The 57,671-nt window shown below is 58.6% G+C and carries 56 protein-coding genes (2 of these 56 only partly in view); 50 read left to right on the top strand and 6 right to left on the bottom strand.

The features are described from left to right. The 3 genes from dapC to map form a co-directional block, all read right to left on the bottom strand. On the bottom strand, positions 1-107 hold the start of the coding sequence (gene dapC, locus IB252_RS01330) for a succinyldiaminopimelate transaminase (protein WP_192406372.1). Its footprint begins 1,093 nt before the window's first position; only the first 107 of its 1,200 coding nucleotides appear in the window; its start codon is at positions 105-107; its stop codon lies off the left edge, out of view. 175 nt (positions 108-282) lie between these two features. Next, positions 283-2,985 (bottom strand): [protein-PII] uridylyltransferase, encoded by a 2,703-nt coding sequence (locus tag IB252_RS01335; protein ID WP_192406374.1) that lies wholly within the window; start codon positions 2,983-2,985, stop codon positions 283-285. Between the two features lie 45 nt (positions 2,986-3,030). Beyond that, entirely contained in the window at positions 3,031-3,813 is a 783-nt protein-coding gene (gene map / locus IB252_RS01340) for a type I methionyl aminopeptidase (protein ID WP_008146676.1), read from the bottom strand. A gap of 373 nt (positions 3,814-4,186) precedes the next feature. Here map and rpsB point away from each other — a divergent pair, with 373 nt between their 5' ends. The 23 genes from rpsB to ispD all read left to right on the top strand — a co-directional run bounded on the left by rpsB (position 4,187) and on the right by ispD (position 30,312). After that, positions 4,187-4,924, top strand: coding sequence for a 30S ribosomal protein S2 (rpsB, locus tag IB252_RS01345; protein WP_003219330.1), 738 nt, complete (start codon positions 4,187-4,189; stop codon positions 4,922-4,924). 192 nt (positions 4,925-5,116) lie between these two features. Beyond that, positions 5,117-5,980: a translation elongation factor Ts gene (gene tsf, locus IB252_RS01350; RefSeq protein WP_111451014.1), complete on the top strand. Its 864-nt coding sequence runs from the start codon at positions 5,117-5,119 to the stop codon at positions 5,978-5,980. A 210-nt stretch (positions 5,981-6,190) separates the two neighbouring features. Continuing rightward, complete coding sequence (pyrH, locus tag IB252_RS01355) at positions 6,191-6,934, top strand: UMP kinase (protein ID WP_003440426.1); 744 nt, start codon at positions 6,191-6,193, stop codon at positions 6,932-6,934. Further along, entirely contained in the window at positions 6,931-7,488 is a 558-nt protein-coding gene (frr, locus tag IB252_RS01360) for a ribosome recycling factor (protein WP_008028968.1), read from the top strand. Before pyrH ends, frr begins: the two co-directional genes overlap by 4 nt. 13 nt (positions 7,489-7,501) lie before the next feature. Continuing rightward, positions 7,502-8,257, top strand: coding sequence for a polyprenyl diphosphate synthase (gene uppS, locus IB252_RS01365; protein WP_111451013.1), 756 nt, complete (start codon positions 7,502-7,504; stop codon positions 8,255-8,257). Next, a complete protein-coding gene (locus tag IB252_RS01370) occupies positions 8,257-9,063 on the top strand; it encodes a phosphatidate cytidylyltransferase (protein ID WP_192406376.1) in 807 nt (268 codons plus the stop codon). Before uppS ends, IB252_RS01370 begins: the two co-directional genes overlap by 1 nt. Then, positions 9,060-10,250 (top strand): 1-deoxy-D-xylulose-5-phosphate reductoisomerase, encoded by a 1,191-nt coding sequence (gene ispC, locus IB252_RS01375; protein WP_192406378.1) that lies wholly within the window; start codon positions 9,060-9,062, stop codon positions 10,248-10,250. Before IB252_RS01370 ends, ispC begins: the two co-directional genes overlap by 4 nt. Before the next feature lie 53 nt (positions 10,251-10,303). After that, positions 10,304-11,656 (top strand): sigma E protease regulator RseP, encoded by a 1,353-nt coding sequence (rseP, locus tag IB252_RS01380; protein WP_192406380.1) that lies wholly within the window; start codon positions 10,304-10,306, stop codon positions 11,654-11,656. Between the two features lie 74 nt (positions 11,657-11,730). Next, complete coding sequence (bamA, locus tag IB252_RS01385) at positions 11,731-14,109, top strand: outer membrane protein assembly factor BamA (protein ID WP_192406382.1); 2,379 nt, start codon at positions 11,731-11,733, stop codon at positions 14,107-14,109. A 45-nt stretch (positions 14,110-14,154) separates the two neighbouring features. Continuing rightward, entirely contained in the window at positions 14,155-14,658 is a 504-nt protein-coding gene (locus tag IB252_RS01390; RefSeq protein WP_008028980.1) for an OmpH family outer membrane protein, read from the top strand. 2 nt (positions 14,659-14,660) lie between these two features. Further along, entirely contained in the window at positions 14,661-15,716 is a 1,056-nt protein-coding gene (gene lpxD, locus IB252_RS01395; protein ID WP_192406384.1) for a UDP-3-O-(3-hydroxymyristoyl)glucosamine N-acyltransferase, read from the top strand. 107 nt (positions 15,717-15,823) lie between these two features. After that, complete coding sequence (gene fabZ, locus IB252_RS01400; protein ID WP_008154051.1) at positions 15,824-16,264, top strand: 3-hydroxyacyl-ACP dehydratase FabZ; 441 nt, start codon at positions 15,824-15,826, stop codon at positions 16,262-16,264. Then, positions 16,261-17,037: an acyl-ACP--UDP-N-acetylglucosamine O-acyltransferase gene (gene lpxA, locus IB252_RS01405; RefSeq protein WP_033056289.1), complete on the top strand. Its 777-nt coding sequence runs from the start codon at positions 16,261-16,263 to the stop codon at positions 17,035-17,037. The genes fabZ and lpxA overlap by 4 nt, the downstream gene beginning before the upstream one ends. A gap of 2 nt (positions 17,038-17,039) precedes the next feature. Continuing rightward, the gene (gene lpxB, locus IB252_RS01410) at positions 17,040-18,170 is read left to right on the top strand and encodes a lipid-A-disaccharide synthase (RefSeq protein WP_192406386.1); all 1,131 of its coding nucleotides are present in this window, start codon (positions 17,040-17,042) and stop codon (positions 18,168-18,170) included. Positions 18,171-18,181: 11 nt separating this feature from the next. Beyond that, positions 18,182-18,808, top strand: coding sequence for a ribonuclease HII (rnhB, locus tag IB252_RS01415; protein WP_008154045.1), 627 nt, complete (start codon positions 18,182-18,184; stop codon positions 18,806-18,808). A gap of 76 nt (positions 18,809-18,884) precedes the next feature. Next, positions 18,885-22,406, top strand: a complete 3,522-nt coding sequence (gene dnaE, locus IB252_RS01420; RefSeq protein WP_192406388.1) for a DNA polymerase III subunit alpha — start codon at positions 18,885-18,887, stop codon at positions 22,404-22,406. Positions 22,407-22,545: 139 nt separating this feature from the next. Continuing rightward, positions 22,546-23,493 (top strand): acetyl-CoA carboxylase carboxyltransferase subunit alpha, encoded by a 948-nt coding sequence (locus IB252_RS01425; RefSeq protein WP_111451005.1) that lies wholly within the window; start codon positions 22,546-22,548, stop codon positions 23,491-23,493. A 133-nt stretch (positions 23,494-23,626) separates the two neighbouring features. Continuing rightward, the gene (tilS, locus tag IB252_RS01430; protein ID WP_192406395.1) at positions 23,627-24,955 is read left to right on the top strand and encodes a tRNA lysidine(34) synthetase TilS; all 1,329 of its coding nucleotides are present in this window, start codon (positions 23,627-23,629) and stop codon (positions 24,953-24,955) included. 274 nt (positions 24,956-25,229) lie between these two features. Next, positions 25,230-26,861 (top strand): CTP synthase, encoded by a 1,632-nt coding sequence (locus tag IB252_RS01435; protein WP_111451003.1) that lies wholly within the window; start codon positions 25,230-25,232, stop codon positions 26,859-26,861. A 5-nt stretch (positions 26,862-26,866) separates the two neighbouring features. Continuing rightward, the gene (gene kdsA / locus IB252_RS01440; RefSeq protein WP_111451002.1) at positions 26,867-27,712 is read left to right on the top strand and encodes a 3-deoxy-8-phosphooctulonate synthase; all 846 of its coding nucleotides are present in this window, start codon (positions 26,867-26,869) and stop codon (positions 27,710-27,712) included. Positions 27,713-27,868: 156 nt separating this feature from the next. Further along, positions 27,869-29,158 carry a phosphopyruvate hydratase gene (eno, locus tag IB252_RS01445; protein WP_111451001.1) on the top strand — a complete coding sequence of 430 codons (1,290 nt, stop codon included), beginning with the start codon at positions 27,869-27,871 and terminating at the stop codon, positions 29,156-29,158. Positions 29,159-29,329: 171 nt separating this feature from the next. Next, entirely contained in the window at positions 29,330-29,608 is a 279-nt protein-coding gene (gene ftsB, locus IB252_RS01450) for a cell division protein FtsB (protein WP_008028992.1), read from the top strand. Continuing rightward, the gene (ispD, locus tag IB252_RS01455; protein ID WP_111451000.1) at positions 29,605-30,312 is read left to right on the top strand and encodes a 2-C-methyl-D-erythritol 4-phosphate cytidylyltransferase; all 708 of its coding nucleotides are present in this window, start codon (positions 29,605-29,607) and stop codon (positions 30,310-30,312) included. Before ftsB ends, ispD begins: the two co-directional genes overlap by 4 nt. Before the next feature lie 157 nt (positions 30,313-30,469). On the opposite strand, the gene IB252_RS01460 is transcribed toward ispD, so the two are convergent. Then, positions 30,470-31,366, bottom strand: coding sequence for a LysR substrate-binding domain-containing protein (locus IB252_RS01460; RefSeq protein ID WP_074879661.1), 897 nt, complete (start codon positions 31,364-31,366; stop codon positions 30,470-30,472). Positions 31,367-31,473: 107 nt separating this feature from the next. Here IB252_RS01460 and IB252_RS01465 point away from each other — a divergent pair, with 107 nt between their 5' ends. From IB252_RS01465 to rpoS, 8 genes are all read left to right on the top strand, one after another. Continuing rightward, positions 31,474-32,586 carry an S-(hydroxymethyl)glutathione dehydrogenase/class III alcohol dehydrogenase gene (locus tag IB252_RS01465; RefSeq protein ID WP_008154027.1) on the top strand — a complete coding sequence of 371 codons (1,113 nt, stop codon included), beginning with the start codon at positions 31,474-31,476 and terminating at the stop codon, positions 32,584-32,586. Between the two features lie 8 nt (positions 32,587-32,594). Beyond that, entirely contained in the window at positions 32,595-33,440 is an 846-nt protein-coding gene (gene fghA, locus IB252_RS01470; protein ID WP_192406397.1) for an S-formylglutathione hydrolase, read from the top strand. Between the two features lie 43 nt (positions 33,441-33,483). After that, positions 33,484-33,957 (top strand): 2-C-methyl-D-erythritol 2,4-cyclodiphosphate synthase, encoded by a 474-nt coding sequence (ispF, locus tag IB252_RS01475; protein ID WP_008154023.1) that lies wholly within the window; start codon positions 33,484-33,486, stop codon positions 33,955-33,957. Then, the gene (gene truD, locus IB252_RS01480) at positions 33,954-35,012 is read left to right on the top strand and encodes a tRNA pseudouridine(13) synthase TruD (protein ID WP_192406399.1); all 1,059 of its coding nucleotides are present in this window, start codon (positions 33,954-33,956) and stop codon (positions 35,010-35,012) included. The genes ispF and truD overlap by 4 nt, the downstream gene beginning before the upstream one ends. Then, on the top strand, positions 35,000-35,749 hold the full coding sequence (gene surE, locus IB252_RS01485) for a 5'/3'-nucleotidase SurE (RefSeq protein WP_192406401.1): 750 nt from the start codon (positions 35,000-35,002) through the stop codon (positions 35,747-35,749). The genes truD and surE overlap by 13 nt, the downstream gene beginning before the upstream one ends. 41 nt (positions 35,750-35,790) lie before the next feature. Further along, on the top strand, positions 35,791-36,426 hold the full coding sequence (locus tag IB252_RS01490) for a protein-L-isoaspartate(D-aspartate) O-methyltransferase (RefSeq protein ID WP_177327881.1): 636 nt from the start codon (positions 35,791-35,793) through the stop codon (positions 36,424-36,426). A gap of 211 nt (positions 36,427-36,637) precedes the next feature. Next, the gene (locus IB252_RS01495; RefSeq protein ID WP_192406403.1) at positions 36,638-37,495 is read left to right on the top strand and encodes a peptidoglycan DD-metalloendopeptidase family protein; all 858 of its coding nucleotides are present in this window, start codon (positions 36,638-36,640) and stop codon (positions 37,493-37,495) included. A 105-nt stretch (positions 37,496-37,600) separates the two neighbouring features. Beyond that, a complete protein-coding gene (gene rpoS / locus IB252_RS01500) occupies positions 37,601-38,608 on the top strand; it encodes an RNA polymerase sigma factor RpoS (protein ID WP_008154012.1) in 1,008 nt (335 codons plus the stop codon). 481 nt (positions 38,609-39,089) lie between these two features. Here rpoS and fdxA read toward each other — a convergent pair whose 3' ends face one another. Further along, positions 39,090-39,413 (bottom strand): ferredoxin FdxA, encoded by a 324-nt coding sequence (gene fdxA, locus IB252_RS01505; protein ID WP_008154011.1) that lies wholly within the window; start codon positions 39,411-39,413, stop codon positions 39,090-39,092. Between the two features lie 142 nt (positions 39,414-39,555). Next, positions 39,556-42,135: a DNA mismatch repair protein MutS gene (mutS, locus tag IB252_RS01510; RefSeq protein ID WP_192406405.1), complete on the bottom strand. Its 2,580-nt coding sequence runs from the start codon at positions 42,133-42,135 to the stop codon at positions 39,556-39,558. Between the two features lie 211 nt (positions 42,136-42,346). Between mutS and IB252_RS01515 the strand changes: the two genes are divergently transcribed. The 19 genes from IB252_RS01515 to IB252_RS01605 all read left to right on the top strand — a co-directional run. After that, a complete protein-coding gene (locus IB252_RS01515) occupies positions 42,347-43,081 on the top strand; it encodes a helix-turn-helix transcriptional regulator (protein ID WP_033053549.1) in 735 nt (244 codons plus the stop codon). 502 nt (positions 43,082-43,583) lie between these two features. Continuing rightward, on the top strand, positions 43,584-43,931 hold the full coding sequence (locus IB252_RS01520; RefSeq protein WP_046046281.1) for a phage holin family protein: 348 nt from the start codon (positions 43,584-43,586) through the stop codon (positions 43,929-43,931). A gap of 134 nt (positions 43,932-44,065) precedes the next feature. Further along, positions 44,066-44,650 (top strand): hypothetical protein, encoded by a 585-nt coding sequence (locus IB252_RS01525; protein ID WP_192406407.1) that lies wholly within the window; start codon positions 44,066-44,068, stop codon positions 44,648-44,650. Then, positions 44,647-44,829 carry a DUF2635 domain-containing protein gene (locus IB252_RS01530; RefSeq protein ID WP_003198311.1) on the top strand — a complete coding sequence of 61 codons (183 nt, stop codon included), beginning with the start codon at positions 44,647-44,649 and terminating at the stop codon, positions 44,827-44,829. Before IB252_RS01525 ends, IB252_RS01530 begins: the two co-directional genes overlap by 4 nt. Continuing rightward, a complete protein-coding gene (locus IB252_RS01535; RefSeq protein ID WP_192406409.1) occupies positions 44,829-46,325 on the top strand; it encodes a phage tail sheath subtilisin-like domain-containing protein in 1,497 nt (498 codons plus the stop codon). The genes IB252_RS01530 and IB252_RS01535 overlap by 1 nt, the downstream gene beginning before the upstream one ends. A 67-nt stretch (positions 46,326-46,392) precedes the next feature. After that, positions 46,393-46,740, top strand: a complete 348-nt coding sequence (locus IB252_RS01540; RefSeq protein ID WP_056739184.1) for a phage tail tube protein — start codon at positions 46,393-46,395, stop codon at positions 46,738-46,740. Next, on the top strand, positions 46,737-47,033 hold the full coding sequence (locus tag IB252_RS01545) for a phage tail assembly protein (protein WP_192406411.1): 297 nt from the start codon (positions 46,737-46,739) through the stop codon (positions 47,031-47,033). The genes IB252_RS01540 and IB252_RS01545 overlap by 4 nt, the downstream gene beginning before the upstream one ends. A 130-nt stretch (positions 47,034-47,163) precedes the next feature. Then, positions 47,164-48,726 carry a phage tail protein gene (locus IB252_RS01550; RefSeq protein WP_192406413.1) on the top strand — a complete coding sequence of 521 codons (1,563 nt, stop codon included), beginning with the start codon at positions 47,164-47,166 and terminating at the stop codon, positions 48,724-48,726. Further along, positions 48,713-49,951, top strand: coding sequence for a DNA circularization protein (locus IB252_RS01555; protein ID WP_192406414.1), 1,239 nt, complete (start codon positions 48,713-48,715; stop codon positions 49,949-49,951). Before IB252_RS01550 ends, IB252_RS01555 begins: the two co-directional genes overlap by 14 nt. A gap of 3 nt (positions 49,952-49,954) precedes the next feature. Then, entirely contained in the window at positions 49,955-50,998 is a 1,044-nt protein-coding gene (locus tag IB252_RS01560; protein ID WP_192406415.1) for a phage baseplate assembly protein, read from the top strand. Positions 50,999-51,152: 154 nt separating this feature from the next. Next, positions 51,153-51,662, top strand: a complete 510-nt coding sequence (locus IB252_RS01565) for a phage baseplate assembly protein V (protein WP_192406416.1) — start codon at positions 51,153-51,155, stop codon at positions 51,660-51,662. Continuing rightward, a complete protein-coding gene (locus IB252_RS01570; RefSeq protein ID WP_038979177.1) occupies positions 51,662-52,060 on the top strand; it encodes a phage GP46 family protein in 399 nt (132 codons plus the stop codon). Before IB252_RS01565 ends, IB252_RS01570 begins: the two co-directional genes overlap by 1 nt. Continuing rightward, positions 52,050-53,090 carry a baseplate J/gp47 family protein gene (locus tag IB252_RS01575; protein WP_192406417.1) on the top strand — a complete coding sequence of 347 codons (1,041 nt, stop codon included), beginning with the start codon at positions 52,050-52,052 and terminating at the stop codon, positions 53,088-53,090. Before IB252_RS01570 ends, IB252_RS01575 begins: the two co-directional genes overlap by 11 nt. Continuing rightward, positions 53,081-53,680, top strand: a complete 600-nt coding sequence (locus IB252_RS01580; protein ID WP_192406418.1) for a YmfQ family protein — start codon at positions 53,081-53,083, stop codon at positions 53,678-53,680. Before IB252_RS01575 ends, IB252_RS01580 begins: the two co-directional genes overlap by 10 nt. Positions 53,681-53,691: 11 nt before the next feature. Continuing rightward, complete coding sequence (locus tag IB252_RS01585; RefSeq protein ID WP_192406420.1) at positions 53,692-54,843, top strand: phage tail protein; 1,152 nt, start codon at positions 53,692-53,694, stop codon at positions 54,841-54,843. Continuing rightward, on the top strand, positions 54,840-55,355 hold the full coding sequence (locus tag IB252_RS01590; RefSeq protein ID WP_192406421.1) for a phage tail protein: 516 nt from the start codon (positions 54,840-54,842) through the stop codon (positions 55,353-55,355). The genes IB252_RS01585 and IB252_RS01590 overlap by 4 nt, the downstream gene beginning before the upstream one ends. Before the next feature lie 126 nt (positions 55,356-55,481). Next, complete coding sequence (locus IB252_RS01595) at positions 55,482-56,504, top strand: phage tail protein (protein WP_192406423.1); 1,023 nt, start codon at positions 55,482-55,484, stop codon at positions 56,502-56,504. Between the two features lie 7 nt (positions 56,505-56,511). Then, entirely contained in the window at positions 56,512-57,072 is a 561-nt protein-coding gene (locus tag IB252_RS01600) for a tail fiber assembly protein (RefSeq protein WP_192406425.1), read from the top strand. 42 nt (positions 57,073-57,114) lie between these two features. Continuing rightward, positions 57,115-57,671, top strand: partial view of a carbohydrate binding domain-containing protein gene (locus IB252_RS01605; protein ID WP_192406427.1) — the start only. Its footprint extends 655 nt past the window's final position; 557 of the gene's 1,212 nt are visible here — the first part of the coding sequence; its start codon is at positions 57,115-57,117; its stop codon lies off the right edge, out of view.

Raw genomic sequence — 57,671 nt, forward strand, 5'->3', positions numbered from 1 at the left:
ATGGACAGCGCAATGGCGCGCTTGTCCGGGTTTGGCGTGACGCTGCCGAGCAGGGCGCGGAGCTTCTCGAACGGGTAGGGCTGCAACTGGTTCAGAGCGTTGTTCATGGGGGCCTCATCTAATGTGGGGGCGAGCCCGTGTGGCGAGGGGATTTATCCCCGTTCGGCTGCGAAGCAGTCGTAAACCTGCTTTAACTTTGAAATGCCGGGGCCGCTCCGCAGCCCAGCGGGGATAAATCCCCTCACCACATGGTTCGCTCCCACAGGGGGAAAATTTGTTAATTCAGAAGCTGATGCGCGACAGTTTGATTTCTGATTCCTGGTTGACGGTCAGCTGTTCGACGATTGCATCCTGCAAGCGGCTGCACAGCAATGGGTCGGACAACGGCTGGTTGTTCGCGTCGGTGATGAAGAACACGTCTTCCACGCGCTCGCCCAAGGTGGCGATCTTGGCGTTCTGCAGCGACAAGTCGAACTCCAGGAAGATCGTGCCGATGCGTGCCAGCAGGCCCGGGCGGTCGGGGGCGCTGAGTTCCAGCACCGTTACCGGACGCTGGGCATCGTTGTGGATCGTCACCTGTGGCGCAAACGCGAAATGCTTGAGCTGGCGCGGTACCCGACGCTGAATGATGGTCGGGTAGTCGTCTGGGTTGCGCAGGGCCTCGGTCAGGCCTTCGCGAATCTGTTTGACCCGCGCCGGGTTATCACCGATCGAGTCGCCGTCGGTGTCGAGCACGATGTAGGTGTCGAGGGTGAACTGGCTGCTGGAGGTGATGACCCGAGCGTCGTGAATGTTCAGGTTGAGCTGGTCCATCGCGGCCACGGTCACGGCGAAGAAGTCGTGCTGATCCGGCGCATAGATAAAGATCTGCGTGCCGCCTTCGAACTCGCGCTGGGTGGTTTCCTTGATCAGCACCAACGGCCCGCCGTCGGCCGGCTGCTGGAGGATCGCGTCGCTGTGCCAGGCCACGTCGCCGGCGGTGTGGCGCAGGAAGTAGTCATCACCCAACTGCGCCCACAATTGCTCGACATCGTCAGGATCGGTGCCGCCGCGTACCAGAATGTCCAGCGCTGCGCTCTGGGTCTGGCGAATCTGCTCTTCGCGGTCCACCGGGTTTTCCAGGCCGCGACGCAAGGCACGCTTGGTCTCGGTGTAGAGCTGGCGCAACAGGCTGGCGCGCCAGGAGTTCCACAGCGTCGGGTTGGTGGCGTTGATGTCGGCGACCGTCAGCACGTACAGATAATCGAGGTGGGTTTCGTCGCCGACGATCTGCGCGAAATCGTGGATCACTTGCGGGTCGGACAAGTCCTTGCGCTGGGCGGTGGTCGACATCAGCAAGTGGTTTTGCACCAGCCAGACGATCAGGCGGCTGTCCCACACCGGCAATTGGTGGCGCTGGCAAAAGGCTTCGGCATCCACGGCGCCGATTTCCGAGTGATCACCATGCCGGCCCTTGCCGATGTCGTGGTACAGGCCGGCCAGGTAGATCAGCTCGGGTTTGGGCAGCTTGCCCATGAGCTTGCTGGCCAGCGGGAATTTTTCCGACACCTGGGTGTACTGCAACTTACGCAGATGTTTGATCAGGTTCAGGGTGTGAGCATCGACCGTATAGATGTGAAACAGGTCGTGCTGCATCTGCCCGACGATGAAGCCGAACTCCGGCAAGTAGCGCCCGAGGATGCCGTAACGGTTCATCCGTCGCAGGTTGCGGTGGATGCCGATCTTGCACTTGAACAGCTCGATGAACAGGCTGGTATTGCGGATGTCGTTGCGGAAATCATCGTCGATCAGATGACGGTTTTCTCGCAGCAGACGAATGGTGTCGGCGCGCACGCCTTTGATTTCCGGCTGCTGAGCCATCAGTACGAAGATTTCCAGCATGGCAAACGGTGTGCGGCGGAACACGTTGTCGTTGCGCGCCTCGATGTAACCGTCGTGCAGCTGGAAGCGCGAGTTGATCGGTTGCGGCGGTGCTTCGTCTTCCGGTGCGAGGATCACTTCCTCGAAGTGCTGGATGATCAGGTCGCTGAGCTGGGCAATGCTCATGACCACCCGGTAATACTGCTGCATGAAGTTTTCGATGGCTTGCTTGGCGTCATCGCCTTTGAAACCCAGCAGCCCGGCAATGGTGCGCTGGTGATCAAACAGCAAGCGGTCTTCGGAACGGCCGGCGAGCATGTGCAGGGCGTAACGAACCTTCCACAGGAATTCCTGGGAGGAGGCCAGCAGGGCGTTTTCGCTCTCGACCAGGAAACCTTCACCGGCCAGGGCCCGCAGGTTCAGGGTGCCGTACTCGCGACGGGCCACCCACAGAATCGTCTGAATATCCCGTAGGCCGCCGGGCGAGCCTTTGACGTTGGGTTCCAGGTTGTATTCGGTGTCGTTGTATTTGTGGTGACGGGCCTTCTGCTCGGCGCGTTTGGCCAGGAAGAAGTCCTTGCTCGGCCACATGTGCGCGGTGCTGGTCACGTCCAGCATGCGCTGGCGCAAGCGCTCGGGGCCGCAGATGGTACGGCTTTCCATCAGGTTGGTGACAACCGTCAGGTCGGCGCGGGCCTCTTGGACGCATTCGTCCACGGAGCGAACGCTCTGGCCCACTTCAAGGCCGATGTCCCACAACAGCGTCAGAAAACGCTCGATGGAATCTCGGAAAACTTCGTGATCGGCGCTGTCCAGCAGGATCAGCAAATCGATGTCGGAATAAGGGTGCAACTCACCGCGACCGTAGCCGCCGACCGCGACGAGCGCGATGTCGGCGTCTTCGCTCCAATCGAACTGCTCCCAGGCCTTTTGCAGGATGTTATCGACGAACCAGGCGCGATCCTCGATCAACCGGCGAATGTCGCGGCCACTGCGAAAGCGCTCGTCGAGCACCTCGCGGGCCTGGCGAATCGCTTTCTTGAAGGCCGCGATCGGGCTTGCCTTCAGGGCCAGTTCAGCCTGGAACTGGCCACGGTCGAAGAGTTCGGGATCCACCTGCGGCATCGATTGGCTTTCCTGTCTATAAGGCTGAGGAGCTGCGCGCCCGGATCAGGCCGAAACGCGCGGGATGGTGTCGTCGGCGCGCAGGGTGAAGATCTCGTAACCGGTTTCGGTTACCAGAAGGGTGTGTTCCCACTGTGCCGACAGCTTGCGGTCCTTGGTGATTGCGGTCCAGCCGTCGCCCAATACCTTGGTGTCGGCCTTGCCCTGGTTGATCATCGGCTCGATGGTGAACGTCATGCCGGCTTTCAGCTCCATGCCGGTGCCAGCGCGGCCGTAGTGGAGAATCTGCGGCTCTTCGTGAAATACCTTGCCGATGCCATGACCGCAGAATTCGCGAACCACGGAAAAACCGTTCTTTTCAGCGTGCTTCTGGATCACTTCACCGATGTCGCCCAGGCGGCAGCCGGGTTTGACGATTTCGATGGCCTTGTACATGCATTCCTGGGTGACCTGCGACAGGCGCTCGGCCCAGACCGGCACGGTGCCGACGTGGAACATGCGGCTGGTGTCGCCGTGGTAGCCGTCCTTGATGACGGTGACGTCGATGTTCAGCGTGTCGCCATCTTTCAGCGGCTTCTCGTTCGGGATGCCGTGGCAGACCACATGGTTGATCGAGGTGCAGATCGACTTCGGGAAGCCCTTGTAGTTGAGCGGGGCAGGGATGGCTTTCTGCTCATTGACGATATAGTCGTGGCAGATGCGGTCCAGTTCTTCAGTGGTAATGCCCGGCTTGACATGTTCGGCAATCATTTCCAGCACATCGGCGGCCAGTTTGCCGGCGATGCGCATTTTTGCGATGTCCTCTGGGGTTTTGAGGGTGACGGTCATACAGGCTCTCTCTGCGCTCGATGGCGCCTTCTAAAACGAAATGGGCGTTACGCGATCGATCTTCGCGGCCCTTAAAAACGCGATTCTAACAGACGAGCAGCGCAAATCTGAGCCTCTGTGCATCGCTTCTCCTTATAGAATGGCGCATTCTTGGCGGATTCCAAGGGCTGGAACCAAAGCACGCGCCGGGATTTAACAATCCGGGTTCCGTTTTTTTCTGCCTTGTGATATAAAATGCGCCGCTTTCCGGGGATCCCCTGAAAAGCCTAAATCCACACACGTGTCGACACGATGACCTGGGTGCCTTCAGCTGATGCTGCTGGTTGGTCATTGGGATACGTGGAGGCCAAACCCGACTTATTAAGGAACTATCATGTCCCAAGTCAACATGCGCGATATGCTGAAGGCCGGTGTGCACTTCGGTCACCAGACCCGTTACTGGAACCCGAAAATGGGTAAGTACATTTTCGGCGCGCGTAACAAGATCCACATCATCAACCTTGAAAAAACCCTGCCAATGTTCAACGAAGCTCTGACTTTCGTAGAGCGCCTGGCCCAGGGCAAAAACAAGATTCTGTTCGTCGGCACCAAGCGTTCCGCTGGCAAGATCGTTGCTGAAGAAGCAGCACGTTGCGGTTCGCCGTACGTCGATCACCGCTGGTTGGGCGGCATGCTGACCAACTTCAAAACCATCCGTGCTTCCATCAAGCGTCTGCGTGACCTTGAAGTACAAGCCGAAGACGGTACTTTCGCCAAGCTGACCAAGAAAGAAGCGCTGATGCGCACTCGCGATCTTGAGAAGCTCGATCGTTCCCTGGGTGGTATCAAGGACATGGGCGGTCTGCCAGACGCACTGTTCGTTATCGACGTTGATCACGAGCGCATCGCGATCACCGAAGCCAACAAGCTGGGCATCCCGGTTATCGGCGTAGTCGATACCAACAGCAGCCCGGAAGGCGTTGACTACATCATCCCAGGCAACGATGACGCAATCCGCGCTATCCAGCTGTACATGGGTTCGATGGCTGACGCTGTTATCCGCGGTCGCAACCACGTTGCTGGCGGCACCGAGCAGTTCGTTGAAGAAGCTCCGGTAGCAGCAGCTGAGTAATTGACGCCCAGGCGTTGACTCAGTAAGCAAAAAGGGGGCTTGGCCCCCTTTTTGCCACCTCGAAAACCGTTTGTCGGCAGCGCAGTTACAGCCTTTGTAACCTGCTGCAGCCAGCAAGGGTGGTTCGGGAAGAATTGATCGCCCGTTCGATCGGGTGGAATGGTTGAAAACCTATCCAAGAGGAATTTTGAAATGGCAGAGATTACTGCAGCGTTGGTCAAAGAACTGCGCGAGCGTACTGGCGAAGGCATGATGGACTGCAAAAAGGCCTTGACCAAGGCTGGCGGCGACATCGAAAAAGCCATTGATGACATGCGTGCTTCGGGCGCCATCAAGGCTGCCAAGAAAGCTGGCAACGTTGCCGCTGAAGGCGCGATCGCTCTGAAGGAAGACGGTAAAACCGCCGTTCTGCTGGAAGTGAACTCGCAGACCGACTTCCTGGCTCTGCAGGACGACTTCAAGGCATTTGTTGCTGGCAGCGTTGAAAAAGCGTTCGCTGACAAACTGACTGACGTCGCTCCGCTGATCGAAGCTCAAGAAGCTGATCGCCTGGTTCTGGTCGGCAAGGTTGGCGAAAACGTCAACATCCGTCGCCTGGCTCGCGTTGAAGGTGATGTTGTTGGTGGTTACCTGCACGGCAACAAGATCGGTGTTGCGGTTGTTCTGAAAGGCGGCACCGTTGAGCTGGCCAAGGATATCGCTATGCACGTAGCGGCCACCAACCCTGAATTCCTGCTGCCATCGGAAGTTTCCGCTGAAGCGGTCGAGCGCGAGAAAGGCGTGTTCCTGACCCTCAACGCTGACAAGATCGCTGGCAAGCCAGAAAACATCGTTGAAAACATGGTCAAAGGTCGTATCAGCAAGTTCCTGGCTGAAGCGAGCCTGGTTGAGCAGGCGTTCGTCAAGAACCCTGAAATCAAGGTTGGCGAACTGGCCAAGAAAGCCGGTGCTGAAATCGTTTCTTTCACCTACTTCAAAGTAGGCGAAGGCATCGAGAAGCCGGTCGACAACTTCGCTGAAGAAGTTGCTGCCCAGCTGGCTGCCGCCAAGCAATAAGACGGTTTTTTAACTGTCGCCCTGAAGAGGCTGCCCGCTCACGCGCGCAGCCTCTTTTCAGATGGGGCACCAATTTTTAATTGGTTTCCTTTTGGAACTGGCTTACAAAGCCATGTTCCGATGGCGCTGAAGCAGTGCCAAGTTAGAGTGAACGCCAGCTGTAAACAGCTCGCAAAGAATTTTTAAAATACGCCGCAGGAGAGATTCGCAATGGCTCAGCAGGGCAGTGGTTATCAGGCTCGCTATAAACGCATTCTACTCAAGCTTAGCGGCGAGGCCCTGATGGGCTCGGAAGAGTTCGGGATCGATCCGAAAGTTCTGGATCGCATGGCGCTGGAAGTCGGTCAACTGGTCGGCATCGGTGTTCAGGTCGGTCTGGTGATCGGCGGCGGCAACCTGTTTCGTGGTGCAGCGCTGAGCGCGGCCGGCATGGATCGGGTTACCGGCGACCACATGGGCATGCTGGCCACTGTGATGAACGCCCTGGCCATGCGCGATGCGCTGGAACGTGCCAATATCTCGGCCATCGTGATGTCGGCCATTTCCATGGTTGGCGTAACCGATCACTATGATCGCCGCAAAGCCATGCGCCACTTGAACGCCAAGGACGTCGTGATTTTCGCGGCCGGTACCGGCAATCCGTTCTTCACCACGGATTCGGCAGCGTGCTTGCGTGCAATCGAAATCGATGCCGATGTCGTGCTCAAGGCGACCAAGGTCGATGGCGTCTACACCGCTGACCCATTCAAAGACCCGCATGCCGAGAAGTTCGATCATCTGACGTACGATGAAGTGCTGGATCGCAAGCTGGGCGTGATGGATCTGACCGCTATTTGCCTGTGCCGCGACCACAAGATGCCGTTGCGCGTATTTAACATGAACAAGCCCGGCGCCCTGCTGAATATCGTGCACGGCGGCGCTGAAGGGACCCTGATCGAGGAAGGCCAACAATGATCAACGAAATCAAGAAAGACGCTAAAGAGCGTATGCAGAAATCCGTCGAGTCGCTGATGCACAACTTCGGCCGTATTCGTACTGGCCAGGCGCATCCAAGCATTCTTGAAGGCGTGATGGTGCCGTATTACGGTTCCGACACTCCGATCAAGCAGGTGGCGAACATCACCGTCAAAGACGCCCGTACCCTGCAAGTTGTTGCCTTTGAGCGCAACATGCTCGGTGCTGTCGACAAGGCCATCGGTAGCGCGGGTCTGAACCTCAACCCGACCAACCTGGGTGAGTTGCTGCTGATCTCCATGCCGGCCCTGACCGAAGAAACCCGTAAGGGCTTCACCAAGCAGGCTCGCGATGTCGCTGAAGATGCCCGTGTTGCAGTGCGCAACATCCGTCGTGATGCGAACAGCCAGCTGAAGGATCTGGTCAAGGAAAAAGAAATCAGTGAAGACGAAGAACGTCGCGCCACTGGCGAAATTGATGATCTGACCAAAAAATACGTGGCTGAAATCGACGCGAATTTGGCGCAGAAAGAAAAAGACCTGATGGCCGTATAAGGGTCACGTTTTAATGGATAAGACAAAGCAGACTGCACCGGCCGCGGTGCCGCGCCATGTCGCGATCATCATGGATGGTAATAATCGCTGGGCGAAAAAACGCTTTATGCCGGGTGTCGCCGGGCATAAAGCGGGCGTGGATGCAGTGCGGGCGGTGATTGAGGTGTGTGCCGAGGCCAAGGTCGAAGTACTGACCCTGTTCGCGTTCTCCAGTGAGAACTGGCAGCGCCCGGCCGATGAAGTCAGTGCCTTGATGGATTTGTTCTTCAAGGCGCTGCGTCGCGAGGCCAAACGCCTCAACGACAACAACATCAGTTTGCGCATCATTGGCGACCGTTCGCGTTTTCATCCGGAGCTTCAGGCTGCCATGCGTGAGGCCGAGGCAATGACAGCGGGCACCAATCGCTTCATTCTGCAGATCGCTGCCAACTATGGCGGACAGTGGGATATCGCGCAGGCCGCACAGCGTCTGGCTCGGGAAGTCCAGGCCGGGCACCTGCGCCCGGAAGACATTACCCCGGAACTGTTGCAAACCTGTCTGGCGACTGGCGATTTGCCGTTGCCAGACTTGTGCATCCGTACCGGTGGCGAGCACCGCATCAGTAACTTCCTGCTGTGGCAACTGGCTTACGCCGAGTTGTACTTCTCCGACCTGTTCTGGCCGGACTTCAAACACGATGCCATGCGTACCGCGCTGGCCGATTTTGCTTCTCGGCAGCGCCGTTTCGGTAAAACGAGCGAGCAGGTCGAGGCTGGAGCCCGGGTTTAATGCTTAAACAACGAATCATCACTGCGCTGATCCTGCTGCCGATTGCCTTGTGCGGGTTTTTCCTGCTCGAGGGCACCGGTTTTGCGCTGTTCATCGGGCTGGTCGTGACTCTTGGTGCATGGGAGTGGGCTCGCCTGGCGGGCTTCATTGAGCAGCCGATCCGCCTTGCCTATGCGGCAGTGGTCGCGCTGATGCTGTTTGTCATGCATATCGTGCCTGGGCTCGCGCCTTGGGTGTTGGGCGCTTCGGTGCTTTGGTGGGGTGTTGCAACCTATCTGGTGCTGACGTATCCGCGCTCCAGCGAACTTTGGTCCAGCGCTGCCTGCAAGCTGATGATCGGTCTGCTGATCCTGCTGCCTGCCTGGCAAGGTCTGATTCAGATCAAACAGGAGCCTTTGGGCAACTGGCTGATCATGGCGGTGATGGTGCTGGTCTGGGGCGCTGATATCGGTGCTTATTTCTCGGGCCGGGCTTTTGGCAAGCGCAAGCTGGCGCCACAGGTCAGTCCCGGCAAAAGCTGGGAGGGCGTCTACGGCGGCCTCGTGGCGAGTCTGGTCATTACTGTCATTGTCGGTCTGGTTCGAGACTGGACAGTGGCGCAGCTGTTCAAAGGTCTGATGGGTGCAGCCATCATCGTGTTTATCTCGGTGGTAGGCGATCTCACCGAAAGCATGTTCAAGCGTCAGTCCGGGATCAAGGACAGCAGTAATCTGCTTCCGGGGCATGGCGGCGTGCTGGACCGTATCGACAGCCTGACGGCAGCGATTCCGGTGTTTGCTGTGCTCCTGTGGATGGCGGCACCGTGAGCCGCCCGCAGCAGATTACCGTCCTGGGGGCGACCGGTTCGATTGGTCTGAGCACGCTTGACGTCATCGCTCGCCATCCTGAGCGTTATCAGGTTTTCGCCTTGAGCGGTTTCACCCGTTTGAGCGAGCTGTTGGCGTTGTGCATTCGTCATACGCCGCGCTTCGCCGTGGTACCCGAGGCGGTTGCTGCCCGAGGCTTGCAGGACGACTTGCGCGCCGCAGGTCTGTCGACTCGCGTGCTGGTGGGTGAGGAAGGCCTGTGTCAGGTTGCTTCCGATCCTGAGGTCGATGCGGTCATGGCGGCTATCGTTGGCGCTGCGGGCTTGCGACCAACTCTGGCGGCGGTCGAAGCCGGCAAGAAAATTCTCCTGGCCAACAAAGAAGCATTGGTGATGTCCGGTGCGCTGTTCATGCAGGCGGTGCACAAGAGTGGTTCGGTGTTGCTGCCCATCGACAGCGAACACAATGCGATTTTCCAGTGCATGCCACAGGATTTCGCTCGTGGACTGGGTGCCGTCGGGGTGCGTCGGATTTTACTCACGGCCTCTGGTGGTCCGTTCCGACAGACACCTATGGCTGAACTGGTGCATGTTTCCCCTGAGCAAGCGTGTGCCCATCCGAACTGGTCCATGGGGCGCAAGATTTCGGTGGATTCGGCCAGCATGATGAACAAGGGGCTGGAGCTGATCGAAGCCTGCTGGCTGTTTAATGCCAAGCCGTCCCAGGTCGAAGTGGTGATTCATCCTCAAAGCGTGATTCATTCGCTGGTCGATTACATCGACGGTTCGGTATTGGCCCAGTTAGGTAACCCTGACATGCGCACGCCGATCGCCAACGCGCTGGCCTGGCCTGAGCGAATCGACTCGGGTGTTGCGCCGCTGGACCTGTTTGCAATTGCGCGGCTGGACTTTCAGGCGCCTGATGAAGAGCGATTCCCGTGTCTGCGCCTTGCGCGTCAGGCGGCCGAATCCGGCAACAGCGCGCCGGCCATGCTCAATGCAGCGAATGAAGTGGCGGTCGCGGCCTTTCTCGACGGGCGGGTTCGCTACCCGGAAATCGCGAGTATCATCGAAGAAGTATTGAATCTCGAGCCCGTGGTTGCGGTTGATGATCTCGAGGCAGTGTTCACGGCCGACGCGAAAGCGCGAGTACTGGCCGAACAATGGTTGAGTCGTCACGGGCGGTAAGTGCTGCAATGCGTTGACCCATGCGGCACTGGACAGGATTGCGGAGAAAGTAGATGAGCGCGCTCTATATGATTGTCGGCACCCTGGTGGCTTTGGGTGTGCTGGTCACCTTTCACGAATTCGGCCATTTTTGGGTCGCACGTCGCTGTGGGGTCAAAGTGCTGCGTTTCTCCGTGGGCTTCGGTATGCCGTTGCTGCGCTGGCACGACAAGAAGGGCACTGAGTTCGTCGTCGCCGCGATCCCGCTGGGCGGTTACGTGAAAATGCTCGATGAGCGCGAAGGCGAAGTGCCGGCTGATCAGCTCGATCAAACCTTCAATCGCAAATCCGTCCGCCAGCGTATCGCTATCGTATCGGCGGGTCCGATTGCCAACTTTTTATTGGCGATGATTTTTTTCTGGGTGCTCGCCATACTCGGCAGCGAGCAGGTGCGCCCGGTCATTGGTGCGGTCGAATCCGGCAGTATCGCTGCCAAGGCTGGTTTGAGCGCGGGCCAGGAAATCATTGCCATCGATGGCGAACCAACTTCCGGCTGGGCTGCGGTGAACCTGCAGTTGGTTCGTCGTCTTGGAGAGAGCGGTTCCCTGCAGTTGCTGGTCCGTGATCAGGGTTCCACAGTGGATTCGCCCCGTGAACTGATACTGGATAAATGGCTCAAGGGGGCCGATGAGCCGGATCCGATTCGTTCGCTGGGCTTGCGCCCTTGGCGTCCGGCGCTGCCACCGGTCCTGGCCGAACTTGACCCGAAAGGCCCGGCACAGGCTGCTGGCCTGAAGACCGGTGACCGACTGTTGGCTCTGGACGGCAAGTCGCTTGATGACTGGCAGCAGGTGGTGGACACGGTCCGTATGCACCCTGATACCAAAATCATGCTGCGCGTCGAGCGTGATGGTGCTCAAATCGACGTCCCTGTGACGCTGGCCGCTCGCGGCGAGAAGAAGGCACCCAGTGGTTATCTGGGGGCAGGGGTGAAGGCAGTTGATTGGCCGCCGGAGATGATCCGCGAAGTTAGTTATGGTCCTGTGGCAGCAATTGGGGAGGGTGCTCGACGCACCTGGACCATGAGCGTACTGACCCTCGATTCGCTCAAGAAAATGTTGTTCGGTGAGCTCTCGGTAAAAAACTTGAGTGGACCGATAACCATTGCTAAAGTGGCGGGCGCTTCTGCCCAGTCGGGTGTCGCTGATTTCCTGAATTTCCTTGCTTATCTGAGTATTAGCTTGGGGGTTCTGAATTTGTTGCCCATTCCTGTACTGGATGGGGGACATTTGTTGTTTTATCTGATCGAGTGGGCGCGTGGTCGCCCCTTGTCAGATCGGGTGCAGGGTTGGGGGATACAGATCGGTATCAGTTTGGTGATCGGGGTGATGTTGCTTGCTCTTGTCAATGATCTGGGTCGACTGTAACGCTTCGCTGAATTGCGAATCTGCCGCATTTTGCGGCAGTTTGTTTATTGCCAGTTGGAATAAGAAAGGACTTCATGAAACGTCTGCTGCTAACTGCGGTTCTCACCGTATTGATGATCGCCGAAGTTCACGCCGAGTCCTTCACTATCTCTGATATTCGCGTCAATGGCCTCCAGCGGGTCTCCGCGGGTAGCGTCTTTGGTGCTTTGCCGTTGAACGTCGGTGAACAGGCGGATGATCGTCGCCTGGTGGAATCCACTCGTGCGTTGTTCAAAACCGGTTTCTTTCAAGATATCCAGCTGGGCCGCGAAGGCAACGTCCTGGTCATCACTGTAGTCGAGCGCCCGTCGGTCGCCAGTATCGAGATCGAGGGTAACAAGGCGATCTCCACTGAAGACCTGATGAAAGGCCTCAAACAATCCGGTCTGGCCGAAGGCGAGATCTTCCAGCGCGCCACCCTCGAAGGTGTGCGTAACGAGCTGCAGCGTCAATACGTCGCTCAGGGTCGCTACTCGGCCACCGTCGACACCGAAGTGGTGCCGCAGCCGCGCAACCGCGTTGCGTTGAAGGTCAACATCAACGAAGGCACCGTTGCTGCTATCCAGCACATCAACGTGGTGGGTAACACCGTCTTCCCTGAAGAAGACCTGACCGACCTGTTTGAACTCAAGACCACCAACTGGCTGTCGTTCTTTAAGAACGATGACAAGTACGCTCGTGAAAAACTTTCCGGTGACCTGGAGCGTCTGCGCTCCTACTACCTGGACCGTGGCTATATCAACATGGATATCGCTTCGACCCAGGTGTCCATCACCCCGGACAAGAAGCACGTCTATATCACCGTCAACGTCAATGAAGGCGAGAAGTACACCGTCCGTGACGTCAAGCTGAGCGGTGACCTGAAAGTCCCTGAAGACCAGGTCAAGTCTCTGCTGCTGGTCCAGAAAGGCCAGGTGTTCTCGCGCAAGCTGATGACCACCACGTCCGAACTGATCACCCGCCGTCTGGGTAACGAGGGTTACACCTTCGCCAACGTCAATGGCGTGCCTCAGCCTCACGATGAAGACCACACCGTCGATATCACGTTCGCCGTCGATCCGGGCAAGCGTGCTTACGTGAACCGCATCAACTTCCGTGGCAACACCAAGTCCGAAGACGAAGTGCTGCGCCGTGAAATGCGTCAGATGGAAGGTGGCTGGGCTTCGACTTACCTGATCGACCAATCCAAGACTCGTCTAGAACGTCTGGGCTTCTTCAAGGAAGTCAACGTCGAAACACCGGCCGTGCCGGGCGTCGACGACCAGGTAGACGTGAACTACAGCGTTGAAGAACAGGCTTCCGGTTCGATTACCGCCAGCGTTGGTTTTGCCCAGAGCGCCGGTCTGATCCTCGGTGGTTCGATCACCCAGAACAACTTCCTGGGTACGGGTAACAAGGTCAGCATCGGCTTGACCCGCAGTCAGTACCAGAGCCGCTATAACTTCGGTTATGTCGACCCGTACTGGACTGCTGATGGCGTGAGCCTGGGTTACAACGCGTTTTATCGCACCACCGACTATAAAGACCTCGATGTCAACGTAGCCAGCTACGCCGTCGACAGTCTGGGTGCAGGCGTCAGCGTTGGTTACCCGATCAGCGAGACTTCGCGCCTGACCTTCGGTCTGTCTGCACAGGAAGACAAGATCAAGACTGGTCAGTACACCGTTGACGAGATTTTCGCCTTCGTTAACAAGGAAGGCGATCAGTACCTCAACTTCAAGGCATCGGCTGGTTGGTCAGAGTCCACCTTGAACAAAGGTGTACTGGCAACCCGTGGTCACTCCCAGAGCTTGACCGCGGAAGCCACGACGCCGGGCAGCGACTTGTCGTTTTTCAAGCTCGATTACCGCGGTCAATTGTTCCAGCCGCTGTCTGAAAATTACACCATGCGCCTCCACACCGAGCTGGGTTATGGCGATGGTTATGGTTCGACCGATGGCTTGCCGTTCTATGAAAACTACTATGCTGGTGGTTTCAACTCGGTACGTGGCTTCAAGGACAGCACACTGGGGCCTCGTAGTACTCCGAGCCGTGGCGTGAACCCTGGGACCACAGCCGACCCGGATCAGGATCCACTACCGTTTGGTGGTAACGTCCTGATTCAGGGTGGTGTAGAAGTTCTGTTCCCTCTGCCTTTCGTGAAAGATCAGCGTTCCTTGCGCACTTCAGTATTCTGGGACGTGGGTAATGTGTTCGATTCGACTTGCAAGCAGAGCACTAACGCCAATGGTTCGCAGTCCAACACTCAGTGTAACGATGTCAGCCTGAGCAATATGGCCAGTTCGGTAGGTGTCGGTGTGACATGGGTTACCGCCCTGGGTCCGTTGAGCTTCGCCTTGGCGATGCCAGTCAAAAAACCGGACAGCAATGCCGAGACTCAAGTGTTCCAATTCTCCCTCGGCCAGACGTTCTAAGCGTCTGACCCAAGATAACGACAATGGATTTTGTAGGAGTGCATCGTGCGTAAGTTGACTCAATTGGTTCTCCTGGCGACCGTACTGGTTGCAGGTCCGGCTTTTGCCGACATGAAAATCGCCGTGCTGAACTATCAGATGGCTCTGCTGGAATCGGATGCGGCCAAGAAGTACGCCGTTGATGCCGAGAAGAAGTTCGGCCCACAGCTGACCAAGCTCAAGACTCTGGAAAGCAGTGCCAAAGGTATCCAGGACCGTCTGATGGCTGGCGGCGACAAGATGCAGCAAGGTGAGCGTGAACGCCTGGAACTCGAGTTCAAGCAAAAGGCCCGCGACTTCCAGTTCCAGTCCAAGGAACTGAACGAAGCCAAAGCCGTTGCCGACCGTGAAATGCTGAAGCAGCTCAAGCCGAAACTGGACAGCGCTGTGGAAGAAGTCATCAAGAAAGGTGCTTTTGACCTGGTCTTCGAGCGTGGCGCAGTGATTGATGTCAAACCTCAGTACGACATCACTCGCCAGGTTATCGAGCGCATGAATCAGCTGAAGTAACCATGACAGCGACTATAAAGCTCGGCCAATTGGCCGAGTTCCTCGGCGCCACACTGCGTGGCGACCCGGAGAAAGAAATTACTGGGCTAGCCACTTTGCAAGAGGCTGGCCCAGCTCAGTTGAGCTTTCTCGCAAACCCCCAATACCGTAAATACCTGGCGGATAGCCGGGCCGCAGCGTTGTTGCTGAAGGCCGCTGATGCTGAAGGTTTTGCAGGTAATGCGCTGGTCGTGCCTGATCCGTATCTGGCCTACGCGCGGATTTCCCATCTGTTCGATCCCAAGCCAAAGGCCGCTGTCGGTATTCATCCGACAGCCGTTGTGGCAGCGGATGCAGTGGTCGATCCGGCGGCGAGCATTGGCGCCTTTGCGGTGATCGAAAGCTGCGCGCGTATTGCTGCGGGTGTGACTATTGGCGCGCACTGCTTCATCGGTGCTCGCTGCGAGATTGGCGAGGGCGGTTGGTTGGCCCCGCGAGTCACGCTGTATCACGACGTGCGCATCGGTAAGCGGGTGGTGATTCAATCCGGCGCGGTGCTCGGTGGCGAGGGGTTCGGTTTTGCCAACGAGAAAGGTGTCTGGCAGAAGATCGCCCAGATCGGTGGTGTGCTGGTCGGTGACGACGTGGAGATTGGCGTGAATACCGCTATCGATCGCGGTGCACTGGCCGATACCGTTCTGGGTAATGGTGTGAAGCTCGACAACCAGATTCAGATCGCCCACAACGTGCAGGTCGGTGATCACACCGCCATGGCAGCGTGTGTGGGAATCTCCGGCAGCACCAAAATCGGCAAGCATTGCATGCTCGCCGGTGGCGTAGGGCTGGTGGGGCATATCGAAATTTGCGACAACGTTTTCATCACCGGGATGACCATGGTGACCCATTCGATTACCGAAAAGGGTTCCTATTCTTCCGGTACAGCCATGCAACCGGCAGCCGAGTGGCGCAAAAGCGCGGCACGCATCCGTCAGCTCGATGACATCGCGCGGCGGTTGCGACAGCTGGAAAAGCGAGTAGGGGAAGTGACCCCTGACGGTAATGCTTCATCAGATGGCTGATACCATTTCCATATCAAGTGTGCACAGCCGCTAGACTGCCTCCTTGATTTGCTAGAGGGGTGCGCGTCAGTCGCGCCTCCCAATCTTTACATAGGCTTCCCCCCGAAATGATGGACATCAACGAGATTCGCGAATACCTGCCTCACCGTTACCCGTTCCTGCTGGTGGACCGGGTCGTGGATCTGGATGTGGAAGGCAAGCGCATTCGCGCCTACAAGAATGTCAGCATCAACGAACCGTTCTTCAATGGTCACTTCCCCGCGCATCCAATCATGCCGGGCGTATTGATCATCGAAGCGATGGCTCAGGCTGCCGGTATCCTTGGCTTCAAAATGCTTGACGTGAAGCCAGCCGACGGCACGCTCTACTACTTTGTTGGCTCCGACAAGCTGCGTTTTCGCCAGCCCGTCACCCCAGGCGATCAGTTGATCCTCGAAGCCCGCTTCATCAGCTGCAAGCGTCAGATCTGGAAGTTCGAGTGCCAGGCTTCGGTCGATGGCAAGCCAGTCTGCTCTGCTGAAATCATCTGCGCGGAACGCAAACTATGAGTTTGATTGACCCTCGCGCAATCATCGATCCGACGGCTATCCTGGCCGACGGCGTCGAGGTCGGCCCTTGGTCGATCATCGGTGCAGGTGTGGAAATCGGCGAGGGGACAGTGATCGGGCCGCATGTGATTCTCAAAGGCCCGACCCGAATCGGAAAGCACAACCGCATCTACCAGTTCTCTTCGGTAGGTGAGGACACGCCCGATCTGAAATACAAGGGTGAAGAAACTCGCCTGGTCATCGGTGACCACAACGTCATCCGTGAAGGCGTGACGATTCACCGTGGGACCGTTCAGGACCGTTCTGAAACAACCCTGGGTGATCACAATCTGATCATGGCTTATGCCCACATCGGCCACGACAGCGTCATCGGCAACCACTGCATCCTGGTCAACAACACCGCGTTGGCGGGCCATGTGCACGTTGAAGACTGGGCGATCCTGTCCGGTTTTACCCTGGTTCACCAGTATTGCCATATCGGCGCCCACAGCTTTTCCGGTATGGGCACCGCCATCGGCAAGGACGTCCCGGCGTACGTCACGGTGTTTGGCAACCCGGCAGAAGCCCGCAGCATGAACTTTGAAGGCATGCGCCGTCGCGGTTTCAGCGAAGATGCGATTCACGCGCTGCGGCGTGCCTACAAGGTGGTTTATCGCCAGGGCCTGACGGTCGAACAGGCACTCGCCGAACTGGCCGAGCCTTCGGATCAGTTCCCGGAAGTCGCGGTATTCCGTGATTCCATCCAGTCTTCGACCCGCGGCATCACTCGTTAATCATGGCTAATCTGCGTATCGCGCTGGTGGCGGGTGAGGCTTCCGGCGACATTCTTGGCGCGGGTCTGATGCGCGCACTCAAGGCACAGCATCCGGCAGTCGAGTTCATCGGTGTCGGTGGTCCGCTGATGCAGGCCGAAGGCCTGACCTCGTATTTCCCGATGGAACGTCTTTCGGTCATGGGCCTGGTGGAAGTGCTGGGCCGCTTGCGCGAGTTGCTGGCACGCCGCAAGAAGCTGGTTGCCGACCTGATCGCCGAGAAGCCGGACGTGTTCATCGGTATCGATGCCCCGGACTTCAACCTCAATATCGAACTCAAGCTGCGTCAGGCCGGGATCAAGACCGTGCATTACGTGAGCCCGTCGGTTTGGGCGTGGCGGCAGAAACGGGTGCTGAAGATTCGCGAAGGCTGCGATCTGATGCTGACGCTGTTCCCGTTCGAAGCGAAATTCTATGAAGAGAAGGGCGTGCCGGTGCGGTTTGTCGGGCACTCCCTGGCTGATGCGATCCCGCTTGAAGCCGATCGTGCCGCCGCGCGGGCTGAACTCGGCTTGCCCGACGGGCCGCTGGTCGCCCTGATGCCGGGCAGCCGTGGCGGTGAGGTTGGGCGTCTTGGTGCGCTGTTCCTCGATACCGCCCAGCGCTTGCGGGCCCTGCGTCCGGGCGTACGCTTCGTCATGCCATGCGCGAGCCCGCAGCGCCGGGCCCAGCTTGAAGAGCTGCTGGCCGGTCGCGATCTGCCGCTGACATTGCTCGACGGCAAATCCCATCTGGCCCTGGCGGCCTGCGACGCGGTACTGATTGCCTCCGGAACGGCGACGCTTGAAGCGTTGTTGTACAAACGGCCGATGGTGGTCGCGTACCGCTTGGCACCGCTGACATTCTGGATTCTCAAGCGGATGGTGAAGAGTCCCTACGTCTCGTTGCCGAATCTGCTGGCCCAGCGCCTGTTGGTGCCCGAGTTGTTGCAGGACGATGCGACGGTTGAAGCCCTGGCCCAGACGCTGTCGCCACTGATCGAAGGCGGTGAAGAACAGACTCGCGGCTTCGACGAAATCCATCGGACCCTTCGTCTGGATGCCTCCAACCAGGCTGCAGATGCAGTGCTGAAACTGATCGGCCAAGTACAATGAGTAAAACAAGCATGCAAATGGGGCTGGATTTCACCTTGGTCGCTGAAGTTGAAGAATTGGTTGCCGGTGTTGACGAAGTCGGTCGCGGCCCACTCTGTGGCGCCGTGGTAACGGCTGCCGTGATCCTAGATCCGAGCCGTCCGATCCTGGGTCTGAACGACTCGAAGAAGCTCACCGAAGCCCGCCGCGAAAAACTCTATGACGAAATCTGCGAAAAGGCCCTGAGCTGGTGCATCGCCCGGGCTGAAGTCGAAGAAATCGACGAGCTGAACATCTTGCACGCCACCATGCTGGCCATGCAGCGCGCCATCGAAGGTCTGCACATTCAGCCGAAACTGGCGATGATCGACGGCAACCGCTGCCCGAAACTGTCCATGCGCGCCGAAGCGGTGGTGCAGGGCGACGGCAAGGTACCGGCCATCGCTGCAGCGTCGATTCTGGCCAAGGTCAGCCGCGACCGCGAGATGGCCGCGTTCGAATTGATTTACCCGGGTTACGGCATTGGCGGCCACAAAGGCTACCCGACGCCCGTTCACCTGGAGGCGCTGGCCCGCTTGGGGCCAACGCCGATTCACCGCCGCTCGTTCGCCCCGGTTCGCCTGGCATACGAGGCGCGGGAAAACCTGATCGAGAGTTAGTCGCAAGGCTGATGTTTTTGCCAAGGCCCGGTACAATCCGGGCCTTGTTGTTTTCATGACATAACGCAGGATCACTATGCCGGCTTCATTCGTTCATCTACGCCTGCACACTGAGTACTCCCTGGTCGACGGTCTGGTGCGGATCAAACCGCTGGTCAAGACCCTGGTCGGCATGAACATGCCTGCCGTAGCGGTCACCGACCAGAACAACATGTGTTCCCTGGTCAAATTCTACAAAGCCGCCATGGGCGCCGGGATCAAGCCGATCTGTGGTGCCGACCTGTGGCTGTCGAACAAGGATCCGGATAACGCTCTGAGCCGGATCAGCCTGCTGGCGATGAACGCCGTGGGTTATCGCAACCTCACCGAACTGATCTCTCGCGGCTTCATCGACGGCCAGCGCAATGGCTCGGTCATCATCGAGCGTGAGTGGGTGGCCGAAGCCAGCGAAGGCTTGATCATGCTGTCGGCGGCCAAAGAAGGCGAGATCGGCCTGGCGATGCTCAGTGGCAACCCGGCCGAAGCGGAAAACCTGGCACGTGAATGGATGGCCGTGTTCCCGGATCGCTTCTACCTGGAAATCCAGCGCACCAACCGCCCCAACGACGAAGAACAGTTGCACGGTGCCGTGGCCCTGGCGGAAAAAATCGGTGCGCCGCTGGTCGCGACCAACGACGTGCGCTTCATCAAGCAGGAAGACTTCGCCGCCCACGAAACCCGCGTTTGCATCGGTGAGGGGCGTGCCCTCGACGATCCGCGGCGTTCGAAAAATTACAGCGATCAGCAATACCTCAAAAGCGCCGAGGAAATGGCCGAGCTGTTCAGCGACATTCCTGAAGCGCTGGAAAACACCGTCGAGATTGCCAAGCGCTGCAACATCGAAGTGAAGCTGGGCACTCACTTCCTGCCCAACTTCCCGATCCCCGATGGCATGACCATCGACGAATATTTCCGCAAGGTTTCCTTCGATGGCCTGGAGGATCGCCTCAGCGTTCTGCTGCCCAAGGACACCACCGAAGACTACGAAGCCAAGCGTCAGGTCTACGTCGACCGGTTGAACTTCGAGCTGGATATCATCATCCAGATGGGGTTCCCCGGTTACTTCCTGATCGTTATGGACTTTATCCAGTGGGCCAAGAGCAACGGCGTGCCGGTAGGCCCAGGCCGTGGATCGGGTGCCGGGTCGCTGGTGGCCTACGTGCAGAAGATCACCGACCTCGATCCGTTGGAATATGACCTGCTGTTCGAACGTTTCCTTAACCCGGAACGGGTATCGATGCCCGACTTCGACGTCGACTTCTGCATGGACGGTCGTGACCGTGTAATCGACTACGTGGCCGAAAAATACGGCCGCAACGCGGTAAGCCAAATCATCACCTTCGGTTCCATGGCGGCCAAGGCTGTGGTCCGCGACGTGGCGCGGGTACAGGGCAAGTCTTACGGCCTGGCGGATCGTCTGTCGAAGATGATTCCGTTCGAAGTCGGCATGACCCTGGAAAAGGCCTACGAACAGGAAGAAATCCTGCGTGACTTCATCAAGGTTGATGAAGAGGCCGCGGAAATCTGGGAAATGGCCCGCAAGCTTGAAGGCATTGTGCGTAACGTCGGCAAGCACGCCGGTGGTGTGGTTATTGCCCCGACCAAACTGACTGACTTCTCGCCGATTTATTGCGATGAGGCCGGTGATGGCCTGGTCACTCAGTTCGACAAGGACGACGTTGAAGCTGCTGGCCTGGTGAAGTTCGACTTCCTCGGTCTGCGGACCCTGACGGTCATCGACTGGGCGCTGAAAACCATCAACCGTGATCGCGCCAAGGTTGATGAGCCGCCGCTGGATATCGCGTTCATCCCGCTGGATGACAAGCCGACTTACCAGTTGCTGCAAAAAGCCGAAACCACCGCGGTGTTCCAGCTCGAGTCGCGCGGCATGAAAGAGCTGATCAAAAAGCTCAAGCCCGACTGCCTGGAAGACTTGATCGCATTGGTGGCCCTGTTCCGTCCGGGCCCGTTGCAATCGGGCATGGTGGACGACTTTATCAACCGTAAGCACGGTCGCGCCGAACTCGCGTACCCGCACTCGGACTACCAGTACGAAGGCCTCAAGCCGGTTCTGGCACCGACTTACGGCATCATCCTGTATCAGGAACAGGTGATGCAGATTGCTCAGGTCATGGCCGGTTACACCCTCGGCGGCGCGGACATGCTGCGTCGAGCCATGGGTAAGAAAAAACCCGAAGAAATGGCCAAGCAGCGCGGCGGTTTCATTGACGGTTGCAAGACCAACAATATCGACGCCGACCTGGCCGGTAACATTTTTGACCTGGTAGAGAAATTCGCCGGTTACGGCTTCAACAAATCCCACTCCGCCGCTTATGGCCTGGTGTCATACCAGACCGCCTGGCTGAAAACGCACTACCCGGCGCCATTCATGGCCGCGGTACTGTCGGCGGATATGCACAACACCGACAAGGTCGTGACCTTGATCGAAGAAATTCGCACCATGAAGCTGCGTCTCGACGCGCCGGATGTGAATACTTCGGAGTTCAAGTTCACGGTGAATGACGAAGGCCGGATTATTTACGGCCTCGGCGCGATCAAAGGTGTGGGCGAAGGTCCGGTGGAAGCCATCACCGAGGCGCGTCAGGAAGGTCCGTTCAAGGATCTGTTCGATTTCTGCGCCCGTGTCGACCTCAAACGTATCAACAAGCGCACCCTGGACGGTTTGATCCGCAGCGGTGCGCTGGATCGTCTGGGCCCTTACTTCCATGACGAGCAGAAAGCCTATCAGGCCAATATCGACCGCAACCGAGCGGTCTTGCTGAATGCCATGGAAGGGGCGATCAAGGCGGCCGAACAAACCGCGCGTACCCACGACAGCGGTCATGTCGACCTGTTTGGCGGTTTGTTCGTCGAAGAAGATGCCGACGTCTATGCCAATCACCGCAAAGCCAAGGAACTGACCCTCAAGGAACGCCTGAAAGGGGAGAAAGACACCCTGGGCCTGTACCTGACCGGTCACCCGATCGATGAATACGAAGGTGAGATCCGCCGTTTCGCCCGTCAGCGCATCATTGACCTGAAACCGGCCCGTGATACCCAGACCGTTGCGGGCATGATCATCGCCCTGCGGGTCATGAAGAACAAAAAGGGCGACAAGATGGGTTTTATCACCCTCGACGACCGCTCGGGCCGGATCGAAGCGTCGCTGTTCGCCGAAGCATTCCATTCGGCGCAGTCGCTGTTGCAGACCGACGCGATGGTGGTGGTCGAAGGCGAAGTCAGTAACGACGATTTCTCCGGTGGCTTGCGGCTGCGGGTCAAGCGGGTGATGAGCATGGAAGATGCACGCACCAACCTGGCCGAAAGCCTGCGCTTGAAGCTGCAGACCCAGGATTTGAAAGGCGATCAGCTACGCTGGCTGGGTGAGTTGTTCAAGCGTCACCGTGGCGCGTGCCCGATCACCATGGAGTACACCAGTCCCGATGCGAAGGCCTTGCTGCAGTTCGGCGAGACCTGGCGGATTGATCCGGCGGATGCCTTGATTCAAGCCCTGCGTGACCAGTTCGGGCGAGACAACGTCTTCCTCCAATACCGTTGACGGTCAGGTGCTATAGATGCGCCTGATCTCGACCTGAATTTTTAATCTCGACCTGAACGCGCCTCTCCCTTAAGGTAGGGCGCGAATAGACAACCGGCCGGCCCAAGCTCTCTTGGATGTCGACCCAAGACGGACGCCTATGAACCCGAATTTTCTAGATTTCGAACAGCCGATCGCCGACCTGCAAGCCAAGATCGAAGAGTTGCGCTTGGTCGGTAATGACAATTCGCTGAATATCGGCGATGAGATCTCCCGCCTGCAGGACAAAAGCAGCACGCTGACCGAAGACATCTTCGGCAAGCTGACCAGCTGGCAGATCGCGCGTCTGGCGCGTCACCCGAAACGTCCGTACACCCTGGACTATATCGAACACATCTTCACCGAGTTCGACGAGCTGCACGGCGACCGTCACTTCTCCGACGACGCTGCGATCGTGGGCGGCATTGCCCGTCTGGACGACCAGCCGGTAATGATCATCGGTCACCAGAAAGGCCGTGAAGTGCGCGAGAAAGTTCGCCGCAACTTCGGCATGCCGCGTCCGGAAGGCTACCGCAAGGCGTGCCGCCTGATGGAAATGGCCGAACGTTTCAAAATGCCGATCCTGACCTTCATCGACACCCCGGGCGCCTACCCTGGTATCGACGCTGAAGAGCGCAACCAGAGTGAAGCGATTGCCTGGAACCTGCGCGTCATGGCGCGCCTGAAAACCCCAATCATCGCCACCGTGATCGGTGAAGGTGGTTCCGGTGGTGCTTTGGCGATCGGCGTTTGTGATCAACTGAACATGCTGCAGTACTCGACTTACGCGGTGATTTCGCCGGAAGGTTGCGCCTCGATTCTGTGGAAGACCGCCGAAAAAGCGCCGGACGCAGCTGAAGCCATGGGCATCACTGCCGAGCGCCTGAAACACCTGGGTATTGTGGATAAAGTAATCGGCGAGCCTTTGGGTGGCGCACACCGTAATCCGGCTGCTGCAGCTGCATCGATCCGTGCCGAGCTGAGCTCGCAGCTGGCGATGTTGAAGAAGTTCGATAACGAAGCGCTGTTGGCTCGTCGTTACGAGCGTCTGATGAGCTACGGTCTCTGATCTGACCTCGCTTTACCTATGTGGGAGCGAGCCTGCTCGCGATAGCGGCTTAACATTCAACTAATCTGTTGGCTGTTATGCCGCTATCGCGAGCAGGCTCGCTCCCACATTTGTTTTGTGTAAAGGGAACGCTATGAGTCGGCCAATGATTGATTTGCCTGCCAGGCTTTTGCTGAATCTGAAACCGTGGCGCAACGCTACGGCCTGGCGCATCGCCTTCTCTGGTGGTCTCGACTCCACCGTTCTGCTGCACCTTCTCGTACACCTCGCGAAAACCGAATCCTTGCCGGCGCTAAGCGCCATCCATGTTCATCACGGCCTTCAGGTTGTGGCTGATGCGTGGCCGGATCATTGTCAGTCGGTCTGTGATGCGCTGGGTGTGCCGCTGCAGGTTGTTCGTGTGCAGGTTCAACCCGGCGCCAGCCTTGAGCGTGCCGCCCGGGATGCGCGATATGCCGCGTTCATCGAGGCGACTCAGGCCAATGATGTGTTGATGACCGCCCAGCACTGTGACGATCAGGCGGAAACGTTGTTGTTTCGGCTGTTGCGTGGGGCAGGGGTGAGGGGATTGTCGGGGATGCCACGCCAGCGCCCACTCGGTAAAGGGCTGCTGCTGCGGCCATTGCTCGATGTCACGCGGGCTGAGCTTGAGGCCTATGCGGCGGAGCATCGGCTGAGCTGGATCGAAGACCCATCGAACCAGGATCGGCAATTCTCGCGAAATTACCTGCGCCATCAGGTATTCCCGGGATTGACCAAGCGCTGGCCGCAAGCGGTAACGACCATGGCCCGCAGCGCTGCGCACCTGAGCGAAGCGCAGGGATTGCTCGATGAGCTTGCGCAAATCGACCTGGCCGGTGCCAGCACGGCCAATGATTTTGATTGGCTGGGATTGCCGTCCCTTGAGCTGGGGCCATTGGCAACGCTGTCCGCTGCTCGTCAGCGTAATGCCTTAAGTCATTGGCTCGAACCGCTGACGCGACTGCCGGACAGTGACCATTGGTCGGGTTGGGAGAATTTACGTGATGCCACCGGCGATGCCTGCCCGATCTGGCGGCTGGCGGATGGCGAATTGCATCGGGCGGGTGGGCGTATCTGGTGGTTGTCCGGCAGTTGGTTGCGCCCGTCGCCCGCCGTCGGAAATTGGCCTGAACCCTCGCTATCGCTGGCGTTGCCGGATAACGGCGTGCTCACACTTACCGGCCAAATCCCCGATGGCTTGCTGCATATCCGCTATCGTGAGGGAGGTGAGGTGATGAATCTGCCCGGTCGCGGCCATCGCGATCTGAAGCGATTGCTCAATGAAAGCGGCGTGCCGTGTTTCGTCCGTGGCAGATTGCCGCTGCTCTACCGAGACGAGCAATTGCTGGCGGTGGCCAACCTGCGGGGCTTGGATGGCAGTGCAAAGGACCATTGGAATTTGCATTGGCAGCCACCGCACGAAGATCTAGGTTTGAGCTGAAAGGGGCTTTCCGGTAGACTACGCTCCCTTCTTGATACAACTTCTGTGGATTCGCCTGAATTGCAGGAGTTGCCGATTACCAAGCAGTCTTTGCTGGGCGATTCCAAAAAATGTGTAGCGAGCAACGTACCGGTGTTTCATCTTCCGGTCTGTCCCAACGCGGCGGTTTTTTTGAAAGGTGCACTGTGATTAATGCAGGTGATCGGGGGCTTCGGCCTTCCTTCGCTTTCCCCGGCGGCTCGGACCGCTTTAACGCAGACTTCTAGGGTTTTTCATGACGCGCTACATATTCGTCACGGGCGGTGTTGTTTCTTCATTGGGGAAAGGCATCGCATCGGCTTCATTGGCGGCCATCCTGGAGGCGCGGGGACTTAAGGTCACCATGCTGAAGCTGGACCCGTACATCAACGTTGACCCGGGCACCATGAGCCCGTTCCAGCACGGTGAAGTGTTCGTCACCCACGACGGCGCCGAGACCGACCTGGACCTGGGCCACTACGAGCGGTTCATCCGCACGACCATGACCCAGAACAACAACTTCACCACCGGCCGTGTCTACGAACACGTCCTGCGCAAAGAGCGCCGTGGTGATTACCTGGGCGCCACCATTCAGGTGATCCCGCACATCACCGACGAAATCAAGCGCCGGATCATCAAGGGCGCCGGCGATGCCGACGTGGCCATGGTCGAGATCGGTGGCACCGTGGGTGATATCGAGTCCCAGCCGTTCCTCGAAGCGATCCGTCAATTGCGTTTCGAAGTCGGCGCCAAGCGCGCGATGCTGATGCACCTGACACTGGTGCCGTACATCGCCACTGCCGGCGAAACCAAAACCAAGCCAACCCAGCACTCGGTCAAGGAACTGCGTTCCATCGGCCTGCAGCCTGACGTGCTGGTCTGCCGTTCCGATCACCCGATCGACATCTCCTCGCGTCGCAAGATCGCTCAGTTCACCAACGTTGAAGAACGTGCGGTGATTGCGCTGGAAGACGCCGACACCATCTACAAGATCCCGGGCATTCTGCACTCCCAGGGCCTGGATGATTTCGTTGTCGAGCGTTTCGGCCTGCAATGTGGCGGCGCCGATCTGTCCGAGTGGGAAGCCGTGGTCGACGCCAAGCTCAACCCTGAGCATGAAGTCACCATCGCGATGGTCGGCAAATACATGGAACTGCTGGACGCCTACAAGTCGCTGATCGAAGCGATGAGTCACGCCGGCATCAGCAACCGCACCAAGGTCAACCTGCGCTACATCGACTCCGAAGACATCGAAAACCAGGGCACTGCGCTGCTGGAAGGTGTCGACGCGATTCTGGTACCTGGTGGCTTCGGTCTGCGAGGCGTGGAAGGCAAGATCACTGCCGTTCAATTCGCTCGCGAAAACAAGGTTCCGTACCTGGGCATCTGCCTGGGCATGCAAGTGGCCGTGATCGAGTTCGCTCGTAACGTGCTGGGCTGGAAAGACGCCAACTCCACCGAGTTCGATCGTGCCAGCGGTCATCCGGTCGTGGGTCTGATCACCGAGTGGGAAGATGCCACCGGCGCCGTCGAAACCCGTACCGAATCGTCCGATCTGGGCGGCACCATGCGCCTTGGCGCTCAGGATTGCCTGCTGGAATCGGGTTCCCTGGTGCACGATTGCTACGCCAAGGACGTGATTGTCGAGCGTCACCGTCACCGCTACGAAGTGAACAACAACCTGCTGCCGCAAATCATGGAAGCCGGTCTGAAAGTCACTGGTCGTTCCGGTGATGGCGCCTTGGTAGAAGTGGTTGAAGCCCCGGATCATCCATGGTTCGTCGCTTGCCAGTTCCACCCTGAGTTCACCTCGACACCACGCGACGGTCACCCGTTGTTCAGCGGTTTCGTTAAAGCAGCTTTGGTTCAACACCAGAAGAAGGCGTAAATCCGATGGCCCAGAAGATCATCCGCGTAGGCGATATCGAGATTGCCAACGACAAGCCAATGGTGCTTTTCGGTGGCATGAACGTGCTGGAAAGCCGCGACATGGCGATGCAGGTCTGCGAAGAATACGTAAAGGTCACCCAGAAACTCGGTATCCCTTACGTGTTCAAGGCCAGCTTCGACAAGGCCAACCGTTCCTCCGTGACCTCTTACCGTGGCCCCGGCCTGGAAGAGGGCATGCGGATTTTCCAGGACATCAAGCAAGCGTTCGGCGTGCCGATCATCACCGACGTCCACGAGCCTGATCAGGCCGCGGTCGTCGCTGAAGTCTGCGATATCATCCAGCTGCCGGCCTTCTTGTCGCGCCAGACCGACCTGGTGGTCGCGATGGCCAAGACCGGTGCGGTGATCAACATCAAGAAAGCCCAGTTTCTCGCGCCTCAGGAAATGAAACATATCCTGAGCAAATGCGTGGAAGCGGGTAACGATCAGTTGATCCTCTGCGAACGCGGTTCGAGCTTCGGCTACAACAACCTGGTCGTCGATATGCTCGGCTTCGGCATCATGAAGCAGTTCGAATACCCGGTGTTCTTCGACGTGACCCACGCGCTGCAAATGCCCGGTGGTCGCTCCGATTCCGCTGGCGGTCGCCGTGCTCAGGTCCTCGATCTGGCCAAGGCTGGCATGAGCCAGTCGCTGGCCGGTCTGTTCCTCGAAGCGCATCCGGACCCGGACAACGCCAAATGCGATGGCCCTTGCGCCTTGCGTCTGGACAAACTGGAGCCATTCCTGGCCCAGCTCAAAGCTTTGGACGAACTGGTGAAGAGTTTTCCGACGGTAGAAACCGCGTAATCCTCATTTCTCCGGTAAAGTACCGCACGAATTAATGCTCAGGCCCTCGGGTCTGAGCCTTATCGTCCGCAAGTCTGCCCGCTGCACATTACTTGCCGGCGATACAAGATTTCCTTCAGCTGCGTCGTTTTCGTCAACTTTGGAGTGTTTACAACAATGGCAAAAATCGTCGACATCAAAGGTCGTGAAGTTCTCGACTCCCGTGGCAACCCCACCGTGGAAGCGGACGTGCTTCTCGATAACGGCATCATCGGCAGTGCTTGCGCGCCGTCCGGTGCTTCCACTGGCTCGCGTGAAGCGCTCGAGCTGCGTGATGGCGACAAGAGCCGTTACCTGGGCAAGGGCGTACTCAAAGCCGTCGCCAACATCAACGGTCCGATCCGTGATCTGTTGCTGGGTACAGACCCAAGCGACCAGAAAGCGCTGGATCACGCGATGATCAAGCTCGACGGTACTGAAAACAAAGGTTCCCTGGGCGCCAATGCGATCCTCGCCGTTTCCCTGGCAGCCGCCAAGGCCGCCGCGCAGGACCAGGACCTGCCGCTGTACGCTCACATCGCCAACCTGAACGGCACCCCGGGTATTTACTCGATGCCGGTTCCGATGATGAACATCATCAACGGTGGCGAGCACGCCGATAACAACGTCGACATCCAGGAATTCATGGTTCAGCCAGTAGGCGCCAAGTCTTTCTCGGAAGGTCTGCGCATGGGCACCGAGATTTTCCATCACCTGAAAGCTGTTCTGAAGGCCCGTGGCCTGAGCACTGCAGTGGGTGACGAAGGTGGTTTCGCACCGAACCTGGCTTCGAACGAAGACGCTTTGAAAGTGATCTCCGAAGCCGTGGCCAACGCCGGTTACAAGCTGGGCACCGACGTGACCCTGGCGCTGGACTGCGCTGCCAGCGAATTCTACGAAGACGGTAAATACAACCTGTCCGGCGAAGGCCAGGTGTTCACCGCTGAAGGTTTCGCTGACTACCTGAAAGGCTTGACCGAGCGTTATCCGATTATCTCGATCGAAGACGGTCTGGACGAGTCCGACTGGGCTGGCTGGAAAATCCTTACCGACAAGATCGGCGAGAAAACTCAGCTGGTGGGCGACGACCTGTTCGTGACCAACACCAAGATCCTGAAAGAAGGCATCGATAAAAAGATCGCCAACTCGATCCTGATCAAGTTCAACCAGATCGGCACCCTGACCGAAACCCTGGAAGCCATCCAGATGGCCAAGGCCGCTGGTTACACCGCCGTGATCTCGCACCGCTCCGGCGAAACCGAAGATTCGACCATTGCCGACCTGGCTGTGGGCACCGCGGCAGGCCAGATCAAGACCGGCTCCCTGTGCCGTTCGGACCGCGTTTCCAAGTACAACCAACTGCTGCGTATCGAAGAGCAGTTGAATGGCAAAGCCAAGTACAACGGTCGCAGCGAATTCCGCGGTTAATCGTTAATTGGTAAAAAGACACCGGATTGTGTCGGAAAAATCGCTACAGCGATGGATTTGCCACTAATCTGATGCCTTATAAGCACAAGCCTGGGTCTTCCAGGCTTCGTGCTATCAGAAGCTTCAAAGTTTTGGCATGGCTGTCTTTTTCCACTGGATACCTGATATTCGATGCGCAGTCCCAATTGGTTGTTCCTCGTCTTGCTCCTGCTGCTGGCTGGCCTGCAGTACCGCCTGTGGGTGGGTAATGGCAGTCTGGCGCAAGTGGCCGAACTGACTCAGCAGATCGCAGATCAACACGCTGAGAACGAGGGGCTGCTTGAGCGTAATCGGGTGATGGACGCTGAAGTCAGTGAATTGAAAAAGGGCATGGAGACCGTTGAAGAGCGGGCTCGTCATGAGTTGGGCATGGTCAAGGACGGTGAAACCCTTTACCAGTTGGCTCAATGAACCCCTCGTTACCAGCCTTCTGGGCTGTAATTCCTGCCGCGGGCGTTGGTGCCCGTATGGCCGCGGACCGTCCCAAGCAATACTTGCAACTGGGCGGGCGCACTATTCTCGAACACAGCCTCGGCTGTTTCCTTGATCATCCTTCCCTGAAAGGGTTGGTGGTCAGTCTTGCTGTTGATGATCCTTATTGGCCGAACCTGGCGTGTGCTTGCGATCCGCGAATTCAGCGGGTTGAAGGTGGCTCCGAGCGTTCCGGGTCGGTACTCAATGCGTTACTGCATTTGCATGCGCAAGGCGCCGACGATGAGGATTGGGTGTTGGTTCACGATGCCGCGCGGCCGAATCTGAGCCGTGATGATCTGGACAAGTTGCTGGGTGAACTCGCAGATGATCCGGTTGGCGGACTGCTGGCGGTTCCGGCACGCGATACCCTCAAGCGGGTCGACAAGCACGGTCGCGTGGTCGAAACCGTGGATCGCAGTGTGATCTGGCAAGCCTATACGCCGCAGATGTTTCGCCTAGGGGCGTTGCATCGGGCGTTGGCCGACAGTCTGGTGGCCGATGCGGTCATCACTGACGAAGCTTCGGCGATGGAGTGGGCGGGTCTGGCGCCGCGCCTGATCGAAGGCCGGTCCGACAACCTCAAGGTTACGCGCCCCGAAGATCTGGAGTGGTTGCGCCAGCGTTGGGCTAATCGCCGCTGATTGATTCGTTGGCTGTTCTGCCGCCATCGCGAGCAGGCTCGCTCCCACAGTGTTTTGTGTTGCCCGGCTTTTCGGTGTTCGCCAGCGCCCCCTGTGGGAGCGGGCTTGCTCGCGAAAGCGGTATCTCAGCCAATAAAACTGGCACTGAAAACATACTTTAGCTCCGATACTCCGGCCGCTCAGCCAATCCTTCCTTCAAATAATCCACCAGCTTGCGCACCTTCGGCGACAGATGCCGTTGCTGTGGATAAAGCGCCCACACGGCGGTGTTCGGCGGTTGGTGGGCTTCCAACAGCGAAATCAACTCACCGCTTTTAAGGTGCTCCAGCACGTAGTAGTCCGGCAGCTGACACAAGCCCACCCCCTGTAACGCCGCATCCAGCACCGCTTGCCCACTGTTGCAGCGCCAGTTTCCTTGCACTCGCTGGGAAAATTCCCGCCCGTTCTGTTCCAGTTGCCAGATGTCCGAGCTACCGATGAGGCAGTTGTGGCGGCTCAGTTCCGACAAGCTATGCGGGCGACCATACCGTTCCAGGTAAGACGGCGATGCGCACAGGTACATGCGTCGTGGCGCCAGGCGTGTCGCTACCAGCCGCGAGTCCTGCAGGCGACCGAGACGGATCGCCAGGTCCAGCCCTTCGTGCACGAGGTCGAGTTGACGATTGCTCAGTTCGATGTCGATGCGCAGTTGCGGATAGAGCCCCATGAAACGGGTTACCAGCGGCACGATGAATCGTTCGCCGTACGCCACGGCGCAGGTCATGCGCAGCATGCCTTTGGGTTCACTGGTCAAGTCACCCACCGCTCGCAGTGCTTCTTCGCGTCCATCCTGCAGGCGCTGGCAATGTTGCAGAAAGGTTTGCCCTGCCTCGGTCAGAGTGACCCGGCGGGTGCTGCGATAAAGCAGTCGCGTCTGAAGGCGCTCTTCGAGGCGTACTATTTGTCGACTGATGTGGGAGGAAGAAACCCCGAGGCGTTCCGCGGCAGCCGTGAACTGACTGCACTCGGCCACGGCGACGAACTCGTCGATACCTTCCCAGCGGTTTTCGGACATCAAGGATTATCCCTGTATGGCAATAATGTTTTGCTTTTGTCCGGATTATTCACCGTCAGGCGGTGTATTACACTCACTGTCTCGTTTTAATTCACTGGAGAATCCACATGATCAAGTCGCGCGCTGCCGTTGCCTTCGAGGCCAAGAAACCCCTCGAGATCGTTGAAGTCGATGTCGCCATGCCCAAGGCCGGCGAAGTCCTGCTGCGTGTGGTTGCCTCCGGTGTCTGTCATACCGACGCCTACACGCTGTCGGGTGCGGACCCGGAAGGTATCTTCCCGTCGATTCTCGGTCACGAAGGTGGCGCGGTGGTCGAGGCTATCGGTGAGGGCGTGACCTCCGTCGCAGTCGGTGATCATGTGATCCCGCTGTACACCCCGGAATGTCGCCAGTGCAAATTCTGTCTGTCGGGTAAAACCAACCTGTGCCAGGCGATTCGCGCGACTCAGGGTAAAGGCCTGATGCCGGATGGCACTTCGCGTTTTTCCTACAAAGGCCAACCCATTTTCCACTACATGGGGACGTCGACGTTCTCCGAGTACACCGTGCTGCCGGAAATCTCCGTCGCCAAAATTCAAAAAGAAGCGCCACTGGAAAAGGTCTGCCTGCTGGGCTGCGGTGTCACCACCGGCATCGGTGCCGTTCTTAATACCGCCAAGGTAAAACCAGGTGATACCGTCGCCATTTTCGGCCTCGGCGGCATCGGTCTGTCGGCAGTTATCGGCGCCGTCAAAGCCAAGGCTGCGCGGATCATCGCCATCGACATCAACCCGGCCAAATTCGAGATCGCCAAGCAGTTGGGTGCAACCGATTGTGTGAACCCGAAAGATTTCGATCGTCCGATCCAGGAAGTCATCGTCGACATGACCGATGGCGGCGTCGACTTTTCCTTCGAATGCATCGGTAACGTCCAATTGATGCGTGCCGCACTTGAGTGCTGCCACAAGGGGTGGGGCGAGTCGGTAATCATCGGCGTCGCCGGTGCTGGCCAGGAAATCTCCACGCGTCCATTCCAGCTGGTAACCGGTCGCGTCTGGCGCGGTTCGGCGTTCGGCGGCGTGCGTGGCCGTACCGAGTTGCCAAGCTATGTCGAGATGGCTGAAACCGGCGAAATCCCGCTGGATACGTTCATCACCCACACCATGGGCCTGGAAGATATCAACAAGGCGTTCGACCTGATGCATGAAGGCAAGAGCATCCGTTCCGTCATCCATTTCTGAGGTCGGTCATGAGCCTGGAAAATATCTCCTGTCAGAAAAGCTTCGGCGGCTGGCACAAACGCTATCGGCACCGCTCCGATGTGCTCGGCTGCGACATGGTGTTTGCCGTGTACCTGCCGCCGCAAGCGGAGCAGGGCGGCAAGCTGCCGGTGTTGTACTGGTTATCCGGCCTGACCTGCACCGACGAAAACTTCATGCAAAAGGCCGGCGCCATGCGCATGGCCGCCGAGCTGGGGCTGATCATCGTTGCCCCGGACACCAGCCCTCGCGGTCCTGATGTGCCGGGTGATCCGGATGGCGCCTGGGACTTCGGTCTCGGCGCCGGGTTTTATCTGAATGCCACGCAGGAACCCTGGTCGCGGCATTATCGGATGCATGACTATGTCGTGCAGGAATTGCCCGCATTGGTCGAAGCCCATTTCCCGGCCTCGGGCAAGCGTGGCATCAGCGGTCATTCCATGGGCGGACACGGCGCGCTGGTCTGCGCGTTGCGTAATCCGGGACGCTATCAGTCGGTCTCGGCGTTCTCGCCGATCAACAATCCGATGGACTGTCCCTGGGGGCAGAAAGCCTTTTCTCGCTACCTGGGGGAAGACCGATCGAAATGGCGCGAGTGGGATGCCTGCGTCCTGATTGCCGAGGCGAACGAAAAGCTGCCGCTGCTGGTTGACCAAGGTGATCGCGACGATTTCCTGGCCACCCAGCTCAAGCCTGAAGCCTTGCAACAGGCCGCCAAACTGGCCGGTCATCCGCTGACGTTGCGCCTGCAACCCGGCTACGACCACAGCTATTTCTTCATCGCCAGCTTCATAGACGATCACTTACAGCATCACGCGCGCGCCCTAGGCGTGTAATGCAGGTAGAATCACGCCCTGACAAAAATCGGGGCGTTTTTTTATGCGTATTGGCCACGGCTATGATGTGCACCGTTTCGCTGAAGGCGATTTCATTACTCTGGGCGGCGTGCGCATTGCACATGGCTTCGGGCTGCTCGCTCATTCCGACGGTGACGTCCTGCTGCACGCCTTGAGCGATGCCTTGCTCGGCGCCGCTGCGCTGGGTGATATCGGCAAACATTTTCCGGACACCGACCCGACATACAAGGGCGCCGACAGCCGAGTGCTGTTGCGTCACGTCGTCGCACTGATCCACGCCAAGGGCTGGAAAGTCGGCAACGTCGATAACACCATCGTCGCCCAAGCGCCGAAAATGGCCCCGCATATCGAATCGATGCGCGCGCTGATTGCCGCGGATCTTCAAGTTGAGTTGGATCAAGTGAACGTGAAAGCTACCACCACCGAAAAGCTCGGCTTTGTCGGTCGCGAAGAGGGCATTGCCGTGCACTCCGTTGCCTTGTTGCTGCGCGCATGAACGAACTGCAATTGCTCGGCCCGCGGGCCTATGGCGAAGCCCTCGGCACCGCCGTACTGAAAGCCACGGCGGAAGATTTTCAGGTCGATGAAGTCCTCAACATTCCCCTCAGTGGCGACGGCGAGCACTTGTGGATCTGGGTGGAAAAACGCGGTCTGAATACCGAAGAAGCGGCACGACGGATCGCCAAGGCGGCGGGCGTGCCATTGCGCACCGTCAGTTATGCGGGCCTCAAGGATCGTCAGGCGCTGACTCGCCAGTGGTTCAGCGTGCAGCTGCCGGGCAAGGCTGATCCTGATCTGTCGGCGGCGGAAAACGATACGCTGAAGATCCTCAAGACCGGCCGGCACAAACGCAAGCTGCAACGCGGTGCTCACTCGGCCAATGGCTTCACGTTGCGACTGACGCAATTCGCTGGCGACAAAGCGGCGATCGACGAGCGTCTGCAACTGATCGCCAAGCAAGGTATTCCCAATTATTTCGGCGCCCAGCGTTTTGGGTTTGACGGCGGTAACGTGGTCGATGCCCGTGCCTGGGCGGCGCGTAAAGCGTTGCCGGAGCAGCGCAACGTGCGTTCGCGTCTGCTCTCTACGGCGCGCAGTTTTCTGTTTAATCAGGTGTTGGCGGCGCGTGTCGCCGATGGCAGCTGGCAGCGTGCCCAGGTTGGCGACCTGCTGGCCTTCACCGACAGTCGCAGCTTCTTTCCGGCAGGTGAGGCCGAGTGCAGCGACCCGCGTCTGGCGATTCTCGATCTGCACCCGACCGGTCCGCAGTGGGGCGAAGGTGACTCGCCGACCACTGGCGCTGTCCATGAACTGGAGCAGGCAATCTCCACTCGCGAAGCGGACTTGCGCGATTGGTTGATTAACGCCGGTATGAGCCACGAACGTCGCATCCTGCGGCTGCCCATTAGTGGGTTGACGTGGCATTATCCCGAGCCTGACATTCTGCAACTGGAATTCGTCCTCCCGGCCGGATGCTTCGCCACCGTATTGGTGCGCGAGCTTGTTGATCTGGTGCCGGTGGGGCAGACGGACAGCCCATGCGTATTCTGATTTCTAACGACGATGGGGTAACCGCACCCGGTCTCGCCGCGCTTTATGCTGCGCTGGCGGATTACACCGAGTGCGTGGTTATCGCCCCGGACCAAGACAAAAGCGGCGCCAGCAGCTCGCTGACGCTCGACCGTCCGTTACACCCGCAAACCCTGGCCAACGGCTTTATCAGCCTCAATGGCACACCGACCGATTGCGTGCACCTGGGCCTCAATGGCTTGCTGGAACGCGAGGCGGACATGGTGGTTTCAGGCATCAACCTGGGCGCCAACCTGGGTGATGACGTGTTGTATTCCGGCACCGTGGCGGCGGCCCTTGAGGGACGTTTTCTGGCGCGTCCTTCGTTTGCCTTTTCGTTGGTCTCACGGCAAGTGGAGAACCTTCCCACAGCCGCGTACTTTGCGCGCAAACTGGTAGAGGCTCACGCGGACCTTGAACTGCCACCGCGTACGGTACTGAACGTGAACATTCCCAATTTGCCGCTGGACCACATCCGCGGTATTCAGCTGACCCGCCTCGGACATCGCGCACGTGCTGCAGCGCCGATGAAAGTGGTCGATCCGCGCGGTAAATCCGGTTACTGGATTGCGGCGGCGGGGGATGCCGAAGACGGCGGCCCGGGCACCGATTTTCATGCGGTGATGCAAGGCTTTGTTTCAATCACCCCACTGCAACTGGATCGCACCTTTAATGATGCCTTCAGAAGTCTCGATGGCTGGCTGGAGGGGCTGAACTAATGGCTCGTGAACAAGACGATATTCTGCGTCGTGGCATCGGGATGACCTCACAACGGACCCGTGAGCGCCTTATTCAGCGCCTGTATGAAGAGGGAATTTGCAACGCCAAGGTGCTGGAAGTCATTCGCCGTACACCGCGACACCTGTTCGTCGACGAGGCGCTGGCTCACCGCGCCTACGAAGACACGGCGTTGCCGATCGGCAATAACCAGACCATCTCGCAGCCTTATATGGTGGCTCGCATGAGCGAGTTGCTGCTGGAGGCAGGTCCTCTCGACAAGGTGATGGAAATCGGCACCGGCTCGGGCTATCAGACGGCGGTGTTGTCGCAACTGGTCGAGCGGGTATTTTCCGTCGAGCGCATCAAGGTTCTGCAAGACCGGGCCAAGGAACGCCTGGTGGAACTTAACCTGCGCAACGTGGTGTTCCGTTGGGGCGATGGTTGGGAAGGATGGCCGGCGCTGGCGCCTTACAACGGCATTATCGTGACCGCGGTGGCGACCGATGTACCTCAGGCGCTGCTTGATCAATTGGCACCGGGAGGGCGGCTGGTGATCCCGGTCGGATCGGGTGAGGTTCAACAATTGATGCTGATCATCCGGGAAGAACAGGGCTTTTCCAGGCGTGTTCTGGGGGCTGTACGCTTCGTCCCGTTACTCAATGGGCCACTTGCCTGAGCATTTGTTTCAGGGCGCTGAATTCTCTTCGATCGCTCCTGTCTTACAGCGGCATCGATCAGTTAAACGGGATTCATCGTCAGGCAGCAAACGTGTGCGCGAAGGCATTTCGCTTCATTAAAGGTAAAGGCTGCACGGCCCGTTATACTTGCGACATTTCATGCCGGAACACGGCAATCCACATTTTCAGCCACCACAAAGGGAGCGGCGGGTGAGTCTCACAGTCATTGCGCAGCGAATGGGTAAAACGAGCTTTCAGCGCCTGGTGACTGGCCTTGTCTTGAGCACCTTGCTGGTCGGTTGCTCCAGCAACAAGTCGAGTGATGCACGCGTCGTCGATCGCAACAACGCCGTCGCCCAGCGTCCGGCAGTGACCACGGGTCAATACGTCGTCCGACCTAAAGACACCTTGTTCTCCATTGCCTTTCGCTACGGTTGGGACTACAAAGCCCTCGCGGCACGCAACAACATTCCTACGCCTTATACGATCCATCCGGGTCAGACGATTCGCTTTGACGGTCGCACCGGTTCAACGCCGACGCCGGTGGCCAGCACCACCGATTCAACGCCTTCTTCGTCGCTGAAAACCACGGTTATCCGGCGTCAGGCGAATGGCGCAACCACCAGTACAGCCGTGGTTACACCGTCCGTCGGCAGCAAGCCGACCCCAGCTCCGATGCCTCCTGCCGGCCCGGCCCCGACCGGCTGGGGGTGGCCATCTAATGGCATTCTTATTGGAAAATTCTCTTCAAACGGGAGTTTGAATAAAGGAATTGATATCGCCGGGGATTTGGGACAGCCTGTTTTAGCTGCGTCTGATGGGACGGTGGTATACGCCGGGAGTGGCTTAAGGGGCTACGGCGAATTAGTCATCATCAAACACAGCGATACCTACGTTAGTGCCTACGGACATAACCGCAGGCTGTTGGTTCGGGAGGGGCAGCAGGTCAAGGTCGGACAGACAATTGCCGAAATGGGGTCAACGGGTACAGACCGGGTGAAGCTGCATTTTGAGATTCGCCGACAAGGTAAACCAGTAGATCCGCTGCAATTCCTGCCGCGTCGTTGATCGCTTTCCAGCCTGTTCCGTCGCGTAGAGGGAACAGGTTCCAGCGTTGCCAAGGATAAAGGCGCCGCTTGAGCCTGAGGTCGAACTCACCAAAGGACTATAACAATGGCTCTCAGTAAAGAAGTGCCGGAGTTTGACATCGACGATGAGGTTCTCCTTATGGAGACCGGCATCGGTACGGATTCGATGTCGAATGATGAAGGGGCTGCTCCACCTTCCGTTCGTGCCAAATCCAAACACTCCGCCTCGTTAAAGCAACACAAGTACATTGACTACACGCGTGCGCTCGATGCCACGCAGCTGTACCTCAATGAGATTGGTTTTTCCCCTCTGCTATCCCCCGAAGAAGAAGTTCATTTTGCGCGCTTGTCGCAAAGTGGAGATCCGGCCGGGCGCAAACGCATGATTGAAAGTAACCTGCGGCTGGTGGTGAAAATCGCCCGGCGTTACGTCAATCGTGGTCTGTCGCTACTTGACCTGATCGAAGAGGGCAACCTCGGTCTTATCCGGGCGGTAGAGAAGTTCGACCCCGAACGCGGCTTCCGCTTTTCGACCTACGCGACCTGGTGGATTCGTCAGACCATCGAGCGCGCGATCATGAATCAGACCCGTACCATCCGGTTGCCGATTCATGTGGTCAAAGAGCTCAACGTGTACCTGCGGGCTGCACGGGAGCTGACGCAAAAACTCGATCACGAACCCTCACCCGAAGAAATTGCCAACCTGCTGGAAAAACCAGTAGGCGAGGTCAAGCGCATGCTCGGCCTGAACGAGCGGGTTTCTTCGGTCGACGTCTCACTGGGTCCGGATTCGGATAAAACCCTGCTGGACACCCTTACCGATGACCGTCCAACCGATCCATGTGAACTGTTGCAGGATGACGACCTGTCCCAGAGCATCGATCAATGGCTCTCGGAGCTGACCGACAAGCAGCGTGAAGTGGTGATACGCCGCTTCGGCCTGCGCGGTCACGAGAGCAGCACGCTTGAAGATGTGGGCCTGGAGATTGGCCTGACCCGGGAGCGGGTCAGACAGATTCAGGTTGAAGGCTTGAAGCGTCTTCGGGAAATTCTCGAGAAGAATGGCCTGTCGAGCGAGTCGCTGTTTCAATAAGTAATTTGCTGGCTGGCATAAAAAACCCCCGACTGGTTCGGGGTTTTTTATTGCCCGGGAAACAGGCTGGGAGTTCCCTCCGTCATCCCTCTGGTTTGTAGTCTCTCGCTGTAAGTTTTTGCTTACTCTTTCGTAAGTGTTCGCTAATTCAATGGGTAGCAGTCGTACATATTCTTACGTGAGATAGAATTAACTAATTGATTTATATGATTATTTTTTCAGATTAATAACTTGTGACAGGTCATTTCAGCTATCGGGGGCGATTGCTCTTGGTAGGGAATTCTCTAGTATCTGAACTGTGTCGACGGACAGACACACCCTTCAAGGATGAGGGGGAAGGACATCGCAGGAAGCGATTCATCAGGACGATGAAAAGGAACACAGGGAATAGGGAAAAATGTGGGCGGGTCAAACCGCCCCTTTTTTTGCCTGCAGAAAAGCAAAAAGGCCCGCGAGGGGCCTTTTTGAGAACGCGGGGTAATCAGCGTTCGAGGTCTTTGATCTTGCCTTTGACGCCATCCCACTCTTCGGCATCGGGCAACGATTCTTTCTTCTCGGTGATGTTGGGCCAGATTTCCGCCAGCTCAACGTTCAGCTGAATGAATTGCTGCATGTCTTCCGGGACTTCATCTTCGGAGAAGATGGCCACGGCAGGGCATTCTGGTTCGCACAGTGCGCAGTCGATGCACTCATCCGGGTGAATCACCAGGAAGTTCGGGCCTTCGTAAAAGCAGTCCACCGGACACACTTCTACGCAGTCGGTGTACTTGCACTTGATGCAGTTGTCGGTGACGACGAAGGTCATTTCTATTTTTCTCCTCAGGCGGCGGCAGCGGAGCCCCTTCACGTTGGGGTCGCCAGGTTTGGGAGCGATAGTCTGCTGGTCAGGCTATAAGCCAGCAGCATCCCAAACCGCGCGAGATTCTAACAGCTTGCAGGCAAGTGCGTTAGATCCGTGTCTTTAGTGTATAGAGCATTTCGAGCGCACGACGCGGTGTCATGTCGTCCAGATCAAGTTTTGCCAGATCATCCAGCACCGGATGCGGCAGGCTGGCGAACATGTCGCTTTGCTGCGGCGCGGCCGGTTTGCCTTTGGCGGTCTTGGGAACTTCATGAGGCAGGGCGGTCGCTTCCAGCCGGCCCAGGTGTTCGCGAGCGCGCACGATCACTTCGCTCGGCACACCGGCCAACTGCGCAACCGCAAGGCCGTAGCTCTGGCTGGCAGGCCCTGGCAGCACGTGGTGCAGGAACACGATGCGTTCGTTGTGCTCGGTGGCGTTAAGGTGAACGTTGGCCACCAGCGGCTGGGCTTCCGGCAACACAGTCAGCTCAAAGTAGTGGGTGGCGAACAGCGTATAAGCCCGCAGATATGCCAGGCGTTCGGCTGCAGCCCACGCCAGGGAGAGACCGTCAAAGGTGCTGGTGCCGCGACCGACTTCGTCCATCAGTACCAGGCTGCGCTCGGTGGCGTTGTGCAGGATGTTCGCGGTTTCGCTCATTTCGACCATGAAGGTCGAGCGCCCGCCGGCCAGGTCATCGCTGGAGCCTATCCGGGTAAAGATCCGGTCCACCAGAGACAGCTCGCAACTGGCTGCCGGCACGAAGCTGCCGATGTGTGCCAGCAGCACGATCAGAGCGGTCTGGCGCATGTAGGTGGATTTACCGCCCATGTTCGGACCGGTGATCACCAGCATGCGGGTGTTGTCGTCGAGGCTCAGGTCGTTGGCCACGAACGGCGTGGTCAGTACTTGCTCGACCACCGGGTGACGACCCTGGCTGATGCGCATGCACGGCTCACTGACGAAGCGCGGGCAGTTCAGATCGAGGTTCAGCGCGCGTTCGGCAAGATTGCTCAGCACGTCCAGCTCGGCCAGTGCCGCGGCGGTGTCTTGCAGCGGTGGCAACTGGGAAATCAAATCTTCGAGCAGTGCTTCGTAGAGCATCTTCTCGCGCGCCAGGGCGCGGCTCTTCGCCGACAGGGCCTTGTCTTCGAACGCCTTCAGTTCCGGCGTAATGAAGCGCTCGGCACCTTTTAACGTCTGGCGACGGATATAGTCTGCCGGCGCCGATTCGGCCTGCTTGCTTGGCAACTCGATGAAGTAGCCATGAATGCGGTTGTAACCGACTTTCAGGTGCGACAGACCGGTACGGGCTTTCTCGCGTGCTTCGAGGTCGATCAGGAACTGCCCGGCGTTTTCGCTGAGCGATTGCAAGTCGTCCAACTCGGCGTCGTAACCGGTTTTCAACACGCCGCCGTCACGGATCACGGCGGGCGGGTTGTCGATGATAGCTTTTGCCAGCAGCGCCGCCAGTTCCGGGTAGGTGCTGGTGGTCTTCGCCAGTTGGATGATGTGCGGAGCTTCCAGCTCAGTCATCGCCACTTGCAACTCAGGCAATGCACCGAGCGCATCGCGCAGGCGAGCCAGGTCACGAGGGCGGGCATTGCGCAGGCCAATCCGCGCCAGGATTCGCTCGATGTCGCCGATTTCCTTGAGTTGCGGTTGCAGCTTTTCGAAACGGTAACCGTCGAGCAGGCAGGTAATCGAGGTCTGGCGCGCCAGCAATACAGTCAGATCCCGCAGCGGACGGTTCAGCCAACGGGTCAGCAGGCGGCTGCCCATGGCGGTTTGGCAGCGATCGACCACCGATTGCAACGTGTTGTCGCGGCCGCCGGCCAGGTTGGTGTCCAGTTCCAGGTTGCGACGGCTCGCGCCGTCCAGCACCACGGTGTCGTCCAGGCGTTCGTGGCGCAGGCTGCGCAAATGGGGTAGGGCGGTGCGCTGGGTTTCCTTGGCGTAGCTGAGCAGGCAACCGGCGGCGCCGATGGCCAGGGTCAGGTTCTCGCAGCCGAAACCTTTCAGGTCCTGGGTGGAAAACTGCTGGCAAAGACTTTTCAGCGCCGAATCACGTTCGAAATCCCACGGCGCACGGCGACGAACCCCACGACGTTTCTCCGCCGGCAGATCCTTCGGCCAGTCGTCCGGGATCATCAGCTCTACCGGATTGACGCGCTCCAGTTCTGCCAGCAGGTTTTCCCAGCCTTTGATCTCCAGCACGGTGAAGTTGCCGCTGGTGATATCCAGCACCGCCAGGCCAAACAGACGTTCGTCACCCAGCACCGCTGCGATCAGGTTATCCCGGCGCTCATCCAGCAGCGCTTCATCGCTGACCGTACCCGGCGTGATGATCCGCACCACCTGACGATCCACCGGGCCTTTGCTGGTCGCCGGGTCGCCGACCTGCTCGCAGATCACCACCGACTCGCCGAGCTTGACCAGTTTCGCCAGGTAACCTTCCGCGGCATGGTAAGGAATCCCACACATCGGAATCGCCTGACCCGCCGACTGCCCACGGGCGGTCAGGGTGATGTCCAGCAATTTGGCGGCCTTCTTCGCGTCTTCATAGAAGATTTCGTAGAAGTCGCCCATGCGGTAGAACATCAGCTGGTCAGGGTGCTGGTTTTTCAGGCGCCAGTACTGCTGCATCATTGGCGTGTGGGAGGACAGATCAGAGAGCGCTTTATTCATCGGATAATCAGGCAAATTCGTTGAAAGGTGTAGGGCAAAGGAGGGGCATCGGCCCGGCTTTTCCGCGATGGGCGCAAGGTTAACATGGGCGGTCCACCCGACGCAGGCATGAAAGCCCTGGGATACATTTCTTCTGTCTATGCACAACATATGCGCCATTTATGCAATTTGGCATTTGTCTTCCGCGAAAAGAACAAGCACTATGCGCTTTATGCAAAAACGCAATGTTTCTACCGTCTTAAGAGCGCTGCTCGATCAGCACGGGATCTCCCCCACGGAGCTTCACCGTCGCACCGGCGTGCCTCAATCCACTCTCTCGCGGATCCTCAGCGGGAAGATCGTCGATCCCTCGGATAAACACATCTCGAAGATTGCCGAGTACTTCGCCGTGAGCACCGACCAGTTGCGGGGCCGTGCGGATGTCGCGCCTGCAGCCAGCACCGGGCGCGATCAATTGCATTCGGAACTCAAGGACATAAGTCTGTGGGACGACGATACGCCCGTCGATGATGACGAGGTATCGGTCCCCTTTCTTCGCGAGGTTGAATTGGCTGCAGGATCAGGAAGGTTCGTCATCGAAGAGAGCGAGCGCTCTAGCCTGCGCTTCGGCAAGCGGAGTCTGCGCCACAACGGCGTTCAGTTCGACCAGGCCAAATGCGTGACGGTGCGCGGCAACAGTATGTTGCCGGTACTGCGCGACGGCGCCACCGTCGGCGTTAATGCCGGCAAGTGCGGGATCGGCGATATCGTGGATGGCGACCTTTATGCCATCAACCATAACGGCCAGCTGCGGGTGAAACAGCTTTATCGCCTGCCTACCGGGATACGCCTGCGCAGCTTCAATCGCGATGAACATCCGGACGAGGACTACACCTTCCAGGAAATCCAGGAAGAGCAGATTGTCATCCTCGGTCACGTCTTCTGGTGGGGCATGTACGCCCGTTAACCTCACCGCTGTCAGATAAAACCCGCCATCGAGCGGGTTTTTTTTCGCCTGCCAAAAACCACTAGGCCTTTGTCTGCGGGGCTTTCATGCGTCTGTGCATTTTAACGCATAAATAAATGCATCAATGCATTGACTGTATATGCATCCATGCATATTCTTTGTCTCAAGCAGCTCAAAAGCAGCTCGAAGCAAAGTTCTTTAGTTCCACCACAAAGGCAGCGATGAACCGGCCTCAACGGTTCAGAGGGTTGGCAACTGACCCGGGTGTGCAGCGTAAAGCACCACAAGCAGTTATCCGGCGGGCAGGGACCGCGGTCGGAAAAACAATATGAATGGACCCGTACCGCGCCAGTAGCGCCGAAAGGTCAATGCGAAGGATCGCATTCTGAAAAGCCCGGTTAGCGCCGGGCTTTTTGGAATGCCTACCTACCGTCAGGCAACTCACGAGACACCGTTTGAAAGACACACACATCACTCATCAATCACCCCCAGGAGGCGTGACATGACAAACGAGCAACAAGCGTTGCTGGACATGCCGATCTGGCTCGTCATCGTCCTCGCCCTGGTGGGCGGGGTGTCCGGCGAAATGTGGCGCGCCGATAAGGAGGGCGCCCGCGGCTGGTCATTGCTGCGGCGCCTGGCCTTGCGATCCGGGGCCTGCATGGTCTGCGGGGTCTCGGCCATCATGCTGCTGTATGCCGCCGGCGTGTCGATATGGACGGCTTGCGCGTTCGGTTGCCTGACGGCGATGGCCGGGGCAGACGTTGCCATTGGCCTTTATGAGCGCTGGGCGGCCAAGCGGATTGGCGTTTGCGAAGTGCCGCCGCGAGATCCTCGCCAGGATCACTGATCACAAAGCCCAATGGAATGGCGAGCAGCGGTGCCGACCGGCATCCGACCCACAAGGACGCGGGTTTCCCAAGGCCAGTACCTTTCACTCAAACCCGCCAACAAGCGGGTTTTTTATTGCCCGGTGAAAACACCATGAAGATCAGCCCCCTGATTGCCCAACTGCGCGATCACTGCCCAACCCTCGCCGGTCGCGTGGCTGCCGGCATCGACCTCGAAACGCTGCAAGCCAATACCCCGCTTTCAACTCCTTGTGCCTACGTGGTGCCGATGGCCGATCCGGCGGGCGCAAACGTGGCGCAAAACGTTACGAGGCAGACCATTCGCGACCGCTTCGAAGTGACCCTGGTGCTCGACACCACCGACGCTACAAAAGCGCTGGATCTGTTGCACGACCTGCGGGCCGAACTGTGGCGGGCGCTGGTGGGGTTCAAGCCCGGCAGTGATTACGACGCCATCACCTACGACGGCGGCGAATTGGTTTCCATCAACAGCAGCCGTGCGCTGTATCGCCTGCGTTTTTATGCCGAGTTCCAGCTCGGCCGCAATCTGCCTGGTCAGCCTGCGGAGAGCTGGCACGAACGTGAACTGGACGGTTTGTCGTCCTTTACCGGGGTCACCGTGCGGGTCGATGCGATCGATCCGGCGGACCCCAATCTGCAACGGCCAGGCCCCGACGGACGCCTGGAACTGACTTTCTCTGGAGACGTAACCCCATGAGCAAACGCATCACCGTGCTGCCGGCCCCAGGCCGTGCCGTGCCCGACCCGGAAGCGGGCGATCTGTTGCCCCTCGAGGGCCGTGAAGTGCCGGACAACGCCTGGTGGCGTCGACGTCTGGCCGATGGCGATATCACTACCAAAGCCGTGAAAGCGGCAAAACCACAGGGAGCCAAATAATGGCGATCGGATTCAGCAACATCCCCGCGGACATTCGTGTGCCGTTGTTTTACGCCGAGATGGACAATTCGGCTGCCAATAGTGCGTCGTCGGCCATGCGTCGTTTGATCGTCGCTCAGGTCAACGACAACATTGCGCCGGCCGAGGTTGGCAAACTGGTGTTGGTGTCCAGCGTGGCGCTGGCCAAAAGCATTGGCGGCCAGGGCTCGATGCTCGCTTCGATGTATGAAACCTGGCGCAAGACCGACCCGATCGGCGAAATCTGGTGCCTACCGCTGCATAACACCGAAGGCAGCATCGCCAAAGGCGTGTTGACCCTGACCGGGGCGGCCACTCAAAGCGGTGTGCTCAACCTGTACGTTGGCGGCGTTCGTGTTCAAGCAGCCATCGTCAATGGCGTCACGGCAGCTCAGGCCGCCACCGCGCTGGCGCTGAAAATCAACGCCTCGGCAGATCTGCCGGTCAGCGCGGCAGCCGTTGAAGGCATCGTGACCCTGAGCGCCAAATGGACGGGCGACAGCGGTAACGACATCAGCCTGCAATTCAATCGCCTGGGCAAGAGCAATGGCGAAGAAACCCCGGCCGGCCTGACCACGGCCATCACCGCCATGACCGGCGGTGCCGGTGTGCCGGATCAGGTCGCTGCGGTAGCGGCGCTGGGCGATGAACCGTTCGAGTTCATCTGCATGCCATTCTCGGACCTGTCGACCCTCAACACCTGGCAAGCCGTCATGGATGACAGCACCGGTCGTTGGTCGTGGGCCAAGCAATTGTTCGGTCATGTCTACAGCGCCAAGCGCGGCACCATCGGTACTTTGGTGGCGGCCGGTCAGATGCGTAACGACCAGCACATGACCCTCCAGGCACTGGAACCGGGCGTACCGCAACCGTTCTGGGTTCAGGCCGCTGCACTCGCTGCGCGCACATCGGTGTTCATTTCCGCCGATGCCAGCCGTCCGACCCAAAGCGGCAGCCTGCCAGGCCTAGACCCGGCGCCGGCCAGCGAGCGTTTCACCCTGACCGAGCGTCAGTCGCTGCTCAATTACGGCATCGCCACCGCGTACTACGAAGGCGGCTACGTGCGCATTCAGCGTTCGATTACCACCTATCAGAAGAACGCCTACGGCCAGGCAGACAATTCCTACCTGGACAGCGAAACCATGCACCAGTCGGCGTTCATCGTGCGTCGTCTGCAAAGCGTGATCACCAGCAAATACGGTCGCCACAAACTGGCCTCCGACGGCACCCGTTTCGGCGCCGGCCAGCCGATCGTGACCCCGAGCACTATTCGCGGTGAGCTGATTGCCCAGTACGCCAAGCTCGAACTGGAAGGCCACGTCGAAAACGCCGAGCTGTTCGCCGAACACCTGATTGTCGAGCGGGATGTGCAGGACCCGAGCCGGGTCAACGTGCTGTTCCCGCCGGATTACATCAACGGCCTGCGCGTGTTCGCGCTGCTCAACCAATTCCGTCTGCAGTACGACGACGCAGCCTGATCGCTGCCTTTGACTGTGTGATTTCAGCCCACTTCGCGTGGGCTTTTTATTTGAAGGGAGAAACACCATGGGTCAACTGATTGCGGGCACCTGCTACGTCAAAGTGGACGGCGCTCAACTGACTATCAATGGCGGCTGCGAAGCGCCGTTGCTGGCTGTGAAACGGGAAACCGTCGTACCGGGTTTCTACAAGGAAACCGACATCGCCCCGTCGTTCAAAGTGACAGCGCTGCACACCGCTGACTTCCCGCTCAAGCAACTGATCGCAGGCACCGACATGACCGTCACCTGCGAATTCAGCAACGGCAAAGTCTACGTACTGGCCGGCGCTTACCTGGTGGAAGAGCCTGTCTCCAAGGGCGACGACGCCACCATCGAATTGAAATTCGAAGGCATCAAGGGGACCTGGCAATGACTGGCGCCGTGAAGCTTCACGTTGCGATCGAAGCTCACGGCGAGCCCTTGACCGAACTCAACCTGCGCCGCCCGACGGTGCAGGAAGTTCGAGCGATCAAGGCGCTGCCGTACAAGATCGACAAGAGCGAAGAAGTCAGCCTCGACATGGACGTCGCGGCCAAATACATCGCGGTGTGCGCCGGCATCCCGCCGTCGTCGGTCAATCAGTTGGATCTGGCTGACCTCAACGCGCTGAGCTGGGCCGTCGCGAGTTTTTTCATGAGTGCGGCGTCGGAGCCATCACCGACCTGATTTCAGTCGCCTATGACCTGGCCTGGTTCTGGAAGGTTGACCCCGAACAGATGATGGCCAGGCCTTTGGATGTGCTCCGCGAATCGCTGGAGCACGCGCAACGGATCAATGCGATGCAGCAGGTGCAGTGATGGCAGACATGGAAAAGGAAGATAAAACACCGGTCCAGCTGACGGGGGGCGATGAAGTGCCCTCCAAGCTGGCCCGCCTTCGAGCGAAGGTTGAGGGCTTCAGAACACACCTTGAACAGACGGGGCTGGGCAAGCTGGACATCAGCGGTCTGTTCAAGGGTGGCAGCGTGATCACGCCCTTCGTGGACGGGATCAAGGCGTCCGCTGCGTTCAAGGGCCAATTGACCGAGGTCAATGAGGCCGCCAAAGGTGTCGATGTGCCGAGCGTACCGACCAGCGCCGCGCAAACCCTGAATGTGTTCAGTCGGTCGATGGAGCAGGTGTCGGTTGCCGCAAGCACCGCGTTACAACCTGCCGTCGCGACCGTCACGGCAGGGATTCAGCCGCTGCTCATTGGCTTTGGCAGTCTGCTCAATGACAACCCGAAGCTGGTCGAGGGACTTGCGGCCGGTGCCATTGCGTTTTCGGCAATGCAAACCGCCGTGACCGGCGCGACCCAGGTTTTCGATCTGATGAACATGGTGCTCAAGACCCATCCCATCGTGTTGATTGCTACGGGCATCGCCCTGGCAGCCGGTTTGATTGTGGCCAACTGGAAACCCATATCGGCGTTCTTCGCCGGGCTCTGGCAAAAGATTGCTCCGGTCGTGATGCCCATGGTCGAGTTCTTCAAGACGATGTTCGCCTTCACGCCGCTGGGACAAATCATCAGCCATTGGGGACCGATCACCGCCGTGTTCGCGGCGATCTGGGACGTCATCAAAGCGGTGGCGACACCGATCATTGGTTTTTTCCAGACGCTTTTTTCCTGGTCACCACTGGGTTTGATCATCAGCAACTGGACGCCGTTGACGGGCCTGTTTTCGGCGATCTGGGATTTGCTCAGAGCGCTGTCGGTGCCGGTCATGGACTTTCTGCACGGCTTGTTCGACTGGTCGCCGCGGGAGTTGATCATCGCCGGCTGGGGCGCGGTCACCGAACTGTTTTCCGGGATCTGGGACGGCATCAAGGCCCCTGCTCTGGTGATGTACGGCACGTTGCGCAGCCTGTTTGACTGGTTTCCGCTGGAAGAGATCAAACAGCGTTGGGAGCCGATCACCGAATGGTTCAGCCAATGGTGGGACAAGCTGCAAGGCGTCGTCGCGCCGATCAAGGAATTCTTTGCCGGTGGTTTCGGCAGCCTTGTCACCCGTGTGACCGGCAAGGTCGAAGGCTTGACCGAGGCTCAAGAAAAAACCAATGCCGAAGGCCAAGGTAAGTTTGCGCCGGCGTTTTTTGGCGCCGATACCGAGCAACCACAAAGCCTGTCAGTGCTGCCCGGCAATCTGCTGCACAAACCCTCGATGCAGCCTGGTTCCCTGACACAAAACTCCAGCGCCCTGATTCAACAAAGCGCCGCCAACAGCCGCACACAACTCGAAGGCGGCCTGACCGTGCGCTTCGAAAATGCGCCGGCCGGCATGCGCACCGATCAGCCGCAAACCAATCAACCGGCGCTGGCGCTCAATTCGCGCATCGGCTACCGCACACTGTCCCTTGGAGGTTCCAATGAGCTGGCGTGATCGTTTGATGCCGGCATCGTTTCGCGGCGTCCAGTTCTGGGTCGATCAGGCGAAAAACCCGGTCGGCCAAAAAGGCCAGTTGCACGAGTATCCGCAGCGGGATCTGCCATATTTCGAGGGCCTTGGTCTGCAGGCGAAGATTCACGATTTGACCGTATTTATCGTCGGCGCCGACTGCCTGGAGCAGCGCGACAAACTGCTCAAGGCGCTGGAGCAGGGCAGTGGTGAGCTGGTTCACCCTTGGCTGGGGCGTCTGCAGGTCAAGGTCGGCGAATGCGACATGACCCACACCCGCCAGGACGGCGGGCTGGTGACCTTTACCCTGAAGTTTTACCCCGATCAACCGGTGCCGTTTCCCACTGCGGCGGTCAGCACGCAGACGCTATTGCTGGTGTCGGCCGACAGCTTGCTGGGCTCTGCAGTGAAGCGTTTCGAAGACGCGATGACTTTGATCAAGGCTGCGCGGATCGGCATTGCCAACCTGCGCAACAGCATCAAGGAGGCTTACGAGGTGATTGAGCAGCACCTTCAGCCGTTGATTGATGAGTACCAGCAGATCAGCGATCTGGTCAAAGCCGTCAAGGAACTGCCCAAGGATGTGGCAGCGCAATTCAAGGGATTGATCGGCGACATCAACGAACTGAAGGACTTCGCCCGTGAAGGTTATCGTGGCGTGATTGCCAACGTCTCCCAGCAGGTCGAAGCCATCAAGAAGGCTGATGCGCCGAAGCTCACCACCGGCAAGGACACCACCGCTGCGGCCCAGGCGCTGACCAATCTGGTGCAGGACACTTTGATTGTGCAAGTGGCCCAGTGGGTCGCCTCGATGCCGGTGGCTTCACAGGCCGTCAAGCGGGTCACCAACCTGCCGGTCGGGCATCAGGCTGTGCGACCGACCACGCACCAGGACGTTCCGGTGGTCGACGATTTGGAGGCCTTGCGTGCGGCACTTGAGGAAGTGTTCAAGCTGCCCGAGGCCAAGGCGGACCCCGCGCACTATCTGGCGATGAGCAATCTGCGTCAGGCCCTCCGGGCGCATTTGAAGGCGGTCGCGTCGTCGGGCGTTCGACTGGTCAGCAAGTCTTTCAAGCAAAGCCTTCCAGGGCTGGTCGTGATCTATCAGCAAAGTGGAGACGCCACGCGAATCGCTGAAGTGCTACAGCGCAACGGCATTATTCATCCGGGGTTTCTCCCGCTGGACGACGTAAAAGTCCTGGGGGAATAGACCATGAATGAACTCGATAACAGCGTGTTGCTGACCGTTGACGGTCTGGAGTATGGCGGCTGGAAAAGCGTTGAAATCACTGCGGACCTGGAGCGTCAGTTCCGCACCTTCAAACTCGACATCACCTGGCAATGGCCGGGGCAGACGGTCGACCGACCCATCCGCCCGGGTGCGCCCTGCCAAGTGCGAATCGGCTGCGATCTGGTGCTCAGTGGGTATGTGTTCAAGGCGCCGATCAGCTATGACGGGCGGCAGATCAGCCTGAGTATCGAAGGCAGTTCAAAGACTCAGGACCTGGTGGACTGTGCGGCGATCAACACGCCCAACCAATGGCATCAGCAATCGTTGCTCAGCATCGTTCAGGCGTTGGCCTCGCCTTATGCCGGGAAAGTGGTCAGTGAAATCCCCGACACCGCGCGACTCGGCAGTCACACGATCGTGCCGGGGGAAACGGTCTTTCAGTCGATCGACCGCTTGCTCACGCTGTTTCGGGTGTTTTCCACCGATGACGCCGAAGGTCGGGTGGTACTGGCCCGACCGGGTAGCGGTGGGCGAGCCAGTGACGTGCTTGAGCTGGGCAAGAACATTCTGTCGGCCAACGCGCCGATGGACTTCAGCCAGGTGTTCTCCGAGTACCGGGTGATCGGTCAGCACAAGGGCGGCGACGAGAAGAGCGGTGCGGCCGTGAGCGAAGTGTCCGGGGTTTCCACCGACCCGATTATCGGGCGCAAGCGGATCACCGTGATCAACGAAAGCGCGCAATTGACCCCGGAACTGGCGCAGCAACGTGCCGATTGGGAAAGCGGTATTCGCGTCGGCAAGGCTGGCACCACGACCTATCGGGTACAAGGCTGGCGGCAGTCCAACGGTGATTTGTGGAAGCACAACACCTTGGTGCGGGTGATTGACAAGGTGTTGGGGTTCGACCACGACATGCTGATCTCCAAGGTGACTTACTCGCTGTCCGAACAGGGCTCGGTCACCACGCTGCAAGTGGCGCCGCCTTACACCTTCGATGCGAATCCGGTGCCTCCCAAGAAAACCTGAGGTTGACACTAAAACTGTGGGAGCGGGCTTGCCCGCGAAGACGGCGGTTGATTCGACATCTATCTGACAGATCCACCGCCATCGTCGGAACGCCGCCCGGGGCAAGCCCGCTCCCACAGTGTTCTGTGTTCGGCCCGACTCCAGAGGAAACCCAATGAGCCTACTGACACGCCTCCTGGCGCGCGGCACTGTCGTGCTCGCCAACTCGGCCACCAAGCTTCAATCGCTGCAAATGCGCCTCACCGCCGGCGAAGTGAACGACGACATGGAGCACTTCGAACCCTACGGTTTCACCAGCAATCCGCTGGCTGGCGCTGAAGGCATCGCCACGTTTCTGGGTGGTGATCGTTCTCACGCCGTCGTGCTGGTGGTCGCCGACCGCCGCTATCGCCTCAAGGCACTGGCCCAGGGCGAAGTCGCGATCTACACCGACGAAGGCGACAAGATCCACTTCAAGCGTGGACGGATCATCGACATCGAAACCGCCACCCTGAACATCCGCGCCAGCACCGCCGTGAACATCGACACCCCGGCCCTGACCCAGACCGGCAAGATCGTCTCTCAGGGCGATCAGATTGCCGCTGGCATCAGCCAGATCAAGCACGTGCACGTCGGCGTGCAGGTGGGCAACGGCCAGACCGGCGTGCCGACGGGAGGCCAGTGATGTTTATCAGCCAGAACCTCCACGCTGCACTGACCCGTTCAGTGCTGATCAGCCTGTTCACCTGGCGCCGCGCCGCCGATGACGATGCCCTCGATGACGAAGAACGTTTCGGCTGGTGGGGCGACACCTTTCCTACGGTCGCGGACGACCGTATCGGCTCACGCCTGTGGCTGCTGCGCCGGGTCAAGCTGACCCGACAGACCCAGATGGACGCCGAGTTTTATGCCCGCGAAGCCTTGCAATGGCTGATCGACGACGGCCATTGCAGCGCCATCGACATCATCAGCGAACGCCTCGACGCCCAGCGCCTGAACCTGCGCACGGTCCTGACTCTGGCCGACGGCGAGCGTCTGGACATCAATCCTGATAACAGTTGGCAGGTGATCTATGCCGTTTGAAACCCCTTCGCTGCCGGTGCTGATCAAACGCACCCAAAGCGACCTGGCCAGCGATTCGCTGCGCCAGTCCGATGCGCAAGTGCTGGCCCGTACCCTCGGTGGCGCCGCCTATGGCCTGTATGGCTATCTGAACTGGATCGCCGAGCAGATCCTCCCGGACAAGGCCGATGAGTCGACCCTGGAAAGGATCGCCGCACTGCGTCTGAACCAGCCGCGCAAAGCCGCACAATCGGCCAGTGGCAGCGTCAGCTTTACCGCCAGCGCTGGCGCTGTGCTGGATGTCGATACGCTGCTGCAATCGAACGACGGTCGCACCTACAAAGTGACCGCTTCGCGCACCACCAGCAACGGCCTCAACAGCACCTCCATCGCCGCCCTCGAGGCCGGCAGCCTCGGGAATGCCGACGCCGGCATGACGCTGATTCCGGTGCAGCCGATTCTGGGCATTACCGGCAACAGCTTCACGGTGCTGGCGCCGGGGTTGACCGGCGGGATCGCTCGGGAAAGTCTGGAGTCCCTGCGGTCCCGGGTGATTCGTTCTTACCGGATCATTCCTCACGGCGGTTCGGCACAAGACTACGAAACCTGGGCGCTCGAATGTCCGGGGGTGACCCGTGCCTGGTGTCGCGGCAGCTATCCTGGCCCCGGCATTGTCAGTCTGTACATCATGCGTGACGACGATGTGCAACCCGTCCCCAATCCTGAACAACTGGCTGAAGTCCAGGCCTACATCGAACCTCTGCGGCCAGTCACCGCTGAGTTGCGTGTGCTGCCGCCGGTACAAGTGCCGGTGACCTACCGACTGAGCCTGAAGCCTGACACCACGGCCGTACGCGCCGCCGTTGAGGCGCAACTGCGCGATCTGCATAACCGCGAAGGCGGCCTGGGCGACACTCTGCTGGTGAGTCACATCCGTGAAGCCATCAGCAGCGCGACCGGCGAAAGTGATCACGATCTCAAGTCACCTGTCGCAGACGTCGAAGCCGAGAGCAACCAGTTGCTGACCTTCGGAGGTTGCGTATGGCAGTGATCAGAACCGCCGCGCAATACCAGGCCCAACTGCGCAGCCTGCTACCCAGCGGTCCGGCGTGGGACCCGGAGCAGGTCCCGGAACTCGAAAAAGTCCTTGAAGGCGTCGCCCAGGAACTGGCCCGCCTCGACGCTCGCGCCGCTGACTTGCTCAACGAAATGGACCCGGCTGGCGTCAGTGAACTGGTGCCGGACTGGGAGCGGGTGATGAACCTGCCCGACCCATGCCTGGGCGCGACGCCACTGTTCGACGACCGTCGCCTCGCCGTACGCCGGCGACTGCTCGCTGTTGGCAGCCAAGCCATCAGCTACTACGTCGAGATCGCCAAGAGCCAAGGTTATCCGAACGCCACCATCACCGAGCTTGAAGTCCCGCGAATGGGACGGGCCCGGTTTGGCCAGGCGCACTTCGGAACATGGCAGGCGCATTTCATGTGGACGCTCAATACCGGTGGCCGCCAGCTGCTGGGCCGACGTTTCGGCGCCAGCTACTGGGGTGAGCGGTTTGGCACGAACCCGGGCTCGGCCCTGGAATGCCTGATCCATCGCAGCGCACCGGCGCATACCAAGGTGCACATCAATTATGACTAGGGAGTAGAGGAATGGATTATCCGAACAGTGTGCCCAGCGCCGGGTTGGTGAATGGGAAGTTTGTCGATGAAAATCCGTTGATGGGCACGCCGGGGTCGTTGATTCCGGCGGCTTGGGGCAATGGGGTGACGGAGGAAATAGTGAACGTCATCAAGGCGGGGGATTTGATGCCGGATGAGACGAATTACAAACAATTGCTGAAAGCCATTCAGAGCATTTCGGCCAAGGGCTGGAGTCTGGATTCGGCGTTGCCGATTGGGTCGTTGCCGCCAGCTACGGTGGCGACGGCTGATGGGCGTTTGCCGGTGACGCCGGTCGCCGCGGCTTCGAATGGCGGCAAGGTTTCGATTCCGGCGGGGGTACTTGTCAGTATCGGACAGGAAGTCGTTGCGGGGCAGTTGGGCCGACCTCGAACATTTACGACTCAAGCGTGGAGCAGTACGGATCTGTTGCCGATGTCCAGTTATTTTCTTCGGGTCCAAGTGAACGGCGATGCACTGACTTTTTACATGCAGCGCGGTGCTTTGTATGACGCACAACCTGAGGGGCTGAAGGGGACCGTCAATGGCGCGGCAGGCGGTGGTTTCCAGTCCACGCCGCTGGATATGTGTATCGCATGGGTTGTGACCGCAGCCCCAGGCACGACGCCAGTGATACGACTGATCTACAACCGCAGCAGACTGTCCTGGACCCAGACCGTGAACGGAAATGGGGTGGTTTATCTACCGCTGGATCCCCAAGCCCGTGCTGCACGCCTTGTGGTGGGCAATCCGACTCCTCATCCAACGGCAATTACTGGCGTTTCTTTCGCGCCGGGGGGATGGGCGGGCGGCAACTACTCTTATTTATCGCCGATTAGCACGGGGGTGAGTAATTGGGATGGTTGGGCAACAGCTGGTGCTTCGGCTTGTATTTTTACAAGTAACGTCGTTAACGATGCGACGGTCTCCACTCTGACCGCTAGCTTCGATCATTCGGAATTACGTTCGCTTTGGCAGACGTATCAAGCCGAGCATACGTTTAACTCAGGGATTGCTACCAGTGATGAGTTGCTTTTTTCTATGGGCATCAAGTTCTTCTCTCAACCTGACTATTCAAATGGTATAGCGGTCAACTTTTCTGCTGCGGTCAACGTTAACTTTTCCTGGGAGTTGATTCGATGAACGTTATTCAAGAACTTCATCAATTTGAGGGCGGACTTCGTCCTGCCCAACCTTCGCCAGCCCATGGTTGGGACGGTGAAAAATGGATAGTGGATGTTTCGGTAGCGGCGATGCTGGAGCAACAGGAAGCCGGGCGCCTGTGTGCGAAGGTCGATGCGGCCGCAGACAGCGCGCGTAAAACCCTGGCCGGTGAGCCGCTTAAGGCCATGGAATACGCCCACGCCGCCACCGATGCCCAAGCTTTCATTGCTGAAGGCTATCCGAAAAAAGCGGTGCCGCTGTCAGTGTCCGCCTGGGTCGTCAAAGGTCGAACCGCCAGACAGGCGGCCGATCAGATCATTGCCAAAGCCGCTCAATTCAATGAAAGCCTGCTGACACTTCGAACCCTTCGGTTGAAAGCTAAAGAACAAATCAAAATTCATATCGCCAAAGGCAAAACCGATCTCGCCAATCAAGTCAGTGATGAGGCGATTGCCGCTATCCGTAAGGTGGTGAGCGACCTGGCTGGCTAGTTCATTCGAAATATCCGCTGTACCCAACGCCCACTCACCCGTGGGCGTTTTGTTTTTATTCAAACACAAGCTGCTGCGCTGTTGTGCCAATAGCCATGCAGAGCTTTATTACAGGGAGCACAAACAATGGATTATCCAAAAAGCGTCCCCAGTGTCGGACTGGTCAATGGACGGTTTGTCGATGAAAACCCCGTGGCTGGTACACCTGGATCGTTGATTCCGGCGGTGTGGGGCAATGCCGTTACGCAGGAGATTTTGAGTGTGGTGGCTGGCGCCGGGATGGCGCCGTTGGAGGCGGACACGGGGCAGTTATTGAAGGCGATTCAGGCGATTATCGGTGTGAGCAGTCCGATGCGTCCGGTGGTGACCCGGCTAGCGGCATCGAAGCTGCTGGCGCCGGAAGAGCTCGGTCTGGTGCTGATTGATGCAAACCCTGGGGCCACCACCGTTACCCTGCCAGTGGCCAACACCGGTTTGGGGATTCGTGATGTGATCGTGCGACGGGTGGATAACACTGCTAATCGGTTGGTCGTTCGCTGTTCGGACACAGATTCCATCAAGTTTCACACCCATCTGAGAGCGGGTGGCTATCCGTTTTTGGTGTTGATGGGGGCGGGCGATTGGTGGCATCTGCGCAGTGATGCCTCGGGTAATTGGTGGCCTGTTGGGCGGTATGACGGTACGACGCTGGGACGGGTAGTTTTTGAGACCTCTTCGACGGTGATGCCGGGTGGATATGGTGTGCTCAATGGATATCTGTTCAATCGTACCGAGTGGCCGTGGGTTTGGGATCACGCGCAGGCGTCGGGGATGCTCACCACCGAAGCGTTGCGCGCGGGTAAAGAGGGAATGTGGACCTCGGGCGACGGCGCCACGACCTTCCGTAGCCCAGAGGCCCGTGGTGAGTTTGTGCGAGTTCTTGATGAGTTGCGTGCGGTAGATGCAAGCCGTGCGGCGGGTAGCTGGCAGGCCGGCCAAATCGAGTCTCACAACCACTCAACGCCGGGTGCCGGTTCCTTCGGCACACAGATGATGGGCGGCGGCTCCAACAACTACTCACTTTGGCAAGCCGGTGCTACCGGATTTTCCGGCGGATCAGAGACTCGCCCACGCAACATCGCCTTTCCCGGCCGTATCAAACTTATCTGAGGTGTCCATGTTTAATTATCTGATTGATAACTCGGGCGCCTTGTCGGGGCCGGTGGAGTTCTTCGTGACGCCGGGGATCGGCATTCAACTGCCCAGTAATGCTGTTGAACTCTCATTTGAATTACCTCCACCAGAAAGCGGCCGTACATGGGCGCTGGTCAACAACGTTCCGCGCGAAGTGATCGACCGACGCGGTCTGGTGTATCGCAAAGAGGGTGGGGCGCAGCAGATGTGGGGTGAACTTGGGGAATTGCCCGAGACCTTTACTACTGCTCCATGGCCGGGGGAGTTTTATGTCTGGCGTGATAATGCCTGGGAGTTGGACGACCAGGCGCGGCTAGCGGATACCAGGAATCAGGTGCTGACCAAACGAGACGCGCTACTTCGTGACGCCGTCCTGCGTATAGCCCCGCTTCAATACGCCGAAGATATCGGCGACGCCACTCACGATGAGCAATTGGCATTGATGGAGTGGAAGCTCTACAGCGTTGAGTTGAATCGCCTTGAACGGCAAGTAACCTTTCCTGCAGAGATCCACTGGCCTCAGGTTCCAGGCTCGACCGAGTAACTGCATTGCCTGTGTTTATGCCCTTCAACTTGAGTAGGTCAAATGGACTATCCAAAAAGTGTCCCCAGTGCAGGACTGGTCAACGGTAGATTTGCCGATGAAAATCCGATAGCAGGAACTCCCGGCTCCCTGATTCCAGCCAGCTGGGGTAATAGCGTCACCCAGGAAATTCTCAACGCCATCACCGCCGCGGGGCTGATGCCTTCCGAGAATCAAACGGATCAACTGAGCCTGGCCATTAAAGAGTTGGCCAAACTCGACCCGCAACAGAATTTTCCGGTGCAGGTTTATCGCAAGAATCTGATGATTAACGGCAATTTCGATATCTGGCAGCGCGGCACGGTCAACTTGGGACCTTACACCGGTGCCTATATCGCTGACCGTTTTCGTTGCGACTGGAACGGAAACGCCGGGGTGAATATTTCCCGGCAGAGCTTTGCGCTGGGTCAGGGCGAGGTGCCCAATGAACCCCGTTACTTTATGCGTTGGCAGCAAATCACCGCGGGCGTTGGCGCCAGCGTGCATAAAATTTCCCAGGCTATCGAGTCGGTCAGGACCTTGGCGGGGAAAACCGCGACGCTGACGTTCTGGGCCAAAGC

The sequence above is a fragment of the Pseudomonas sp. PDM10 genome, from assembly GCF_014852295.1.
In the GTDB taxonomy this organism is placed as follows: domain Bacteria; phylum Pseudomonadota; class Gammaproteobacteria; order Pseudomonadales; family Pseudomonadaceae; genus Aquipseudomonas.

Coding starts and splice junctions, on each gene's coding strand:
- IB252_RS01335 (WP_192406374.1), bottom strand. CDS start 2,985: ATGCCGCAGGTGGATCCCGAACTCTTCGACCGTGGCCAGTTCCAGGCT.
- map (WP_008146676.1), bottom strand. CDS start 3,813: ATGACCGTCACCCTCAAAACCCCAGAGGACATCGCAAAAATGCGCATC.
- rpsB (WP_003219330.1), top strand. CDS start 4,187: ATGTCCCAAGTCAACATGCGCGATATGCTGAAGGCCGGTGTGCACTTC.
- tsf (WP_111451014.1), top strand. CDS start 5,117: ATGGCAGAGATTACTGCAGCGTTGGTCAAAGAACTGCGCGAGCGTACT.
- pyrH (WP_003440426.1), top strand. CDS start 6,191: ATGGCTCAGCAGGGCAGTGGTTATCAGGCTCGCTATAAACGCATTCTA.
- frr (WP_008028968.1), top strand. CDS start 6,931: ATGATCAACGAAATCAAGAAAGACGCTAAAGAGCGTATGCAGAAATCC.
- uppS (WP_111451013.1), top strand. CDS start 7,502: ATGGATAAGACAAAGCAGACTGCACCGGCCGCGGTGCCGCGCCATGTC.
- IB252_RS01370 (WP_192406376.1), top strand. CDS start 8,257: ATGCTTAAACAACGAATCATCACTGCGCTGATCCTGCTGCCGATTGCC.
- rseP (WP_192406380.1), top strand. CDS start 10,304: ATGAGCGCGCTCTATATGATTGTCGGCACCCTGGTGGCTTTGGGTGTG.
- bamA (WP_192406382.1), top strand. CDS start 11,731: ATGAAACGTCTGCTGCTAACTGCGGTTCTCACCGTATTGATGATCGCC.
- lpxD (WP_192406384.1), top strand. CDS start 14,661: ATGACAGCGACTATAAAGCTCGGCCAATTGGCCGAGTTCCTCGGCGCC.
- fabZ (WP_008154051.1), top strand. CDS start 15,824: ATGATGGACATCAACGAGATTCGCGAATACCTGCCTCACCGTTACCCG.
- lpxA (WP_033056289.1), top strand. CDS start 16,261: ATGAGTTTGATTGACCCTCGCGCAATCATCGATCCGACGGCTATCCTG.
- lpxB (WP_192406386.1), top strand. CDS start 17,040: ATGGCTAATCTGCGTATCGCGCTGGTGGCGGGTGAGGCTTCCGGCGAC.
- rnhB (WP_008154045.1), top strand. CDS start 18,182: ATGCAAATGGGGCTGGATTTCACCTTGGTCGCTGAAGTTGAAGAATTG.
- dnaE (WP_192406388.1), top strand. CDS start 18,885: ATGCCGGCTTCATTCGTTCATCTACGCCTGCACACTGAGTACTCCCTG.
- IB252_RS01425 (WP_111451005.1), top strand. CDS start 22,546: ATGAACCCGAATTTTCTAGATTTCGAACAGCCGATCGCCGACCTGCAA.
- tilS (WP_192406395.1), top strand. CDS start 23,627: ATGAGTCGGCCAATGATTGATTTGCCTGCCAGGCTTTTGCTGAATCTG.
- IB252_RS01435 (WP_111451003.1), top strand. CDS start 25,230: ATGACGCGCTACATATTCGTCACGGGCGGTGTTGTTTCTTCATTGGGG.
- kdsA (WP_111451002.1), top strand. CDS start 26,867: ATGGCCCAGAAGATCATCCGCGTAGGCGATATCGAGATTGCCAACGAC.
- eno (WP_111451001.1), top strand. CDS start 27,869: ATGGCAAAAATCGTCGACATCAAAGGTCGTGAAGTTCTCGACTCCCGT.
- ftsB (WP_008028992.1), top strand. CDS start 29,330: ATGCGCAGTCCCAATTGGTTGTTCCTCGTCTTGCTCCTGCTGCTGGCT.
- ispD (WP_111451000.1), top strand. CDS start 29,605: ATGAACCCCTCGTTACCAGCCTTCTGGGCTGTAATTCCTGCCGCGGGC.
- IB252_RS01460 (WP_074879661.1), bottom strand. CDS start 31,366: ATGTCCGAAAACCGCTGGGAAGGTATCGACGAGTTCGTCGCCGTGGCC.
- IB252_RS01465 (WP_008154027.1), top strand. CDS start 31,474: ATGATCAAGTCGCGCGCTGCCGTTGCCTTCGAGGCCAAGAAACCCCTC.
- fghA (WP_192406397.1), top strand. CDS start 32,595: ATGAGCCTGGAAAATATCTCCTGTCAGAAAAGCTTCGGCGGCTGGCAC.
- ispF (WP_008154023.1), top strand. CDS start 33,484: ATGCGTATTGGCCACGGCTATGATGTGCACCGTTTCGCTGAAGGCGAT.
- truD (WP_192406399.1), top strand. CDS start 33,954: ATGAACGAACTGCAATTGCTCGGCCCGCGGGCCTATGGCGAAGCCCTC.
- surE (WP_192406401.1), top strand. CDS start 35,000: ATGCGTATTCTGATTTCTAACGACGATGGGGTAACCGCACCCGGTCTC.
- IB252_RS01490 (WP_177327881.1), top strand. CDS start 35,791: ATGACCTCACAACGGACCCGTGAGCGCCTTATTCAGCGCCTGTATGAA.
- rpoS (WP_008154012.1), top strand. CDS start 37,601: ATGGCTCTCAGTAAAGAAGTGCCGGAGTTTGACATCGACGATGAGGTT.
- fdxA (WP_008154011.1), bottom strand. CDS start 39,413: ATGACCTTCGTCGTCACCGACAACTGCATCAAGTGCAAGTACACCGAC.
- mutS (WP_192406405.1), bottom strand. CDS start 42,135: ATGAATAAAGCGCTCTCTGATCTGTCCTCCCACACGCCAATGATGCAG.
- IB252_RS01515 (WP_033053549.1), top strand. CDS start 42,347: ATGCAAAAACGCAATGTTTCTACCGTCTTAAGAGCGCTGCTCGATCAG.
- IB252_RS01520 (WP_046046281.1), top strand. CDS start 43,584: ATGACAAACGAGCAACAAGCGTTGCTGGACATGCCGATCTGGCTCGTC.
- IB252_RS01525 (WP_192406407.1), top strand. CDS start 44,066: ATGAAGATCAGCCCCCTGATTGCCCAACTGCGCGATCACTGCCCAACC.
- IB252_RS01530 (WP_003198311.1), top strand. CDS start 44,647: ATGAGCAAACGCATCACCGTGCTGCCGGCCCCAGGCCGTGCCGTGCCC.
- IB252_RS01535 (WP_192406409.1), top strand. CDS start 44,829: ATGGCGATCGGATTCAGCAACATCCCCGCGGACATTCGTGTGCCGTTG.
- IB252_RS01540 (WP_056739184.1), top strand. CDS start 46,393: ATGGGTCAACTGATTGCGGGCACCTGCTACGTCAAAGTGGACGGCGCT.
- IB252_RS01545 (WP_192406411.1), top strand. CDS start 46,737: ATGACTGGCGCCGTGAAGCTTCACGTTGCGATCGAAGCTCACGGCGAG.
- IB252_RS01550 (WP_192406413.1), top strand. CDS start 47,164: ATGGCAGACATGGAAAAGGAAGATAAAACACCGGTCCAGCTGACGGGG.
- IB252_RS01555 (WP_192406414.1), top strand. CDS start 48,713: ATGAGCTGGCGTGATCGTTTGATGCCGGCATCGTTTCGCGGCGTCCAG.
- IB252_RS01560 (WP_192406415.1), top strand. CDS start 49,955: ATGAATGAACTCGATAACAGCGTGTTGCTGACCGTTGACGGTCTGGAG.
- IB252_RS01565 (WP_192406416.1), top strand. CDS start 51,153: ATGAGCCTACTGACACGCCTCCTGGCGCGCGGCACTGTCGTGCTCGCC.
- IB252_RS01570 (WP_038979177.1), top strand. CDS start 51,662: ATGTTTATCAGCCAGAACCTCCACGCTGCACTGACCCGTTCAGTGCTG.
- IB252_RS01575 (WP_192406417.1), top strand. CDS start 52,050: ATGCCGTTTGAAACCCCTTCGCTGCCGGTGCTGATCAAACGCACCCAA.
- IB252_RS01580 (WP_192406418.1), top strand. CDS start 53,081: ATGGCAGTGATCAGAACCGCCGCGCAATACCAGGCCCAACTGCGCAGC.
- IB252_RS01585 (WP_192406420.1), top strand. CDS start 53,692: ATGGATTATCCGAACAGTGTGCCCAGCGCCGGGTTGGTGAATGGGAAG.
- IB252_RS01590 (WP_192406421.1), top strand. CDS start 54,840: ATGAACGTTATTCAAGAACTTCATCAATTTGAGGGCGGACTTCGTCCT.
- IB252_RS01595 (WP_192406423.1), top strand. CDS start 55,482: ATGGATTATCCAAAAAGCGTCCCCAGTGTCGGACTGGTCAATGGACGG.
- IB252_RS01600 (WP_192406425.1), top strand. CDS start 56,512: ATGTTTAATTATCTGATTGATAACTCGGGCGCCTTGTCGGGGCCGGTG.